We start from the raw sequence: 56,955 nt of genomic DNA on the forward strand, positions 1-56,955 counted from the left end.
ACCGACGGCACGTTGCCCAGCGTGGAGGGCATCGCCGAGCCGGGCATCGGCGGCGTCGTCCTGCTGGTCGACCCGTCCCGGCGCGAAGTGGTGTACAGCGAGCCGGGTTCGGTGCCCAAGGACCTGGGCGAGGTCGATGTGGTGCTCCCGCTGCTGCACGGCCCGTTCGGCGAGGACGGCACCATCCAGGGGCTGCTGGAGATGTCCGGCGTCCCCTATGTCGGCGCCGGGGTGCTCTCCTCGGCGATCGGCATGGACAAGGACTACATGAAGCGGGTCTTCACGTCCTTCGGTCTCGCCGTCGGCCCCTACCTGGTGATCCGCCCCCGGGAGTGGCGGCGGGACGAGGCCGGCGCGCTGGCCAGGGTCGGGGAGTTCGCCGCCGAACACGGCTGGCCGGTCTTCGTGAAGCCGGCGCGGGCCGGCTCGTCCATCGGGATCTCCCGGGTCACCGGGCCCGAGGAGCTGCCGGCGGCCATCGCGGAGGCCCAGCGGCACGATCCCAAGGTGGTGATCGAGGCGCAGCTGGTCGGCCGGGAGATCGAGTGCGGCGTGCTGGAGTTCGAGGACGGGCCCCGGGCGAGCCTGCCGGCGGAGATCCCGCCGGTCTCCAGCCACGACTTCTACGATTTCGAGGCCAAGTACATCGACTCGGCCGAGGGCCTGGTGCCGGCTCCGCTGACGGAGGAGCAGACGGAGCGGGTGCGGGCCCTGGCCGTCGAGGCGTTCGAGGCCGCGTCCTGCGAGGGGCTGGTGCGCGCCGACTTCTTCCTGCTGGAGAACGGCGAGTTCGTCATCAACGAGATCAACACCATGCCGGGGTTCACCCCGATCTCGATGTTCCCCCGGATGTGGGAGGCGTCGGGCGTGGGCTACGCCCAGCTGATCGACGAGCTGATCCAGGCCGCCCTGCGCCGGTCCAGCGGGCTGCGGTAGGCGGCGGGGGCGGCCTCAGTGGTGCGCGTGGCCGTCCCCTTCGCCGGAGTCGTCGGTGCGGTACAGCTCGTCCAACGGTATGTGCCGGTCGATCGGCGCCGCCACGTCCAGCAGCGGGTTGACCTCGGGCGCGTAGGCGTCGGGCACCGTCATCTCCACGAAGAACTCCCGCTCCGTGGTGGTGAATCTGATGCCGTCCGCCCGCTCCTCCAACAGCCAGGACACCTCGTTGACGCCGACCACCTCGACGCCGAGCGGGTCGTAGGCGTCGCTGTCGGGGGTGAGCACGTCGGGGCGCTCCACACCGCACCGCAGCACGATCGCGGGTGAGCCCCAGGCCGCCGCGAACGGCGTCTCCTCGTCCAGGACTTGACGTTCCTCGCCGTCCACCACGGCCGGCAGTTCCCCGGCCAGCGCGCGGCAGGCGTCGGCGGCGTCGCCCGTCGGCGTCGGCAGCTCGACGGCCGGCGCCCCGTCCGCCGACGAACAGGCGGCCAGGGCCAGGACGGCGACGAGCACGGGGGCGCGGCGTACGGTGGAGGTCACGCGGCGAGCATAACGGGGCGCTACAGATGAACGACGGGGCAGGTCAGGGTGCGAGTGATGCCGGGAACCCCCTGCACCTTCGCGACCACGAGGCGGCCGAGTTCGTCCACGCTCTCCGCCTCGGCCCGCGCGATGACGTCATAGGGTCCGGTGACATCCTCGGCCTGGATCACCCCGGGCAGCCCGGAGATCACATCGGCCACGGTGGACGCCCTGCCCACCTCGGTCTGGATCAGGATGTACGCCTGTACCACGGGTCCTCCACAGCGGCTACGAGGAGTGGGGGCGCTACCGTAGCGCGTCATGACCAGCGCGGGGAGACCATGTCCCCTGTTGGTCGGGCGGATCGAGGCACCGGTCGGCGCACGAAAGAGCATGAGGAGAGCTGAGTGAAGGGCAGTGTGGGGGCGCTCGGGGAGTTCGGGCTGATCCGGGAGTTGACGTCCCGGATCAGCGGGACCCCGGCGGTACGGCTTGGCCCGGGGGACGACGCCGCGGTGGTCGCGGCGCCCGACCGGCGGGTGGTCGCCAGCACCGACATCCTGGTCGAGGGCAGCCACTTCCGCCGCGACTGGTCCACCGCCTACGACGTGGGCCGCAAGGCCGCGGCGCAGAACCTCGCCGACATCGCCGCCATGGGGGCCACCCCGAGCGCCGTGCTGCTCGGGCTCGTGGTTCCCGCCGAACTCCCGGCCACCTGGCCCGTCGAGCTGATGGACGGCATCCGCGACGAGTGCCAGGTCGCCGGCGCCGGAGTGGCCGGCGGGGACGTGACCCGCGGCGACAGCATCATCGTCTCCATCACCGCCCTGGGGGACCTGGCCGGCCGTGAACCCGTCACCAGGACGGGCGCCAGGCCGGGCGATCTGGTCGCGGTGACCGGCTGGTTGGGCTGGTCGGCCGCCGGGCACGCCGTGCTCTCCCGGGGCTTCCGCTCGCCGCGCGCCTTCGTCGAGGCGCACCGCAGGCCGGAGCCGCCCTACCCGGCCGGGCCCGCCGGCGCGGCCCTGGGCGCCACCGCCATGACCGATGTCAGCGACGGCCTGATCGCCGACCTCGGCCATATCGCCCAGGGCAGCAAGGTGCGGATCGACATCGAGTCCGCGGCGCTGGACATGCCGGCCCAGATGAACGACATCGGCTCGGCGGTCGGCGTCGACCCGCTGCACTGGGTCCTCACCGGCGGCGAGGACCACGCGATCGTGGCCACCTTCCCGCCGGAGACCAAGCTGCCGGCGCGCTGGCGGGTGATCGGCGAGGTGCTGCCCAGCCGGGGGCGGGGCGCGCCGCCCGGGCCCGGTGGCGCGGCGCCGCCCCGGATCACCGTGGACGGCGCGCCCTGGGAGAAGGCCGGCGGCTGGGACCACTTCGCGGGCTGATCGACGCCGGTCAGTAGGCTCGTCCCCATGCAGGCACCTCCTCGTGTGCTCACCGTCGCGGGTTCCGACTCGGGCGGCGGCGCCGGTATCCAGGCCGACCTCAAGACGATGTTGGCGCTCGGCACCCACGGCATGAGCGTGATCACCGCCGTCACCGCGCAGAACTCCGTTGGCGTGCAGGGGTTCTGGGAGCTGCCGCCGGAGGCGGTCCGGGCGCAGTTCCACAGCGTGATGGACGATATCGGCGCGGGGGCGGTGAAGACCGGGATGCTGGCCGGCGTGGAACTCGTCGAGACCGTCGCCGAGTTGCTGCGCACCGTCGACGCCCCGGTGGTGGTCGACCCGGTGGGCGTCTCCAAGCACGGCGACGCGCTGCTGGCCCCCGAGGCGCTGGACGCGGTGCGCACCCGGCTGCTGCCCACCGCGACGGTGGTCACCCCCAACCTCGCCGAGGTCGCCCAACTCACCGGCGTCCACGTGCTGGAGGAGGCGGATCTGCCCCGGGCCGCCGAGGCGCTGCTGGCGCTCGGGCCCCGTTGGGCGCTGGTCAAGGGCGGCCATCTGCCGGGCGAGGCCGTCGATCTGCTCACCGACGGCACGGAACGGCACTGGCTGCGCGCCCCCCGACTCGACAACCGCCATACCCATGGCACTGGTTGCACGCTGGCCTCGGCGATCGCCGCCAGGCTGGCGCACGGCGACGCGCTCCCTGAGGCGGTCGCGGCGGCCAAGGACTATGTCACGGGCGCGATAGCCGAGGGCTTCGCGCTGGGCGCCGGCATCGGGCCCGTGCGCCACGGGCACCGGATCTGAGACCGCGCGGCGCCCTGGCGGGTCCACCCGCCGGCAACGGCGGTTCAACGGCGGGCAACGCGGTCTGCTGGCAGGCAACGGCGGTTCGCGGGCCGGGAACGCGAGAAGCCGACCCACCCGAGGGTGAGCCGGCTTGAGCGGCCGATGGCGGCGCTGACGCGCCGTCGATCAGCGCGAGACCTTACCCGCCTTGATGCACGAGGTGCAGGCGTTCAGGCGCTTCGGCGTCCCGTTGATCACGGTACGCACCCGCTGGATGTTGGGGTTCCAACGGCGGGGCGTGCGGCGGTGCGAGTGGGAGATGCTGTTGCCGAAGCCCGGCCCCTTGCCGCAGACATCGCAGTTGGCAGCCACGGGTCACTCCAAAGACGGGTCAGCCCCACGCGAGGCGGGGAAGACAGAAACGTAACGGAATCCGGAACGAGCTGTTCCGGAGAGTGCGCCCGACGCACAGACGAGGACATCAGGCAACCGGGGCAGCATACCTCGGGCTTTCCCGATGAGCGAAATCGCTCCCCCGGCGGGACCAGGGCTTAAGCTGCACCAGCCGTTCACCCTAGCCCGGGAGGTTCCACGTGCCTGAGCCGCTCGACGCCGGGGCGGTATGTCGCTGGAGCCGGCTGGCCCTGGACGCGTTGGGCGCCGCCCGCGAGGAGATCGACGCGATCAACGTCTATCCGGTGGCCGACGGCGACACCGGGACCAACCTCTATCTCACGGTCGAGTCGGCCGCCCAGGCGGTGGCCGCCGCCGAGGCCGGCGAGCCCAGCCTCGCGGAGGCGGCGCGCGCGCTGGCACACGGCGCGCTCATCGGCGCGCGCGGCAACTCGGGCACCATCCTGGCGCAACTCCTGCGGGGCATGGCCGAGGTGCTGGCCGACGCCCCCGAGCCGGCCACCGCCGACACCCTGCGGGCGGCGCTGGCGCACGCCGCCGACTCCGCGCGGCTGGCGGTCGCGCGCCCGGTGGAGGGGACCATGCTCACGGTGGCCTCGGCGGCGGCCGGCGCCGCCGCCGGCACGCCCGGCGACACCGCCGCCGTGCTGACGGCGGCCAGGGCCGCGGCCAGGGCCGCGGTCGAGGCGACCCCCGAGCAACTGCCCGAACTGGCCACGGCCGGCGTGGTGGACGCCGGCGGCAGCGGTCTGGTGACCGTGCTGGACGCGCTGGACGCCGCGCTCTTCGGCGGCCCGCCGCCCGAGACGCCGCGCCACCGCCCGCCGCGCGGACAGGTCTCCCGCGCCCAGCCGTGCGTCGGGGTGCCCCAGGGCGACCCCGGCTACGAGGTGACCTTCCTGCTGGACGCCCCGGACACCGCGATCCCCGCCCTGCGCGAGCGCCTTGACGCGCTGGGCGACTCACTGGTGGTGGTGGGCGGCGACGGACTGTGGCATATCCATGTGCACACCCCGGACGCCGGCCCGGCCGTGGAGGCGGGCATCGCGGCCGGCCGGCCGCACCGCGTCCGGATCACCACGCTCGTCCCGACCGTCGCCGCCGAGCCGGTCGCCGCCCGTGGCCGCGCCGTGGTCGCGGTGCTGCCGGGGCCCGGACTGGCCGGCCTGTGCGCGGAGGCGGGGGCCACCACGCTCACCGTCCGGCCCGGCGAGCGTCCCGGCGGCGGCGAGCTGGCCGCCGCCATCGCCAGCGCCAGGGCCGGCGAGGTCGTGCTGCTGCCCAACGACAAGGAGCTGTGGCACGCCGCCGCTGCGGCGGCGGAACAGGCCCGCGCCGAGGGGGTGCGGGTCGCCGTGGTGCCCACCCGTTCGCCGGTCCAGGGCATAGCCGCGCTCGCCGTGCACACCGCCGAGCGGCGCTTCGACGAGGACGTGGTCGCCATGACGGCCGCCGCCGGCGCCACCAGGTTCGGCGAGGTGAGCGTGGCGGAGCGGCAGTCCTGGACCATGGCGGGCGTCTGCCAACAGGGCGATGTGCTGGGCCTGGTGGACGGGGATGTCGCGGTGATCGGCGGCGCGGTCCCCGAGGTCGCCGCGCTGGTGCTGGCGCGGATGCTGGCCGGTGGCGGCGAGCTGGTCACGCTGGTGCTGGGCGCGGACGCCCCGGCCGAGCTGGCCCGCGAACTGACCGAGCTGATCCGCCAGGAGCACCTGGGCGTGGACACCGTGGTCTGCGCCGGACACCAGTCCGCTCCGCTGCTCATCGGCGTGGAGTAGACGGAAGAACCCGCACGGCGGCGCGGCCACGGCCACGGCCGCGCGCGGTGGTCCCGGTGGCGGCACGCGACGGCCGGCCGGGCCCTGGCCACCGCGATTGTCAGTGCGATGGTGTGCAATGGGCACCGTGACCGCCCCGCACGATCCCCTCGCCACCGTTGTCGGCGGCACCACCGCGAAGGTGATGGCCGCCCACCTCGACCTCCGCACGGTCGGAGACCTGCTGCACCACTACCCCCGGCGCTATGCCGAGCGCGGCGAGCTGACCTCGCTCGGCGCGCTGCCGCTGGACGAGCATGTCACGGTGGTCGCCGAGATCGCCGACGCCCGCACCCGCCCGTTCAACAACGGGCGCGGGCTGCGCCTGGAGGTCACGCTCACGGACGGCAGGGGCCGGCTGCGGCTGGTCTTCTTCGGCCGGCGCGCGGTCCACCACCACGAACGGGTGCTGCTGCCGGGCCGGCGCGGCATGTTCGCCGGCAAGGTCTCCCGTTTCCAGCGGGAGCTTCAGCTCTCCCACCCGGCCTACGAGTTGCTGGACGAGGAGAGCGATTCCGCGGCCGTCGAGGAGTTCGCCGGGCGGCCGCTGCCGATCTATCCGGCGTGCAAACAGCTGGAGTCCTGGCGCATCGCCAAGGCCGTCGCCCTGCTGCTCGACTCGCTGGCCGCCACCGACTGGCGGGGGATCGTCGATCCGTTGCCGGAGTCCCTGCGCGAGCGGCGCGCGCTGCTGTCGCTCCCCGAGGCCCTGGAGAAGGCGCACCGCCCGCACGACCGCGCGGATATCGCGGCCGCCCGCGCCCGGCTGAAATGGGACGAGGCGTTCGTCCTTCAGGTCGCCCTCGCCCGGCGCCGCCGGGCCGGAGCCCAACTGCCCGCCCGGGCCCGCGAGCCCGCCGTCGACGGCCTGCTCACCACCTTCGACCAGCGGCTGCCGTTCGCCCTCACCGAGGGACAACGTCGGGTCTCCGACGAGATCTTCGCCGATCTCGCCGCCGAACACCCCATGCACCGACTGCTCCAGGGCGAGGTCGGCAGCGGCAAGACGCTGGTCGCGCTGCGCGCCATGCTGGCCGTCGCCGACTCCGGCGGCCAGTCGGCCCTGCTGGCGCCCACCGAGGTGCTGGCCCAGCAACACCACCGCTCCATCACCGAGATGCTCGGCGAGCTGGCCGAGGGCGGCCTGCTGGGCGGTGCCGAACGCGCCACCAGAGTGGCCCTGTTGACGGGGTCGATGGGCGCCAGGGCGCGGCGCGCCGCGCTTCTGGAGGCGGCCGGCGGCCAGGCCGGCATCGTCATCGGCACCCATGCCCTGATCGAGGACCAGGTGAGCTTCGCGGATCTGGGCCTGGTGGTGGTGGACGAGCAGCACCGCTTCGGCGTCCAGCAGCGCGACGCGCTGCGCGCCAAGGGCGAGCGCCCGCCGCATCTGCTGGTGATGACGGCCACGCCGATCCCGCGCACCGTCGCCATGACGGTCTTCGGCGATCTGGAGACCTCCGTGCTGGACCAACTGCCCCCCGGGCGCTCGCCGATCGCCAGCCATCTCGTGCCGGCCAGGGACAAGCCGCACTTCCTCAGCCGCGCCTGGGACCGGGTGCGCGAGGAGGTCGCCTCGGGCCATCAGGCCTATGTGGTCTGCCCGCGGATCGGCGACGACACGGAGGGCAGGGGCGGCGGTTCGGAAGCCGACGAGCCCCCGGCGGATGGCGAGGAGCGTCGCCCGCCCCTCGCGGTGCTCGACATCGCCGAGGAGCTGGCCGACGGCCCGCTGAGCGGCCTGCGGATCGAGGTGCTGCACGGCCGGCTGGCCCCCGAGGAGAAGGACGAGGTGATGCGCCGCTTCGCCGCCGGCGGGGTGGACGCGCTGGTCGCCACGACGGTGATCGAGGTCGGCGTCAACGTCCCCAACGCCACGGTGATGGTGATCATGGACGCGGACCGCTTCGGCGTCTCCCAACTCCACCAGCTGCGCGGCCGGGTCGGCCGGGGGTCGGCGCCGGGGCTGTGCCTGCTGGTCACCGAGGCGGCCGAGGGCGGCTCGGCCCGGCAGCGGCTGGCCGCCGTCGCCGCCACCACGGACGGCTTCGAGCTGTCCCGGATCGATCTGGAGCAGCGCCGCGAGGGCGATGTGCTGGGCCAGGCGCAGTCCGGCGGCCGCAGCAGCCTGCGGATGCTCGCCGTCATCGCGGACGAGGAGACCATCGTCGAGGCGCGCGCCGAGGCCACCGCGCTGGTCGCCGAGGATCCGGAGCTGGCCTCGGCGCCCGAGCTGAGGGTCACGCTGGACGCCCTGCTGGACGCGGAGCGCGAGGAGTTCCTGGAGAAGGGCTGAACGACTGGCGCGGGTGGGCCGTTAGGCCCACCCGACTGTCAGTGGCACGCGGAAGAATGGGACCGCCCGCGCCGTTCCACCGGGGAACACGCGGTGGATTCCCGGGAGTTGTCTTGATGGACCCGCACTCTGTCGCCGAACGACGGTCCGCCGCCGGGACCGTTCCCACAGGGCGCCCCGAGCGCCCGAGCGGCCCCGTCGCGCGAGGCCCGGGCGGCCGGATCGGGTTTTCGCGAAACGGCCCCCCGGGTCGCAGCGAGAGGACTACGGTGTGTGCCCGCGCTGAGCCCCGCGACGGTGTCGTACCGGGAGGAAACCGCATGACCGAACAGCCAGCAGCCTCGGCCGAGCCGCGGTCGACGCCGGCCCCCGAGCCGGGTGAACTGCTGGAGGACGGAAGACAGGCCGCCCCGGCGGCGGAGCAGTTCGCCCGAGCCCTGGACACCGGCGCAGGCGCCGAGGTCGGGGCCTCCGGCCGCCGGGCCTACCCGGGCCGGGACGCCGCCGACCACGCGCGCCGACTGCTGCGGCGCGCGGTCAACCAGGACCGCCCGGGGGAGGACGTCGTCGGGCAGCTCTCCGGCGCCCTCGGCTACGACATCGGCCGGCTCGCCGAGCCGCGCGCCGGGTACGCGGGGCGCGGCTGGTGCTCCCTCTACGAGCACGCCTTTCTGATGCCGGACGCCAGCGAGGTCCGCCTCTACGAGCTGGAGCACGATCTCACCGAGGAGCGTCAGCTGGTCTGCGAGGTCTATGGCGACGAGGCGAGCGCCAGCCGCGCCGCCCGGCGGCACGGCAGAGCGCACGGAGGTGATCGCTGAACCCCACGGCACGGTTTCCAGCCCCCGCCGGTGTGCCCGGACGCCTCCCGGCACACCTCGGCGCGTCCCCGTGGGCCGCTCCGTATAGCGTGGTGCCCCAAGGCCGATGGACATGAGTGCTGTGAGGATCCCCATGACCCGCGTGATCGCCGGGACCGCAGGCGGACGGCGACTGGCCGTGCCGCCGGGGCAGGGGACCCGGCCCACCTCGGACCGGGCGCGCGAGGGCCTCTTCTCCACCTGGTCCGCGCTCTTCGGACCGCTGGAGGGGGCCCGGGTGCTCGACCTCTACGCGGGCTCGGGCGCCGTGGGTCTCGAAGCGCTCTCCCGGGGGGCGGCCCACGCCCTGCTGGTCGAGCCCGACGCCAGGGCCGCCGGCACGATCAGGGCCAACATCCGCACCCTGGGCCTGCCGGGCGCCGAGCCACGCGTGGCCAAGGCCGAGCGCGTGGTCGAGTCCCCGCCGGAGTCCGCCCCCTACCATCTGGCCTTCCTCGACCCGCCGTACGCGGTCGAGGACGAGGCCGTGGCGCAGGTCCTGCGCTCGCTGCGGGAAGGCGGCTGGCTGACGGCCGACGCGCTGGTCACCGTGGAGCGGAGCACCAGAGGCGGTGCCTTCCGGTGGCCCACGGGATTCGAGGGGCTGCGTTCGCGCCGCTATGGCGAGGGCACGCTCTGGTATGGCGGGTTCATCGCCGACGACGAAGGTGACCGGCCGTGAGTGGCCGGCCGAACGAGGAGAGGCCGTTGCGCCGCGCAGTTTGTCCGGGGTCCTTCGACCCCATCACCAATGGCCACCTCGACATCGTGGCCCGAGCGTCACGGCTGTACGACGTGGTGCACATCGCCGTGATGATCAACAAGTCCAAGCAGGGCCTGTTCACCGTGGACGAGCGGATCGCGTTGATCGAGGAGTCCGTCAAGGACTACGGCAACGTCCAGGTCGAGGCGTTCCACGGCCTGCTGGTCGACTACTGCAAGCAGCGGGACATCCCCGCGATCGTCAAGGGCCTCCGCGCCGTCAGCGACTTCGACTACGAGCTGCAGATGGCGCAGATGAACAACGGGCTCTCCGGCGTCGAGACGCTGTTCATCCCCACCAACCCCGCCTACAGCTTCCTCTCCTCCAGCCTGGTCAAGGAGGTGGCGGCCTGGGGCGGCGACATCTCCCATCTGGTCCCCGAGGTGGTGCTGCGCGAACTGCGGCAGCGGCTCGCCCGGCCCTGAGCGCCCCCACGAGCCCCCCGCGCGCGCCTCTGCGCGCTTACCGCACCCCGGACGGGTGCCCGAGCGCGCGCCGTTGCCCGTACAGTCGCTCCCGTGGACGTACAGCGGAAACTCGACGAGATCGTCGCGACGGTCAGCAACGCCCGAGGCATGCCCATGTCGGCCTCCTGTGTCATCAACAGGTCCGAGTTGCTCACCGGTCTGGAAGAGGTGCGGGACGCGCTGCCCGGCTCCCTGGCGCAGGCCAGGGAGGTGCTCGGGGACCGCGAGCAGGTGGTCGCCGAGGCCCGTGAGGAGGCCAGGCGCGTGGTGGAGGCCGCGCGGACCGAGCGTGCCTCGCTGGTCGACGGCACCGAGATCGTCCAGCAGGCGCAGTCCGAGGCGGCCCGCATCCTGGCCGAGGCACGCGCCGCCGCCGACGAGATCAAGGCCGAGGCCGACGACTACGTGGACAGCAAGCTGGCCAACTTCGAGGTGGTCCTGGGCAAGACCATCGGCTCGGTCGACCGCGGCCGCACCAAGCTCCTGGGGCCCGAACGGGGCGATCCGGCCGAGCTGTTGCGGCAGGCTGACGCCTATGTCGAGGCGCAGTTCGGCGCCATCGAGGCGGTGCTTCGCAAGACGCTGGAGGCGGTGGGCCGGGGGCGGCAGAAGCTCACCGGGCACCGCCCCATCGACGAGCTGGCCGAGCATGTGGCCGCCCAGGAGGCCGCCGACGCCGCCGAGAGCGGCCAGCCCACGGACTACTTCGGCCGGCCTACCGGCGAGCAGGACACCTATGACTACCTGGGCGTTCCACAGCCCCGCCGGGACGACCAGCCGCCGGCCCCGCCGGCCGCCCCCGCCCAGCTGCCGGCGGTCCCCGAGCGGGGGCCCTACGCCACCGCCGGCTATCCCGCGCAGTCCTACGGCGAGGAGAGCTACGGGCAGGAGTACCGCCAGGAGGGCTATGCCGAGGCCGGCTACCAGGCGGACGGCTACCAGCAGCAGGGCTCCTACGGTCAGGCCGGCTACGGCGGGCAGCCGGAGTACGGCCCCGACGGCTACGACTACGGTTCGGCCGCCGCGTCCGAGCCCTCGGCCGCCCCGCAGCGCCCCGGCTACGGCTACCAGGGCCAGGGCGTGCTGGACGAGACCAGCCTCTTCGACACCCAGATGATCGACCCGCAGCAACTGCGCAACTACCAGCAGGGGCAGCCCTGATCGGGAGCCGATCGGTACGCCCCCGCGGATTGGGCCCCGGGCGGGCCCGTGCCGTATGCTGGCCCTTCGGTCGTGAGCACCCCAGGTGGTCACGGCTGCCCGCTCGGTTCCCGATCATCCGGGAGTCGACATGCGCGGTCACCCGGCAGCCCTCGCGAGAAAGCAGACAGCCCTGAACGCCCCGCTGGACCACCGAGCCCCTCTCGTGTTCGACACACGTGAGTTGGGTCGGCGTCCCGGTACGCTCAAGCGGTTGTCGCGGACGGTCGAGGCGCCCGCGGATCTCGGGGTCGAGGTCATTCGAGTCCCCGAGGGATCTCCGTTGGAGATCGAGTTGCGCATGGAGTCGGTGATGGAAGGGGTGCTGATCACCGGCACCGTCCGTTTCCCGCTGGCGGGGGAGTGCGTCAGGTGTCTGGAGCCGCTGACCCGCGAGGGCACGGCGGACTTCCAGGAGATGTTCTCCTACCCCGACTCCGAGTTCTCGGCCCGCTTCGCGGACGCGGGGGACGACGAGGAGGGGGACGAGGAGAGGCTGTTCCTTCAGGGCGACCTGCTGGATCTGGAGCCCGTGCTGCGGGACGCGGTGGTGTTGGCTCTGCCGCTGCGTCCGATGTGTCAGGAGGACTGCCCGGGACTGTGCCCCGACTGTGGGGTGCCGCTCGCGGGGGATCCCGACCATGAGCACGACGAGTCCGTCGACATCCGATGGGCCGCGCTGCGGGAGTTCGCCGAGGCCAGGTCCTCGGAGGCGCCCGCCGGGCAAGACAAGCAAACGAAGGCTCCCCGCGACCGCGGGGACGAACCACAGGAGAATTAGCCGTGGCTGTTCCGAAGCGGAAGATGTCGCGCAGCAACACGCGCCACCGCCGGTCGCAGTGGAAGGCCGCTGCCCCGAATCTGGTGCGTTGCGAGCGCTGCCAGGAGCCGAGGCTCCAGCACATCGCGTGCTCCAACTGCGGTACCTACAACCGTCGTCAGGTTCTCGACGTCTGATCGGCGGGTGACAGGCGTCATGGCACACGCCAGGAGGTCGCAGCCGCAGCCCCAGGCAGCGGCGGACATCGCCGCGTCCCTCGCGACGCTGGAAGGGCGGCTCGGCTATCAGCTGGAGCCCGCCCTTCTGGTGCGTGCCCTGACTCACCGCAGCTACGCCTACGAGAACGGCGGCCTGCCGACCAACGAGCGCCTGGAGTTCCTCGGCGACTCGGTGCTCGGCCTGGTGGTCACCGACACGCTCTACCGCCGTCATCCGGATCTGGCCGAGGGGCAGCTCGCCAAGTTGCGGGCCGCCGTGGTCCAGGCCCGGGCGCTGGCGGAGGTGGCGCGCGGTCTCGACCTCGGCGCCTTCGTCCGGCTCGGCCGGGGCGAGGAGGGCACGGGCGGCCGGAACAAGGCATCCATCCTGGCCGACACCCTGGAAGCGGTGATCGGCGCCGTCTATCTGGACCAGGGCCTGGACGCCGCGGACGCGCTGGTGCACCGGCTCTTCGATCCGGTGATCGAGCGCTCGTCCAACCTCGGCGCCGGCCTGGACTGGAAGACCAGCCTCCAGGAGCTGAGCGCGGCCGAGGGGCTTGGCGTGCCCGAGTATGTGATCGGGGAGAGCGGCCCGGACCACGAGAAGACCTTCACGGCCGCGGCCAGGGTCGGCGGCCAGACCTATGGCACGGGCACGGGCCGCAGCAAGAAGGAAGCCGAGCAGCAGGCGGCCGAGACGGCCTGGCGATCGATTCGCTCCGCCCTCGACACCGCGGCGGCCGAGGCCGCGGCCAAGGCGGCCGCCGAGGAGGAGAAGGCGGACGACGCCGCCGGCGGGGCCCCCGTTGCCTGAACTGCCCGAGGTCGAGGTCGTCAGGCGCGGTCTCGAACGCTGGATCGGCGGGCGGACCGTCGTCGGTGCCGAGGTGCTGCATCCTCGCGCCGTCCGCCGCCATCTCGCCGGCCCGGTCGACTTCGCCGACCGGCTGCGGGGTCTTTCCGTCGCCACTCCGCGCCGGCGCGGCAAGTACCTCTGGCTGCCGCTGGGGGAGGATGCCGCGCTGCTGGCCCATCTGGGCATGAGCGGCCAGCTGTTGGTGCAGCCGGGCCGCGCCCCGGACGAGAAGCACCTCAGGGTGCGGATCACCTTCGCCGATCCGGCGGGCGGCGAGCTGCGCTTCGTCGACCAGCGCACCTTCGGCGGCCTCTCGCTCCATCCGGTGCTGGACGGGGGACTGCCCGATGTCATCGCCCATATCGCCAGGGACCCGCTGGACCCGCTCTTCGACGAGGACGCCTTCCACGGCGCGCTGCGCCGCAAGCGCACCACGGTCAAGCGGGCGCTGCTGGACCAGTCGCTGATCAGCGGGGTGGGCAACATCTATGCCGACGAGGCGCTGTGGCGCACCCGGCTGCACTACGAGCGCCCCACCGCCACGCTCACCCGGCCGGTCACCACCGAGCTGCTGACCCGGGTCCGCGAGGTGATGACCGAGGCCCTTGCGGTGGGCGGCACCAGTTTCGACAGCCTCTATGTCAATGTGAACGGCGAGTCCGGCTACTTCGACCGTTCCCTGGACGTCTACGGGCGTGAGGACGAGCCCTGCCGCCGCTGTGCCACGCCGGTGCGGCGGCGTCCCTGGATGAACCGCTCCAGCTACTTCTGCCCGAAGTGCCAACGGGCGCCCCGGGATCGGGCGGTCTAGCAGCGGAAGGTCCGGCGAGCAGCCGAGGGCCCGGTGAGAAGCCGGACGTCCCGGCCGAGCGTCCTAGAACCCGAACGTCTGGGTCCACCAGGGGCCGCCGCCGGCGAAGTGCGCGCCGAGGCCCATGGTGGTGAAGTCGCAGTTGAGGATGTTGGCCCGGTGCCCCTCGCTGTTCATCCAGGCGTCCATCACCGACTGGGCGTCGGGCTGGCCCATGGCGATGTTCTCGCCGCCCATGTTGCTGATGCCGGCGCTGGCCGCGCGGTCCCAGGGGGTGCGGCCGTCGGGGTCGGTGTGGTCGAAGTAGCCGCGCTGGGCCATGTCCCTGCTGTGGGCGAGTGCCACATTGGTCAGCCCCGCGTCCAGCCGAAGCGGCTGGCAACCCGCCTGTCCACGCGCCTGGTTCACCAGGCCGAGCACCGCCTCGGCGGCCTCGACCTCGGGGGTGGGGGCGGGCTCGTCCTGCTGGGTGGGCGGGTCGCTCGGCTCGGGCTCGGGTTCCGGGCTCGGCGAGGCCGGCTCGGTGGTCTCCTCGCTCGCGGTGGGGGAGGGCTCCTCGGTGGGCTCCTCGGTCTCCGGCTCGGCCTCCGGTGTCTCCTCGGCCGGTTCCGTGGTTTCCTCCGCCGTTTCGCGCTCCGCGCCCCGGGTGGCGCGCGGCTCCGCCCGTTCCGGGGTGGGGTCCGAGGTGGCCGACGGGCTGCCGGAGCGGTCGCCCGCGGCGTCGAGGTCGGTGTCGTTCTGCCCGGTGAACTGCTGGGCGAGGCCCGGTATCAGGCCGCTGCCCAGGGCGACCGCGCCTACGGTCAGCGCCGCGGAGGCACCGATGAGCCCGGTACGCGCGTACCCGCGCCGGCGACGATGGCGTCCCATGCGCAGCGCCTCCCTGTCTGTCGTTCAGCTGCGTCGTTCCGGTGGCGGCATGTCCATCTTGAGATCAAAACTTCACTCGAATGGGTGCCGTTTCAACGCGTGACTGTACGGCATGGCGTGGTACGGAGTGCGGTCGCGAAGGTAAAACAACGGATAGCGTGCGTCACATGCGACGTTCGACACCCGAGCCGGAAGGCCGTTCCGAAGATCGTTCAGGGGAGCCCTCGGCGACGCCGGGAGACCCGGGGGAGTCGGCGGGCCGGGTGCGGATGACCGTCTGGGTGCGCGGTCGGGTCCAGGGCGTCGGCTTCCGTTGGTACACCAGGGCCCGGGCGTTGGAGATCGGCGGGCTGACCGGCTTCGCCGCCAACCTCGCCGACGGGCGGGTCCAGGTGGTCGCCGAGGGGGCGCGCGAACGCTGCGAGCGACTTCTCGACTGGCTGCGCGCCGGCGATACACCCGGCCGGGTGGCCGGTGTCACCGAGATATGGGACACACCGCGCGGCGGCTACGAGGGGTTCGACATCCGATGAGCCACGCCCGCGCGCGGAGCGGAAAGCATCCCAAACTGCTTGCCATCCCCGCCGCGACGTGCAAGGCTTCCGGCTCAAGGAGCTTCCGACGCACCCCCACCCCCCGATGATCCTTTGGGGCGCGCTCACCCGGCCGGACCCGTGCGAGACGGCGCGCTGGGCGATACGCGGTGTGATCGTGTTGACCGTCCAACTTTTTGGTGAGACGCTGAAAGTCCCGCGCGGTTCTGCCGGCTGGCCATGGAACACGAGGCAGAGCGCCCGTCGCGGAAGTTATCCCTCACGACCTACCAACGGCTTCGGTCGGTCACTCAGTGTGGAGGACCATCCATCATGGCAAAGGCGCTTCTCGGTCACGTCGGCGGTTTCGACCCCCGAGTCCTCGCCGAGATGCGACGGCTTCAGCAGCGCGTCCAGGACCTGGAGACCCAGCTCATCCGGGTTCAGGCCGAAAACGACGCGCTGTCCGCCGCCGCTCGGCAGAGCGACCGGATGCTTGACGGCATCGACGTGCGCAAGGCGGAGCCCGCCCTGACCTGACCTCAACGACGAGGCTGGCTCCAGGCGCTCACCACTTGCGGTTTATCTCATGCGAGGGACGCTTCGGCGTCCCTTCGTCATGTCGTGACGTATTGAGTTCGCGTGCTGACCCAGGCTGGCTTACTCACTGATCTGCCCCCCTTCCTCCGCGTCGAAACGGCTAATCGCGGAAGAGCGGCGGGTAAAGTCCGACGGCGTGCACCTCAAGAGCCTCACCCTGCGAGGGTTCAAGTCCTTCGCCTCGGCCACGACGCTGCGCTTCGAGCCCGGCATCACGTGCGTCGTGGGGCCCAACGGCTCGGGGAAGTCCAATGTGGTGGACGCCCTCTCCTGGGTGATGGGCGAGCAGGGCGCCAAGTCGCTGCGCGGCGGCAAGATGGAGGACGTCATCTTCGCCGGGACCACGGGCCGGCCGCCGCTGGGCCGCGCCGAGGTCTCCCTCACCATCGACAACGCCGACGGTGCGCTGCCCATCGAGTACGCCGAGGTGACCATCACCCGGACGATGTTCCGCAACGGCGGCAGCGAGTACCAGATCAACGGGGACACCTGCCGGCTGCTCGACGTCCAGGAACTGCTCTCCGACTCCGGCATCGGCCGGGAGATGCATGTCATCGTCGGCCAGGGGCAGTTGGACTCCGTGCTGCATGCCGACCCCACCGGGCGGCGGGCGTTCATCGAGGAGGCCGCCGGCGTTCTCAAGCACCGCAAGCGCAAGGAGAAGGCGCTGCGCAAGCTGGAGGCGATGCGCGCCAATCTCGCCCGGGTGCAGGACCTCACCGACGAACTGCGGCGCCAGCTCAAGCCGTTGGGGCGGCAGGCCGCCGTCGCCCGCAAGGCCGCCGTGATCCAGGCCGATCTGCGTGACGCGCGGCTGCGGCTGCTCGCCGACGATCTGGTCGCCCTGCGCGGCGCGCTGCGCGCCGAACTGGCCGACGAGGCCGCGCTCAAGGAACGCAAGGAGGCCGCCGAGCAGCGACTGAAGGCGGCGCTGCGCCGGGAGAGCGAGCTGGAGCAGGAGGTCCGCACCCTCGCGCCGCGCCTCCAGCGCGCCCAGGACACCTGGTATCGGCTCTCCCAGCTGGCCGAGCGGGTGCGCGGCACCGTCAATCTGGCGGATGCCAGGGTGACCAGCGCGACGGCCCAGCAGCCCGAGGAGCGTCGGGGCCGGGAGCCGGAGGAGCTGGAGCGCGAGGCGGCCCGGGTGCGGGAGCAGGAGGCGGAGCTGACCGCCGCGCTTGAGGCCGCCGGCATCGCGCTGGAGGACACCGTCGCGCACCGCGCCGAACTGGAGCGGGCGTTGGCCCAGGAGGAGCGCCGTCTCAAGGACGCCGCCCGCGCGCTGGCCGACCGCCGCGAGGGGCTGGCCCGGCTGCACGGCCAGGTCAACGCGGCGCGCAGCCGCGTCGCCTCGGCGCAGGCCGGTATCGACCGACTCACCGCCAGCAGGGACGAGGCGCTGGAGCGCGCCACCACCGCCCGCGCGGAGTACGAGGCGCTGCGCGACGAGGTGGCCGGCCGGGAGGCGGACGACGGCGAGCTGGCCGGGGCACATGACGCGGCGAAGGCCGAACTGGCCGCCGCCGAGACCGCGTTGGGCGCCGCCAGGGAACAGCTGGGCGAGGTGGAGCGGGAACGCGCCGCGGTTGTGGCCCGGCGCGACGCGCTGGCGCTCGGCCTGCGTCGCAAGGACGGCAGCGGCGCGCTGCTGACCTCGGGCGACGAGCTGGCCGGGGTGCTGGGCCCGGCGGCCGAGCTGTTGACGGTCACCCCCGGGTACGAGGTGCAGATCGCGGCCGCGCTGGGCGCGGCGGCCGAGGCCGTCGCCGTGGCCGGTCCCGCCGAGGCCGCCGAGGCGCTGCGCCGCCTGCGCAAGCAGGACGCGGGACGGGCCACGCTGCTGGTGGGCGCCGCCGACGAGGGGGCCGCCGGCCGGCCGGCCGAGGAGGCGCCCGCGCCCTGGTGCTGGGCGGTCGATCTGGTGCGTGGCCCGGCCACGCTGTTGCCCGCCGTGCGCCGCCTGTTGGTCGATGTGGTGGTGGTCGACACCCTGGACGACGCGCTGCGGCTGGTGTCGGCACGGCCGGCGCTGACCGCCGTCACCGGCGAGGGCGATGTGCTCTCGCGGCGCCTGGCGCACGGCGGCTCCGCCGGCGCACCCAGCACCCTTGAGGTGCGGGCCGCCGTGGACGAGGCCGAGGCGGAGGCGGAGCGGCTTGCCGCGCGTGCCGTTGAGTTGACCGCCGCCCGGGAGAGCGCGGTCGAGCGGCGCCGCGCGGCGGCGGCGGCCGTCGAGGAGCTGGCCCAGCGGCGCAGCGCGGCGGAACGGGAGCGGTCCAGGGTGGCGCAGGACCTGGGGCGGCTGGGCGGCCAGTCCAGGGGCGCGGCCGGGGAGGCGGAACGGGCCGAGGCGGCCGTCGAGCGCGCCACCGCGGAGCTGACCCGGGCGGTCGAGCAGGCCGAGGAGTTGGCCGAGCGGCTGGCCGTCACCGAGGAGGCCGGCGAGGACGACGACGATCCCGACACCTCGACGCGGGACCGGCTGGCGGCCGACGGCGCCAACGCCCGGCAGACCGAGATGGAGGCCAGGCTCCAGGTCCGCACCCACGAGGAACGGGTGCGCGGTCTGGCCGGGCGGGCCGATTCGCTGGACCGCGCGGCGCGCGCCGAGCGCGAGGCCAGGGCCAGGGCGGAGCGGCGCCGGGCCAGGGCGCGGCACGAGGCGGAGGTCGCCGGCGCGGTTGCCGACGGGGCGCGGCAGCTGCTCGCCCATGTCGAGGCGTCGCTGGCCAGGGCCGAGGCGGAGCGCTCGGCGGCGGAGGCGGCCAAGGCCGAGCGGGAGCGGGCCCTGGCGGCGGAGCGGTCGGCCGGGCGGGAGGTGAAGGACGAGCTGGACAAGCTCACGGACTCGGTGCATCGGGGCGAGGTGCTGGGCGCGGAGAAGCGGCTGCGGATCGAGCAGTTGGAGGCGCGGGCGCTGGAGGAGCTGGGCGTGGAGCCGGCGGGGCTGGTCGCCGAGTACGGGCCCGACCAGCCGGTGCCGCCGTCGCCGCCGGCCGAGGGCGAGGAGCTGCCGGAGGATCCCGAGCATCCGCGCAACCAGCCGGTGCCGTTCGTCCGTGCCGCGCAGGAGAAGCGGCTGCGGGCCGCGGAGCGCGCCTACAAGCAGCTGGGCAAGGTGAACCCGCTGGCGCTTGAGGAGTTCTCGGCGTTGGAGGAGCGGCACCAGTTCCTGAGCGAGCAGCTGGAGGACCTCAAGAAGACCAGGGCCGATCTGTTGCAGATGGTGAAGGAGGTGGACGAGCGGGTGGAGGAGGTCTTCACCGCCGCCTACCACGACACCGCCAGGGAGTTCGAGGGCGTTTTCAGCCGGCTCTTCCCCGGGGGCGAGGGCCGGCTGGTGCTGACCGACCCGGACGACATGCTGGCCACCGGGGTCGAGGTGGAGGCCAGGCCGCCGGGGAAGAAGGTCAAACGCCTGTCGCTGCTCTCCGGTGGCGAGCGCTCGTTGACGGCGGTGGCCCTGCTGGTGTCCATCTTCAAGGCGCGCCCCAGCCCGTTCTACGTGATGGACGAGGTGGAGGCCGCGCTGGACGACACCAACCTGCAGCGGCTGATCCGCATCATGCGGGAGCTCAAGGACAGCTCCCAACTCATCGTGATCACGCACCAGAAGCGCACCATGGAGGTCGCCGACGCGCTCTACGGCGTGTCGATGCAGGGTGACGGGGTCTCCAAGGTCATCAGCCAGCGGCTCTCCTGAGCCGGCCCGCCCGTGCGCCGACCGGCGCGCGCGGGCCCGTGCGCCGGGCGCTACCTTAGGAGCCGCACGCACCGACGCCTCGCCGCCCGGCCGTCGCGGCCGGGCACCACCAAGGGAACCGATGGACACTTTTCTCCTCGTCGTAGTCATCGCCGTGGTCGCCGTCGTGGCGATCAGCGGCCTGGTCGTCAGTCGCCGGCGTCGGCCCGCGCCACCGTCGGAGGGCGAGGCGAAGCGCACCACCACGCGCACCACGACGCGCCCGGCGCCGCCGGAGGAGCCCCGGGTCGGGGAGGACGCGGCCGCTCCGGTCGACGAGGAACGCCGCACCGTCGAGGATGTCGAGCTGCCGCCGGCCCCCGGCGAGACCGCGCCGCCGGCGGAGCCGGAGATCGAGGTTCCCGAGCCGTCCGCCGGCCGTCTGGTGCGGCTGCGCGCGCGGTTGGCGCGTTCGCAGAACTCCCTGGGCCGTGGCCTGTTGACGCTGCTCTCCCGGGAGCGTCTGGACGAGGACACCTGGGAGGAGATCGAGGACACGCTGCTGACAGCCGATATCGGGGTCGGTCCCACGCAGGAGCTGGTGGAGCGGCTGCGGGAGCGGGTCCGGGTGTTGGGCACGCGTACCCCCGAGGAGCTGAAGGCGTTGCTCCGCGAGGAGCTGCTGGTCCAGCTGGAGCCCGAGCTGGACCGCGCGGTGCACACCGAGGGCGGCGTCTCGGCCGACGGCGAGGAGCGCCCCGCCGTGGTGCTGGTGGTCGGGGTCAACGGCACCGGCAAGACCACCACCACGGGGAAGTTGGCCCGGGTGCTGGTCGCGGACGGCAAGTCCGTGGTGCTGGGCGCGGCCGACACCTTCCGCGCGGCGGCGGCCGACCAGCTGCAGACCTGGGGCCAGCGGGTCGGCGCGCGTACGGTGCGCGGCCCGGAGGGCGGCGATCCCGCGTCGGTGGCGTTCGAGGCCGTCAAGGAGGGCATCACCGAGGGCGCCGACGTGGTGCTGGTGGACACGGCCGGCCGGCTGCACACCAAGACCGGGCTGATGGACGAGCTGGGCAAGGTCAAGCGGGTGGTGGAGAAGCAGGGCCCGGTGAACGAGGTGCTGCTGGTGCTGGACGCCACCACCGGGCAGAACGGTCTGGTGCAGGCGCGGGTCTTCGCCGAGGTCGTCGACATCACCGGGATCGCGCTGACCAAGCTGGACGGCACCGCCAAGGGCGGCATCGTGGTGGCGGTGCAACGTGAGCTGGGCGTGCCGGTCAAGCTCGTGGGCCTGGGCGAGGGCGTCGACGATCTGGCGCCGTTCGAGGCCGAGGCGTTCGTGGACGCGCTGCTCGACTAGTCGGCGGGGGCCAGCCGGTGGCAGAGGCTGGCGAGGGCGCCGAGCAGTGAGTCGCCCGATGGCGGGGTCGCCGCCGTCTCCAGATCCGGTGGGCGCAGCCAGCCGACGGCGCCAAGACCGGCGAAGTCGGACGGCGGGGCCGCGATATGCCGGCCGGCGCCCAGCCCACGGAGCCGGAGCCGGATGCCGCTCCAGCCCAACCGGTCGAGCAGCGAGGGGAGTTCGGCGGCGATGCCGGGGGCGACAAAGAACCAGGCGCGCCCGTCGGGGGCCAGCGCGACCGGGCCGAGAGGCACGGCCAGCCGGTCGAGGCGGGGGAGCGCGGCCCTGGCCACCGACTCCGGCACCTCCAGCACGTCGAAGGCCACGCCGGTGGAGAGCAGCGCGGTGGCGGACGGCGTCTCGGCCCTGGCGTCCGCCCAGATGTCCAGGGCGCGGTCGAGCGGGCTGCCGGCGGGGATGGTGCGGCCCCGGGGCAGCGGATGGGTGCCGGGGCGGGAGCAGTCGGCGTGCCCGCAGGAGCATTCGGTGCCTCGGCGACCGGCGGCCGGCCGCAGTCCGGCGCCGGGGGTGACGTCCCATCCCCAGAGCCCGACGTACTCGGCGACCGCGGTGTCCATCGGGGAGCGGCCCTGACCACGCCGTACCCGGCCGGTCGTCGGGCGTGGTCCGCCACGTTCCCGCATGCCGCCGATGGTGAAACCCATGCACACTCCAACGGGTCCGGTCTGCCGAGGTTACGGTTCGCGCCGGCGGCGCCCGGGGGCGCACGACAGGCCGCGCACGCCCCCGGCGTGCTTCGCTTCGGGGGGCTTCGAACAGCGTGCGTACAAGTGAAGCGTGCGAGGTGGGCAATAGGTTCAGGCGGGAGGGGTGGCGAATGGTGGCGATTGCGATGACGGTCTCGTCACGCGCGTGATCGTAGGATTACTTTCAGTGCACCGTAGACGGTATGTCAGCAGGCGGGTCCCCCACCGTGGGACTCCCGGGATCGGAGCGTAAGCGTGGGCGGCAACGGCAGCGGCGGGGCCTCCGCCAGGCGGCCGAACGAACGGCTGACCTCGTGGTTCCACCGCAGTGGCTGGTCGAAGGGGGAGCTGGCCCGACAGGTGAACCGACGGGCGAGACAGCTCGGCGCGCACCATGTCAGCACGGACACCTCGCGGGTGCGGCGCTGGCTGGACGGCGAGCAGCCGCGCGAGCCGATACCGCGCATCCTCTCCGAGCTGTTCTCCGAGCGGTTCGGCTGCGTCGTCAGCGTGGAGGACCTGGGGCTGCGCTCCGCCCCGCACTCCGCCGCGGTCTCCGGCATCGACCTGCCCTGGGCGGGAAACCAGACGATCGCGCTGATCAACGAGTTCTCCCGGAGCGATCTGATGCTCGGCCGCCGCGGCTTCCTCGGCACCTCGCTGACCATGTCGGCCGGCCCGGCGCTGATCGAGCCGATGCAGCGCTGGCTGGTGCCGACACCCACCGCGCCCGACGCCCCCCAGGGGGCGAGGCTCAGCTCGTTGCCGCCGTCGAGGGCCGGCGAGCCCCGCCGGCTGACCCGGATCTCCGGCGCCGAGCTGGACCAACTGGAGGAGGCCACCGCGCAGTTCCGCGACTGGGACGCGCAGTGCGGCGGCGGTCTGCGGCGCAAGGCCGTGGTCGGCCAGCTGCACGAGGTGACGGATCTGCTCCAGGAGGCGCAGTCACCCCGGGTACGCCGTCGTCTCTTTCGGGTGACGGCCGAACTCGCCGAGCTGGCCGGCTGGATGAGCTACGACGTCGGGCTCCAGCCCACCGCGCAGAAGTACTTCGTGCTCGCGCTGCACGCGGCGAAGGAGGCGGAGGACCGGCCGCTGGGGGCGTACATCCTCTCCCAGATGAGCCGCCAGATGATCCATCTGGGCCGTGCCGAGGACGCGTTGGAGCTGATCCATCTCGCCCAGTACGGCAGCAGGGAGCAGGCCACCGCCCGCACCCAGGCGCTGCTCCACGCCATGGAGGCCAGGGCCTACGCCTCGTTGGGGCAGCCGCCCAAGTGCCATCGCGCGGTGCGGATGGCGGAGGACGCGTTCGCCGAGATCGGGCCGAGCGACGCCGATCCGGCCTGGCTGCGCTTCTTCTCCCGCGCCGAGCTGTACGCCGAGAACGCCCACTCCTACCGGGACCTCGCCTATGTCGCCGGCCGCAGCCCCGCCTATGTCTCCCGGGCCCGGCCGTTGATGGAGGAGGCCGTCCGGCTCTTCGCCGACGAGTGCGCGAACGACTCCGGCGGAGGGCATCAGCGGTCGTATGCACTCAACCTCATCGGGATGGCCACCGTGCACCTGCTGGCGCGGGAGCCCGAGGGCTGCGCCCAGCTGTCCGAGCAGGCGTTGGATCTGGCCAACCGGCTGCGTTCCGAGCGGGTGAGCAACCGGCTGCGCACCACCTGGGCGACCGCCAGGAGGGATTTCGGCGAGGTGCGCGAGGTCGCCGATCTGACCGAGCGGCTCTCCGAGGAACTGCCGGAAAGCGAGGCCAGCAGGGCGGTGTAGCCTCCGCCGCCCCCACCGACCCCGGCCGTGCCCACCACCCGGAACAGCCCGACTCGGCTCCCCCGCCAGGTCACCCGGGTGGCTCAGGGGCACGGCCGGTTCTCGTCCTTCGGGCGGCTCCGCGCCATGGACATGTCCGACCGTGTCGGACACAGTAGCGCGCCCGATCCCGGCCTACGCACGTTTCATTGCGGCGTAACACGGGGTCGTCCATCGTCACGCCCGCGAAACACACCGGAGCATCGACCGAAACCGCCCTCGGGGAACGTGTGGCGCATCCTGACCCATCCTGCCCGCACGGTTGCACTTTCTTACGAGGAGACGTCACGTTGGAAGCAGCAGATATCGCTTTTGTAGTGATCTGTGCCGCCATGGTCATGTTGATGACCCCTGGCCTCGCCTTTTTCTACGGTGGCATGATCCGTGTCAAGAGCGCCCTCAACATGCTCATGATGTGCTTCATCGCCACCGGTATCTCCAGCGTGCTGTGGGTGCTGTACGGCTTCACCATCGCCTTCGGTGACAGCGTCAACGGCGAGGGCAACGACTTCATCGGCAACTTCGACTACCTCGGCTTCAGCGGACTGGCCGACCTGACCGTCGAGGGGTCCGACGCCATCCTCACCTTCGCGGTGTTCCAGCTGATGTTCGCCGTGCTCACGCCGGCCCTGATCAGCGGCGCCCTGGCGGACCGGGTGAAGTTCAGCGCCTGGGCCGTGTTCATCGCCCTCTGGGTCACCATCGTCTACTTCCCGGTCGCGCACTGGGTCTGGGGCGAGAACGGCTGGATCGCCGGCCTGGAGATGGACGGCAACTCGGTGATCGACTTCGCCGGCGGAACCGCGGTGCACATCAACGCGGGCGTGGCGGCACTCGCCGCGGTCCTGGTGATCGGCAAGCGGATCGGCTTCAAGAAGGACCCGATGCGTCCGCACAACCTGCCGATGGTGCTGCTGGGCGCTGCCCTCCTGTGGTTCGGCTGGTTCGGCTTCAACGCCGGCTCGGAGCTGGCCGCCAACGGCACCACCGCGCTGATGGCCCTCAACACCATGGTCGCCACCGGCACCGCCGTCCTCGGCTGGCTCGTCTACGAGCGGATCCGCCACGGCGCCTACACCACCCTCGGCGCGGCCTCCGGCGCCATCGCCGGCCTGGTGGCGATCACCCCCTCCGGCGCCAACGTCAACCCGCTGGGCGCGCTCCTCATCGGTCTCGTCGCCGGCGTGGTCTGCGCCTGGGCCGTCAGCCTGAAGTACAAGCTCGGCTACGACGACTCCCTCGACGTGGTCGGCGTCCACCTCTTCGGCGGCATCGTCGGCACCCTGCTGGTCGGCTTCCTCGCCGTCGACGAGGCGGGCGAATGGGCCGGCGGCTTCTCCCAGTTCGCGCTCCAGGCCATCGCGGCCGGCGCGGTCATGGCGTACTCCTTCGTCGTCACCTGGATCCTGGCCAAGATCATCGCCTCCACGATGGGCTTCCGCGCCACCGAGGAGGAGGAGACCGGCGGCCTCGACCTGGCCTACCACGCCGAGACCGGATACGACTTCAGCCAGGCCGGTTCCGGTACGACGCCGGGCAGCACGGTTCCCTCGACCGCCGACAAGGCGGCCGGTGACAAGAAGGTGGACGCATGAAGCTGATCGTCGCGGTGATCAAGCCGCACCGACTCGACGAGGTCAAGGAGGCCCTCCAGGCGTTCGGGGTGCACGGCCTCACGGTGACGGAGGCCAGCGGCTACGGCCGGCAGCGCGGCCACACCGAGGTCTACCGGGGCGCGGAGTACACCGTCGACCTGGTGCCCAAGATCCGGATCGAGATCCTGGTCGAGGACGACGACGCGGACCAGCTGCTGGATGTCGTGGTGAAGGCCGCGCGGACCGGCAAGATCGGTGACGGCAAGGTGTGGAGCCTGCCGGTCGAGACCGCGATCCGCGTCCGCACCGGGGAACGCGGCCCCGACGCCCTGTAGTACGACCCCACGGGAGTGGACCGGATGACGGCCCTGACACCAACCACCAGCGAGGAAGAGGGCCGCGAACCCGGCTATGCCTCGGCCCGGCTGCGCCTCCTGACCCAGGAGGCGCGGTCCGGGCCGCCGCGGCGTGCGGAGCTGGCCCGGCTCACCGACGACTGGCTCGCCGGACTACTGCGGACCGCGCCCCGTCCCACTCGGCTGGCCCTGGTGGCCGTCGGCGGCTACGGCCGAGGCGAACTCTCCCCGCGCAGCGACCTCGACCTGCTGCTGCTGCACGACGGCAAGGCCACCGCCGCGGAGATCGCCGCGGTCGCCGACCGGCTCTGGTACCCGGTCTGGGACCTGGGCATCGCCCTGGACCACTCCGTGCGCACCCTCGGCGAGGCACGCGCCACCGCCGCCGACGACCTCAAGGCGCACCTCGGCCTGCTGGACGCCCGGCATATCGCCGGCGACGCCGCGCTCACCGCCGAACTCCGCACCGAACTCCTCGCCCAGTGGCGGGCCCAGGCCCCCGCGAGGCTCCCCGAACTCCACGAGCTGGGACGCGAACGCACCCGCCGCCACGGCGAGCTGCCGTTCCTCCTCGAACCCGATCTCAAGGAGGCCAGGGGCGGACTGCGCGACGCCACCGCGCTGCGCGCCGTCGCCGCCTCCTGGGTCGCCGACGCCCCGCGCCAGGGCCTTGAGGCCGCCCGCAACACCCTGCTCGACGTGCGCGACGCCCTGCACCTGAGCACCGGAAGGGCCACCGACCGGCTCGCCCTCCAGGACCAGGACCAGGTGGCCGAGGCCCTGGGCGTGCTGGACGCCGACACCCTGCTGCGCCAGGTCTACGAGGCCGGCCGCACCATCGCCTACGCCTCCGACGTCACCTGGCGCGAGGTGAGCCGGGTGCTGCGCGCCCGCACCACGCGCCGCCGGCTGCGCGGGCTGCTGAGCGGCCGCGCCGGCCGCGCCGCCCCCGCCGAGCACCGCACCCCGCTGGCCGAGGGTGTGGTGGAACAGGACGGCGAGGTGGGTCTGGCGCTCGCCGCCCGCCCCGACCGCGACCCGGCGCTGCCGCTGCGCGCCGCCGCTGCCGCCGCCGAGGCGGGGCTGCCGCTGGCCCCGCCGGCCGTCGCCGCGCTGGCCGCGCAGCCCGCGACGCTGCCCGTGCCCTGGCCGGCCGAAGCCCGCGAACAGCTGATCACCCTGCTCGGCGCGGGACCCGACACCGTCCCCGTCTGGGAGGCCCTGGAGGCCGGCGGCCTGATCACCCGGCTGCTCCCCGACTGGGAACGGGTGCGCTGCCGCCCGCAGCGCAACCCGGTGCACCGGTGGACCGTCGACCGGCACCTGGTGGAGACCGCCGTCCGCGCGTCCGCGCTCACCCGCCGGGTGCGCCGGCCCGACCTGCTGCTGGTCGCCGCGCTGCTGCACGACATGGGCAAGGGCTGGCCGGGCGACCACAGCGTCGCCGGCGAGACCATCGCCAAGGACATGGCGGCCCGGATCGGCTTCAACGCCGCCGACACCCAGGTGCTCGGCACCCTGGTCCGGCACCATCTGCTGCTCGTCGAGACGGCCACCCGCAGGGACCTCGGCGATCCGGCCACCGTCGCGCTGGTGGCCGACGCCGTCCGCGACCCGCTCACCCTGGAGCTGCTGCACGCGCTCACCGAGGCCGACGCGCTCGCCACCGGGCCGGCCGCCTGGTCCACCTGGCGCGCCTCGCTCGTCGCCGAGCTGGTGAAACGGGTGGCCGCCAGCCTGCGCGACGGTGCCCCGCCCGAGGCGGCCGTCGAGGCCCAACCCACCGTCGCCGCCGAGCGGTTGGCCGTCGAGGCGTACCGCACCCAGGCGCCGGTGCTGCGGCTGCGCGCCCGCCCGACCGAGAGCGATGACGACGCCGCCGTCGGGGATCCGGACCAGGCGGCCGACGCCGAGCCCGTCGGCGTGGAGCTGACCGTCGCGCTCCCCGACCAGCCGGGGGTGCTCCCCGCCGTCGCCGGCGTGCTGGCGCTGCACCGGCTGACGGTGCGCTCCGCCGAACTGCGCGGTATCGACCCCACCGGTCAGGGCCAGGTGCTGCTGCTGGACTGGCGGGTGGCCGCCGAGTACGGCTCGCTGCCGCAGGCCGAGCGGCTGCGCGCCGATCTGGTCCGGGTGTTGGACGGATCGCTCGACATCGCCGGCCGGCTGGCCGAACGCGAGGCCGCCTACCGCCGCCCGCGTCGGCGCAGCCTGACCGCGCCACCGCCCCGGGTGACGGTCGCCCCGCTCGGCTCCCGTCTCGCCACCGTGCTGGAGGTGCGCGCCGGGGACGCCCCAGGGCTGCTGCACCGGATCGGACGGGCCCTGGAGGACGCCGGGGTCCGGGTGCGCAGCGCCCATGTCAGCACGCTGGGCGCCAACGCGGTCGACGCGTTCTATGTGACCGGGGCCGACGGAGCACCGTTGCCGCCGGCCGGGGCCACGGAGCTGGCCCGCGATCTGGAGCGGGCGCTGGCCGACTGAAGCGTCCCCGGGCACGGGCTGCCGGTTTGGGCCGTGGGGCGGATACGCTGGAGGGCACCGCCGATCTGACCGCCGATGTGTAAGGATTCGCCAGCGCCGTGTTCGACACACTCTCCGACCGCCTTGCGGCGACGTTCAAGAACCTCAGGGGCAAAGGCCGTCTGAGCGAGGCGGACATCGATGCCACGGCGCGGGAAATCCGTATCGCCCTGCTTGAGGCCGACGTCGCCCTCCCGGTCGTCCGGGCCTTCATCAAGCAGGTCAAGGAGCGCGCCCAGGGGACGGAGGTCTCCAAGGCGCTCAACCCGGCCCAGCAGGTCATCAAGATCGTCAACGAGGAGCTTGTCGGCATCCTGGGCGGCGAGACCCGCCGGCTGCGGTTCGCCAAGAACCCGCCGACCGTGGTGATGCTCGCCGGCCTCCAGGGCGCGGGCAAGACCACCCTCGCCGGCAAGCTGGGCCGTTGGCTCAAGGGCCAGGGCCACACCCCGCTGTTGGTCGCCTGCGACCTGCAACGCCCCAACGCCGTCAACCAGTTGTCCGTGGTCGCCGAGCGCGCCGGCGTCGCCGTCTTCGCCCCCGAGCCGGGCAACGGGGTGGGCGATCCGGTCAAGGTCGCCGAGGACTCCATCGTCTACGCCCGGGACAAGCAGTACGACGTGGTGATCGTCGACACCGCCGGCCGGCTCGGCATCGACGAGGAGATGATGCGGCAGGCCGCCGACATCAGGGACGCGGTCCGTCCGGACGACGTCCTGTTCGTGGTCGACGCGATGATCGGTCAGGACGCGGTCCGCACGGCCGAGGCATTCCGGGACGGCGTCGGCTTCGACGGCGTGGTCCTCTCCAAGCTCGACGGCGACGCCAGGGGCGGTGCCGCGCTCTCCATCGCGCAGGTCACCGGCCGGCAGATCATGTTCGCCTCCAACGGCGAGAAGCTGGACGAGTTCGACGCCTTCCACCCGGACCGGATGGCGTCCCGCATCCTGGGCATGGGCGATGTCCTCAGCCTGATCGAGCAGGCCGAGCGCACCTTCAGCCAGCAGGAGGCGGAGAAGCTCGCCGGCAAACTCGCCAAGGGCCCCAAGGAGTTCACCCTCGACGACTTCCTGTCCCAGATGGAGCAGGTCCGCAAGATGGGCTCCATCTCCAAGCTGCTCGGCATGATGCCGGGCATGGGGCAGATGCGGGAGCAGATCAACAACCTCGACGAGCGCGAGGTGGACCGTGCGGCCGCCATCATCAAGTCCATGACGCCGGGCGAGCGCACCGACCCGAAGATCATCAACGGCTCGCGCCGGGCCCGTATCGCGCGTGGCTCCGGGGTCGAGGTCAGCGCGGTCAAGGGCCTGGTGGAGCGGTTCTTCGAGGCCCGCAAGATGATGTCCAAGATGGCCCAGGGCGGCGGGATGCCCGGCATGCCCGGCATCCCCGGCATGGGCGGCCCCGGCGGCGGCAAGCGCAAGGGCAAGCAGCAGCAGAAGAAGGCCAAGGGCCGGCGCAGGTCGGGCAACCCGATGAAGCGCCAGGCCGAGGAGCAGGGAGGCGGCCGCCAGGAGGACGCCGGCACGTTCGGCATCCCCGGCGCCGGTCAGGACGCGGGCGACTTCGAGCTGCCCAAGGAGTTCAGGGACATCCTGCCGCCCAAGTGACGGACGGCGGGGACGGGCTCCGGCGGCAATCGATTCACGCTTGGGGCCCGTTCCCCCGTACCATCTGCGCCATGGCAAAGGCTCCCGTACTCACCCCCCAGGCGCAGGACTTCCCGCGCTGGTACCAGGAAGTGATCAGCAAGGCCGAGTTGGCCGACAACGGGCCGGTGCGCGGCACCATGGTCATCCGACCGTATGGCTACGGTCTCTGGGAGCGGGTGCAGGCGGAGCTGGACACCCGGATCAAGGGCGCCGGCGCCCGTAACGCCTACTTCCCGCTGCTGATCCCCCAGTCGTACCTGGCCAGGGAGGCCGAGCACGTCGAGGGGTTCGCCCCCGAGCTGGCCGTGGTCACGCACGGCGGCGGCAAGCAGCTGGAGGAGCCCGCCGTGGTGCGGCCCACCTCCGAGACCATCATCAACGAGTACTTCGCGAAGTGGGTGCAGAGCTACCGCGATCTGCCGCTGCTGATCAACCAGTGGGCCAACGTGGTCCGTTGGGAGATGCGCCCGCGGGTCTTCCTGCGCACCACCGAGTTCCTCTGGCAGGAGGGCCACACGGCGCACGCCAGCTACGAGGACGCCAGGGACTTCGCCTCGCTGATCCATACCGACGTCTACGCCGACGTGATCAGCAACGTGATGGCCATCGACGTGGTGTGGGGGCGCAAGACCCCCTCCGAGCGGTTCGCCGGCGCCATCAACACGCTCACCCTGGAAGCGATGATGGGCGACGGCAAGGCCCTCCAGATGGCCACCAGCCACGAGTTGGGCCAGAACTTCGCCCGCGCCTTCGACACCCGCTTCCTCGGCAAGGACGGCGAGCGCGAGCTGGTCTGGCAGACCTCCTGGGGCCTCTCCACCCGCACCATCGGCGGGATGATCATGTCCCACGGCGACGACAACGGGCTGCGGGTGCCGCCCCGGCTGGCCGCCACCCAGGCCGTGGTGCTGGCGATCAAGGAGGACGAGGCCGTGCTGGCCAAGGTCCGGGAGATCGGCGCCGCCCTCTCCGCCGCCGGGGTGCGGGTCGAGGTCGACGACCGCACCGACGTGCCGTTCGGCCGGCGCGCGGTGGACTGGGAGCTGAAGGGCGTCCCGGTGCGGATCGAGGTCGGCCCCCGGGATCTGGCCGGCGGCACCGCGATGCTGGTGCGCCGCATCGCCGGCGGCAAGGAGCCGGTGGCCGTCGACGCGCTGCCCACGGTGGTGCCCACGGTGCTCGACGAGGACCAGGAGCTGCTGCTGCGGCAGTCCAGGGAGCGCCGGGAGAGCAGGACCTTCGACGTCTCGACCGTCGACGAGGCGGTCGAGGCCGCCACCAAGGCCGGCGGCTGGGCCAGGATCCCCTGGGCCGACCTCGGCCCGGAGGGCGAGGCCAGGCTCGCGCAGGACGCGGTCACCGTCCGCTGTCTGGTCGCCGAGGACGGCTCGGTGCCCACCTCGGACGACGCCCCCGGCACCATCGCCGTGGTCGGCCGCTCCTACTGATCGCCCCCGTCCCCGGGCGGCCCACCGGCCGCCCGGGAACGGTGACGCGGGGTGCGCGAGCGGGTCGGTGTGTGCAACGAACTGACTGGTAAGTGCAAATTCGCGGACTTGCCCCGGAATCGGAACACACCGGGGGCGTCGCTCGTTAAGCACGACGTGAGCACGACACCACCAGTACTCGCCGCCGAGCTGGCACACGCGTGGGCCGACATCCAACGGCACCACCCGGAGCTGCCGGATCTGGCCGCGCCCGAATCCCTGATCGGAGAGTCCTCGTCCGCCTGCGGAGCCGAGCTCTCCTTCGAACGCCTGCTGCACGAGGCGGTGCACGGCATCGCCGCCGCCCGAGGGGTGCGGGACACCTCGCGGGCCGGGCGTTACCACAACCGCCGTTTCCTCGCCATCGCCGAGGAGTTGGGCCTGGACCACCCCGAGGATCCGCATCCCAGCAGCGGCTTCTCGCTGGTCACCATGAGCCCCGACACCAGGCGCCGCTACCGGCCCACGGCCGAGCGGCTGCAGCGCGCCCTCAAGGCGCATCTGGTCGCCACGGCCACGGACACCAAGCGCAGCTTCCGGGGGCCGGCCGCCCGCCATGGCTCCTCCGGCGGTGGGGTGCGCGTCAAGGCCGTCTGCGAGTGCGGGCGCAACGTCCGGGTGGTCCCCTCCGTGCTGGCCCAGGCGCCCATCGTCTGCGGGGCCTGCAAGAAGCCCTTCCAGATCGTGGACGCGGTGACGGTGGGAGCCTCCTCCTGAACGACTGTGGCAGAATGGTCCGCTGAACTCGACAGTCGCACAGGACCCCTCTCTCCTCCGGCTGACGCGTCCACCGGGCCCGGGCCCGCCGCAAATCCCCACGCGGCGCGGGCGGGGCTCACCACGTCAATCACGCAGGAGACACCACACTCGTGGCAGTCAAGATCAAGCTGAAGCGACTGGGCAAGATCCGTTCGCCTCACTACCGCATCATCGTCGCCGACTCCCGTACCCGCCGTGACGGCCGGGCCATCGAGGAGATCGGCCTGTACCACCCGGTGCAGAACCCCTCCCGCATCGAGGTCGACACGGACCGCGTGCAGCACTGGCTGAGCGTCGGCGCCCAGCCCACCGAGCCGGTGCTGGCCATCCTCAAGGTCACCGGCGACTGGCAGAAGTTCAAGGGTCTGCCGGCCCCGCCGCCCATGAAGGTCGCCGCCCCCAAGCCCGACCGCCGCGCCACCTTCGAGGCCGCGGCCAAGGAGTCCGGTGGCGCGCCCAAGGGCGAGGCCATCACTCCGAAGGCGAAGAAGGCCGACAAGAAGGCCGCCTCCGAGGCGCAGGCCCCGGCCGAGTCGTCCGAGGGCTGAGATGCTCGAAGAGGCCCTGGAACACTTGGTGAAGGGCATCGTCGATCATCCCGATGAGGTCCAGGTCGCCTCGCGCACCCTGCGTCGGGGGCGCGTGCTCGAAGTCCGGGTCCACCCCGACGACCTGGGGAAGGTGATCGGCCGCAACGGTCGCACCGCGCGCTCCCTGCGCACGGTCGTGGGCGCGCTCGGCGGCAAGGGCATCCGCGTCGATCTGGTGGACGCGGACGAGGTCCGCTGAGGCATCACGTGGCATCACACGCAAGGGCCGGGTGCGGCATCCGTCGCACCCGGCCCTTGCGTCTCCCGGCCGTCGACGACCGGCCGCGCGCCGGTGCCGGGAGTCAACCAACCACCGAGGAGCGGAAGCACTGTGCAGCTGGTCGTCGCCCGGGTGGGCCGGGCCCATGGCATCAAGGGCGAGGTCACCGTCGAGGTACGCACGGACGAGCCCGAACTGCGGCTGGCGCCCGGGCAGGTGCTGGCCACCGAGCCGCCCGAGGCGGGCCCGCTGACCATCGAGAGCGGACGGGTGCACAGCGGACGGCTGCTGCTGCGCTTCGCCGGCGTCGCCGGACGTGACGCGGCCGAGGCGCTGCGGAACACGCTGCTGGTCGCCGAGGTCGATCCGGAGCAGCGCCCCGACGACCCCGAGGAGTTCTACGACCACCAACTGATCGGCCTCGACGTGGTCACCACCGGGGGCGAGCCGATCGGCGAGGTGCGGGAGATGGCCCATCTGCCCGCCCAGGACCTGCTGGTGGTGGCCAGGCCGGACGGCGGCGAGGTGTTCGTGCCCTTTGTCGAGGCCATCGTGCCGACCATCGACATCGAGCGGCGGCGCGTGGTCGTCGACCCCCCGCCGGGGCTGCTCGACGACGCGGCGGACGACTCCGGGGGTGCTTCCGCCGAGGCCGGCTCATGAGGCTGGACGTCATCACGATCTTCCCCGAGTACCTGGAGCCGCTGAACGTCTCCCTGGTCGGCAAGGCGCGCGCCAGGGGACAGCTCGACGTCCGGGTGCACGACCTCCGTTCCTGGACCCATGACCGCCACCACACCGTCGACGACACCCCCTACGGCGGCGGCCCCGGCATGGTGATGAAGCCCGAGCCCTGGGGCGAGGCGCTGGACGCGGTGCTCGCCTCGGGCGAGGGCCGGCCGGTGATCATCGTCCCGACGCCCAGCGGCCGCCCGTTCACCCAGGAGCTGGCGGTGGCCCTGGCCGACGAGCCCTGGCTGGTCTTCACCCCCGCCCGCTACGAGGGCATCGACCGGCGGGTGATCGACGAGTACGCCGACCGCCTCGATGTGCGGGAGGTCTCCATCGGGGACTACGTCCTGGCCGGTGGCGAGGCGCCGGTGCTGGTGATGGTCGAGGCCGTGGCCCGGCTGCTCCCCGGGGTGCTGGGCAACGCCGCCTCGCATCGGGACGACTCCTTCGCGCCGGGGGAGATGGCCGAGCTGCTGGAGGGCCCGGTCTTCACCAAGCCGCCCGAATGGCGCGGCCGGACGGTGCCCGAGGTGCTCAGCAGCGGCCACCACGGGCGGATCGCCCGCTGGCGCCGTGACGAGGCGCTGCGCCGCACCAGCGCCAACCGGCCGGATCTGATCGCCGGTTGCGCCGCCGGGACGTTCGACCGGCAGGATCGGGAGACGCTGGCCGAGCTGGGCTGGGAGCCGGGGCCCGATGGCCGATTTTGTCGGGTGTCCCCGGCCGTGGAAGAATAGGCCGCTGGCTCACGCCAGGCGCGCGACCCCGCCACAGGGGGACCAACGCCGCCGAGCGCGTCCGGGCCGCACCCACCCGTCATCTCGAACGTTCCGCCGATGACCTGTGGCATCGACGAGGAAAGCAGCAGACCATGAACCTCCTGGACAGCATCGACAGCGCATCGCTGCGCGAGGACGTGCCGAACTTCCGGCCGGGGGACACCGTCAACGTCCACGTCCGCGTCATCGAGGGAAACCGCTCCCGGGTGCAGCAGTTCAAGGGCGTGGTCATCCGCCGCCAGGGTTCCGGCGTCCGGGAGACCTTCACGGTCCGCAAGATCAGCTTTGGCGTGGGCGTCGAGCGCACCTTCCCGGTGCACACCCCGGTCGCGGAGAAGATCGAGGTCGTGACCCGCGGTGACGTCCGCCGCGCCAAGCTCTACTACCTGCGCAACCTTCGGGGCAAGGCCGCGAAGATCAAGGAGAAGCGGGAGAACTGAGCCGCCCGGGCGGCCGGTTAGCATCTCCGCGTGACCGACTCCGACGCGGCAGAACCCCCGGCAGAGCCCGCAGCAGAACGCTCCGAGCGCGACCAGTCCTCCGACCCGCCAAGGGCCAGGAGGCGTTGGTCGCGCTCGATGCGTTTCTGGCTCTGCGTGCTGCTGGCCACGGTGGTGGTCACCTCGCTGGTCAGCAGGTTTGTGATACAGCCCTTTGTGATCCCCAGCGGATCGATGGAGGGTACGCTGCGCGTCGGCGACCGGGTCTTCGTGAACAAGCTCGCCTATGAGTTCGGGGGCGAGATCCGCCGGGGTGACATCATCGTCTTCGACGGCAGCGGTTCGTTTGTCGCCGAGGAGCCCGACCCCGGTTTCATCGAGGGGCTGGTGCGGACGGCCGCCGGCGCCGTGGGGTTGGCGCGGTCGTCCGACTCGGACTTCGTGAAGCGGGTGATCGGCATCGGCGGGGACCGGGTGATCTGCTGCGACGACGAGGGAAGGATCCAGGTCAACGGCGAGCCGTTGGACGAGCCATATCTGTATCCGGGGGACAAACCTTCGAATGTCAGGTTTGATGTTCGAGTACCTGAGGGACGGTTGTGGGTAATGGGCGACCACCGTTCCGACTCGGCGGACTCCCGGGAGTACCTCGGCGCCCCGGGAGGCGGCACCGTCCCCGAAAACAAGGTCATCGGCCGTGCCGAGTGGGTCGGTTGGCCCATCGGCCACTGGACGTCCCTCCGGTCGGACCATGGGTGAGCGGGGCCGCCCGCGCGGTCGGCGGGCCGGTGGCGCGGGCCGGAGAGGGCCCGCCGGGCGGGGCGGGGGCCAGGAGCCGGGCACACCGTCCAGCCCTGGAGAGGAGCCGCGTTGGGGCCGGCACGCCGCCCCCCGTGGCCAGTCGCCGGCGGGGTCGGGGGAGTCCTCGGCCGAGGGGCCGGCGGAGGAGCGGCCGGCCACGCTGCGCGGCCCCGGCGAGGGCCGGGCCGACCGGCGCCGGGCGGCGAAGCGGATCAAGCGCCGCAGACGGCTGCGCGCCACCCGGGAGATACCGATCCTGATCGGCACGGCGCTGCTGATCGCGCTCTTCCTGAAGACGTTCCTGGTGCAGGCGTTCGTGATCCCGTCCGGGTCCATGGAACAGACCATCAAGATCGACGACCGGGTGCTGGTGGACAAGCTCACCCCGTGGTTCGGCTGGGAGCCGAGCCGGGGCGACGTGGTGGTCTTCAAGGACCCCGGAGGCTGGCTCGACCAGGAGCCGGCCGGCGAGGAGAGCGATCCCCCGGTGGGGATCAAGCAGGTCAGGGACGCGCTCACCTGGATCGGTCTGTTGCCGTCCCAGGACGATCAGGATCTGATCAAGCGGGTGATCGGGACCGGCGGTGACACGGTGGTCTGCTGCGACGAGAGCGGCCGGATCACGGTGAACGGCGCCGCGCTGGACGAGCCCTACCTCTACCCGGGAAATCCGCCGTCCCAGATCGAGTTCGAGGTCGAGGTGCCCGAGGGGCGCCTCTTCGTGATGGGAGATCACCGCTCCAACTCCGCCGATTCCCGCTATCACCTGGACGACCCGGGACAAGGTACGGTACCGGAGGACCTTGTGGTGGGGCGGGCCATGGTGATCGCGTGGCCCTTCGGACACTGGCAACGGCTGGGTGACACGGAGGCGTTCTCCGGGGTGCCGGAGCCGGGAGGCGGCACCGTCGACGCCCAGGGTTCCGGCCAAGCCAAGGAAAAGCCCTCCCTGCCGATCCCTGCGGAACTCCCGCTCGTTATGGGTGTGGTGGGCCTGTTGCGGCCCTCGGACGGGTCACTGCGTAGCAAGAGGAGCGGATGTGGGGGATGTGGCGGTGGGTGCGCGATCCAACGCGGAGGAGCCGGAGGAGCGTCGTCCGGTGAGTCCGAGTGGCGAGCCGCCCGGCGATGGTCCCTCCGGCGTGGGGTCGGCCGCCGGCGCCGCCGAAGACGCCGCGCCCGGGGCTGCGGAGGAGGCGGGGGCGAGGATCCGGCTGGAGAAGGCGGATCCGGATAGCGCCGCTCCGAGCGGTGCGGTCGGCTCGGGCGGCGTCGGGGACGAGGCCGGGGCGGATGATCCCGCCGGGGACGGCGCCGGCGGTCGTCGGCGCAAGCAGCGGTCCTTCTGGAAGGAACTGCCGATCCTGATCATCATCGCCGTGGCGTTGGCGCTGGTGATCAAGACCTTCCTGGTGCAGGCGTTCTCCATCCCCTCGGACTCCATGCAGAACACCCTCCAGCGCGGGGACCGGGTGCTGGTGGACAAGCTCACCCCCTGGTTCGGCAACACGCCGGATCGGGGCGAGGTGGTGGTCTTCCACGATCCGGGCGGTTGGCTCGGCGAGTCCCCCGCCAACGAGGGCGTGGGCGCGGTGATCCAGGACGGGCTGAGCTTCATCGGGCTGATGCCGTCCGCCGAGGACCAGGATCTGATCAAGCGGGTGATCGCGGTCGGCGGGGACACGGTGGAATGCCACAAGGGCGGCCCGGTCCTGGTGAACGGCGAGGCGCTGGACGAGAGTGCCTATCTCTACCCGGGCAACACCCCCTGCGACGACCGTCCGTTCGGCCCGATCGAGGTGCCCGACGGGCGGCTGTGGATGATGGGCGACCACCGTCAGGACTCCCTCGACTCCCGCTACCACCAGAACCTCCCCGGGCAGGGCACGGTCTCCGTGGACGATGTGGTGGGCCGCGCCATCGTGATCGCCTGGCCGGTCACGCGTTGGGGCACGCTGCCCGTGGGGGGCGAGCTGGGGGCGGTGGCCGGCGCCGCGCTGGCCGGGACGCCGGGCTCGGCGGTGCTGGCCGGGGTGGTGCCGCTGGCGTGGTGGCGCCGCCACCGGGCGGCCACGGCCGGGCGCGAGGCGGGGGCCCGAACGGCGTCCGTGGCGGGGACGCCGTCCCCCGAGGGCTGATCGACCCCCGGCCGCTGGGTAGTGTCACCTCCTGAGACGAATCGGGAGGGGGCGCCGATGAGCAGGACTCCACGCCGTGGTGGACGACTCGGCCGTGCGCTGTCCAACATCGCCGTGGGCCTTGGCTGTGTGTTGTTTCTCGGCGGGTTCGTGCTGGCTGCCTTTCTCTATCAGCCGTACACCGTGCCGACCGACTCCATGGCCCCCGTGGTCTCCTCGGGGGATCGGGTGCTCGCCGAGCGGATCGAGGGCCATGAGGTTCGGCACGGGGACGTGGTGGTCTTCAGCGACGCCGAGTGGGGCGATCTGCCGATGATCAAACGGGTCGTCGGCATGGGTGGCGACACGGTCGCCTGCTGTGACGAATCCGGCCGGCTGACGGTGAACGGGGATCCCATCGAGGAGCCCTATCTCGACGAGAGATACGGGGAGTACGCGGCCTCGCCGACCGGCTTTACCGCCGAGGTGCCCGAGGGGGAGCTGTTTCTGCTCGGGGATGATCGATCCGATTCCCTGGATTCGCGCAGTCTTCTTGCCGAGGGCAGCCCGGCGACGGTGCCGCAGGACGCGGTGTCCGCCCGGGTGGAGGCCACGGTCTGGCCGTTCGACCGGATCGGCTCGTTGCCCGAGGCCGACGGCTTCGCCGACCAGCCCGGCGGCGTGTCGGGGAACGGTCCGCTGTGGCCTCTGGTGTGGGCCACGGGGGCCGGCGCGGTGTTGATCATCGCCGGCGCGGCCTATCCGCCGATCGCCCGGCTGACCTCGCGTTCCCGGCGCGATGGCGTGCACTCGTCGTCGGTGACGCACAATGAGGGGACGCACGGCTGAAGGGGATCACGCCATGAGTGCCGAGGACCTCGAAAAGTACGAGACCGAGATGGAGCTCAAGCTCTATCGGGAGTACCGGGACGTGGTCGGGCTATTCACGTATGTGATCGAAACCGAGCGTCGTTTCTACCTCACCAACGACTACGAGATGCAGGTGCACTCGGTCCAGGGCGAGGTGTTCTTCGAGGTCTCCATGGCGGACGCCTGGGTCTGGGACATGTACCGGCCGGCCAGGTTCGTCAAGCAGGTGCGGGTGCTCACATTCAAGGACGTGAACATCGAGGAGCTCAACCGCAGCGAGCTCGACCTGCCGGAGGACAACGGGTTTCGGGGCGGGCGCGGGGGCTAGTGCTTCCGTTTCACCCGCGCGGGTGAGCGGTTTCTCGCCACCGGCCCGGTTGTCCACAGATTTGCGATCACTCGCCGTCCGGGTCTCGCTTTCGTGCCACTCTGCGGCCCATGAGGTCGCTCTTCGGTCGGCTGACCGCGCTGCTGTGTCTGGCGTCGGCCCTGGCCCTGCTGGGCCCGGCGCCGGCGTACCCGTCCCTGTCCCCGTCCCGCCCGCCCGCCGTGTCATCCGTGACATCCGTGTCATCCGGCCTCGCGGAGGTGGCCGCCCCGGTGGTGAGCGCCCGACCGGGGGAGTGGGGTGCGGCTTCCGCGCCCGGGGAGGATCCCGGGGGGAGCGGGGGCGCGGCCTGGTCCGGGTGGCCGGTGCCCGGGGCGGACGGGGGCGGGCGGCCGGTGGTGGAGCGAGGCTTCGAGCCACCGCCCCGGCCCTGGTCCGCGGGACACCGCGGGGTGGATCTGGCCACGGCCCCGGGGGCCCGGGTGCGGGCGGTGGCCGAGGGGCGGGTCTCCTTCGCCGGCACCGTCGCCGGGCGCGGGGTGGTCACGGTGGAGCTGGCGGAATCCGGCCGGCCGCCGCTCCGGCTGACCCATGAGCCGCTTACACCGGCCGTCCGGGAGGGCGATCGGGTGCTGGCCGGACAGGTCCTGGGGGAGCTGGCGGCCGGGCCGTTCCACTGCGACGCGCCCTGTCTGCACTGGGGGCTGCGGCGCGACGACCGCTACCAGGATCCGCTCGCCCTGATCCCGGAGCGGCTGCTACGCCCGGGGCCCGCTCGGCTGCTGCCCACCCTCGGCATCCCCGAGCCCGTCGACGGCGACGGGCTCGACGGCGACGGGCTCGACGGAGGCCACCCCGTCCACGGCGACCCGCACCGCCACCTCGGCGATCCGCTCGGGGGACGGGGCCCCTGGCCCTTCGGCGGCGGCGACGGCCGCCACCGCCCCGTCGACGATTCCGCGCAGCAGACCGGCCACCACGACCGGCTCCCGATGGCCCAGATCGCGCAGCACTCCGACCACCAGCTCGGCCAGGGCGCCATGGGCGGCCCTGATGCCGGCCCGCGTCACATCGTCCAACTCGCTGCTGGAGATCGCGACGACTGCCTGGTGGCGCCGGTCGGTGGCCAGCGCGAGCTGCTGCCGCACATAGGCGGTGATCTTCTCCCGAGGCGTGTCCACGGCGTCCATCGCCGCCTCGATCTCGGCGGCCCAGAGCGGGAAGTCGGTGGCGCACAGCTCGGCGACCAGATCCGCCCGGGAGGAGAAGTACTCATAGACCGAGGAGCGGGCCAGCCCCGTCCGCTCGGCCAGCGCCGGGAACGTCAGGGCGCGGGCGCCGCCTTCGGCCAGCAGGGTGCGCGCGGCGTCCAACAGGGCAGCTCGTCGCATCCTGCGATGCTCGGCCACCGTGGCCGCTCTGATCCTGGGCACCTTCTCACTCTAGGGCGTCAGCCGGCCCGCCGGCGCCGGTGGCCGGATCAGCCGGTCACATCGGCCAGTTTCGCGCGCAACTGAAGCACCGATTTGGTGTGGATCTGGCTGACCCGGCTCTCCGTTACCCCGAGGACCGCGCCGATCTCGGCGAGCGTCAGCCCCTCGTAGTAGTAGAGCGTCACCACCGTCTTCTCCCGATCGGGCAGCGTGTTGACCGCGCGTGCCAACAGGCGACGCAGCTCGCGGTCCTCCGCCACCTCCACCGGATTGTCGGCGGCGGTGTCCTCCAGGGTGTCCATCAGACTGAGCCGGTCGCCGCCGCCCTCCCCCGCGTGCAGCAGCTCCTCCAGGGCCACCACGTTGGCCAGCGACAACTGGCTGAAGACCGCGTGCAGTTCCTCCAACGCGATATCCATCTCCGCCGCGACCTCGGCCTCCGAGGGCGTCCGTCGAAGGGAGGCCTCCAGGGTGGCGTAGGCCCGCTCGATGGCCCGGGCCTTCTGTCGGACCGAGCGGGGAATCCAGTCCAGGGCGCGCAGTTCGTCGATCATCGCCCCCCTGATACGGGTGATGGCATAGGTTTCGAACTTGATGGAGCGGGTCGGATCGAACTTCTCGATGGCGTCGATGAGGCCGAAGATCCCGGACGAGACGAAATCGGCCTGCTCCACGTTGGGCGGCAGCCCCACGCTCACCCGACCGGCCACGTACTTCACCAACGGTGAGTAGTGGAGGATCAGCTGCTCGCGGAGCCGCTCGTCACCCGATGACTTGTAAGCACGCCACAGCTCGTCGAGCGCTGAGGGGGCCGGGGGGATCATGGCGCCCTCCGCCACGGCCGGTGCTGCCTGGGCCACGTGCCAAGGCCCGAGGGAGTGCTGGGGCATACGTCGTCTTGAGCCGTTCTGAGGGGGGTCCGTGCGGGTTCTGGCGACAGAACTCTGTGAGCGTAGCGTGACTGAGAGGTCGCATCGCGCAGGTGCCGCGTCCGCGCCGATGCGCAGATACGTTCCGCTGGCCGCACCCTGGAGTTACGGGCCACCAGGAGCACTCGCCGGCACGGCCCGCGCGTGTCGGGTTGACTCGGGGGCCAACCGCCAACGCTCGCCCACCCGTTCGACGAAGCCGAGGCCGCACAGCTCCCGCAGCCTGGCGAGGGCATCCGCCTCGCTGGTGCACGCGCCGCCGGCGATCTCCGCGAGCGTGCCGTCCCCCTGACCCGGCAGCGCGTCCAACACCAGGGCCGCACGCGGCGCCAGCAGATCCCGGGGCACCAGCGGCGCGGGTCCCGGATCGGCCAGCTCGCCCATCTCCCCGACCAGTTCGACGATCTCGGCGGCGTCCCCCACCAGCGTCGCCTCCCCCCGGATCAGGCGATGCGCGCCGGCCGACAGGCCCGATGTCACCGGCCCGGGCACCGCCATCAGATGCCGACCGAGCCGCCGGGCATGGCCCGCCGTGTTCAGCGCGCCACTGCGCCGACCCGCCTCCACCACCACCGTGCCCCTGGTCAACGCGGCGATGACGCGGTTCCGCAGGATGAAGCGCCCGCGCGTGGGATGGTCGCCCGGCGCCAACTCGGCGACCAGCAGCCCGCCGGCCGCGATCCGGTCCAGCAACTCCCGGTGTGCCGACGGATAGCTGACATCCACCCCACAGGCCAGAACCGCGATCGTCGCCCCCGAGACCGACAGCGCGCCACGATGCGCGGCACCGTCGATGCCGTAGGCGGCACCGGAGACGACCGTCCAACCGCGCTCGGCCAGACCGGTCGCCAACTCGGCCGTGACATGGGCGCCATAGTCCGTGCAGGCCCGCGCGCCCACCAGGGCGACCGAACGCAACGAGACGAACCGCAGGGAGCACGCGCCCCGCAACCACAGCCCGATCGGCCTGGCCACGCCCAGATCGTCCAGCTGGCTCGGCCACTCCCGATCGCCGGGGCAGACGAACCGCCCACCCAGCTCACCGATCAGCCCCATATCCCGCTCCGGCGCCGCCCGCCCGGCGCGCAGCAGCAGCCCGGCCCAACGCTCGGCGCCGACCCCCGGCAGCGCCGCGCCGCCCGAGCGCAACGCCTCCCAGACGGCGAGCGGCCCCAACTCGGCCAGCCAGCGCCCCACCAGCGGATCACCCGGCTCGGCGACCCGGGCCAACGCGGCACGCGCCAACCGCTCGGGCGGGGGGATCACGACAGACTCCCGGCGAGCCCGGAGCCGCGCCGCACGCCCGTCCGCAGCTCCAGCGCCGCGTCCACATCGACCGCCGACGGCCGGTCGTGCCCGGCGAGATCGGCCACCGTCCACGCCACCCGCAGCACCCGGTCCAGCCCACGGGCCGTGAGCAGCCCGCGATCCATGTCCCGCTCGGCCCTGACCAGCGCCCCGGGCGAGGGCACCCAGCGGGTGCGCAGCTCATGGCCGGGGACCTCGCTGTTGGTGCGCCAGGGGCTGTCGGCGAACCGAGCCGCCGCCCGCGACCGCGCGGCCAGCACCCGGCCGGCGACCCGCGCCGTGGACTCGCCGCCGCTGGCCGGCGCGATCAACTCGGCCCGGCTGACCGGCTCCACGGGGACCCGCAGATCCACCCGATCCAGCAACGGCCCGGAGAGCCTGGCCCGATACCGCCGCACCGTGCTGGGAAGACACTCGCAGTCCCCCAGCGGAGAGCCATGGCGCCCGCAGGGGCAGGGATTGGTGGCCATCACCAGCAGCACCCTGGCCGGCATCCGCACCACACCCGCCGCACGCGCCACCACCACACAGCCCGACTCCAGGGGCTGGCGCAGCGCGTCCAGCACCTGGCTGCTCATCTCGGCGGCCTCGTCCAGGAAGAGGACGCCGTGGTGGGCCAGCGAGATCGCGCCGGGCCGCGGCACCCCGCTGCCGCCGCCGACCAGGGAGGCCATGGAGGCGGAGTGGTGCGGGGCGCAGTACGGCGGGCGGTCGATCAGGGGCCGGCCGGCCGGCAGCGAACCGCTCACCGAGTGCACCGCGCTGACCTCAAGCGACTCCTGCCTGGTCAGCGGGGGCAACAGCCCGGGAAGCCGCTCGGCCAGCATGGTCTTCCCGGCGCCGGGGGCGCCCTTGAGCAGCAGATGGTGCCGGCCGGCCGCGGCGACCTCAAGCGCCTTGCGGGCCAGCGACTGGCCGGAGACCTCCGCCAGATCCGGCGTGCGGCCGTCGGCGAGCGGGCTGAAGAGATCGCCCGGCGGCGGATGCCCCCAGCCGGGGCCCAGCGGACGGGATCCGGCCGGCTCCTCGTCGGCCGGCTCATCGGGCACCGGCTCGTCCGACAGCAGCGCGATCAACTGCCGCAGACTCCGCACGCCGAGCACCGCGACATCCGGCACCAGCGCGGCCTCGGCCACCGTCTGCTCCGGCACCACCACCTGGCGGTAGCCCGCCCCGGCCGCCGTGAGCACGGCCGGGAGCACCCCGCGCACCGGACGCACCCGCCCGTCGAGACCCAGCTCGCCGATCATCATCACATCGGCGATCGACCGGGGATCGATCCGCTCGGCCGCGGCCAACACCGCGCAGGCGACGGCGAGATCGAACCCGCTGCCGGTCTTGGGCACGGCCGCCGGGCTCAGCCCGACCGTGAGCTTCTTCTGCGGCCAGGCGGTGCCGGAGTTGACCACGGCGGCGCGCACCCGGTCCCGGCTCTCGCTCAGGGACTTGTCCGCGAGCCCCACCAGGGAGAACGCCGCCACGCCAGGCTCCAGATCGGCCTGTACCTCGACCACCACGCCCTCCACCCCCACCAGGGCGACGGCGCAGGTGCGCGCGAAGGCCATCACGCCACCCCCCTGACATGCTCGACCCGGGCGGCGCCCCGCTCCGGCAGCAGCACCCCGATCAGATCGATCCGGACGCCGCCGGGCGGCGGCGCCGGATGCGCCGCCAGCCAGCGCTCGCAGAGCCACCGCTGGGCCAGGCCGCGCAGCCGCCGCGCCTGGGCCGGCGAGAGCCCGGCCATCGGATGCTGGAACCCTCGGGACCGCCGCGTCTTCACCTCGCAGACCACCAGGGCGGGACCGGCCGATCCGTCCGCCGCCACGATGTCGATCTCTCCGGCGCGACAGCGCCAGTTCCTCTCCAGGACGGTCATCCCCGACCGTCGCAGCCGCCGCACGGCGAGCTCCTCGCCGAAGCGGCCCAGCGCACCTCGCTGATTCATGTCGCATCACCTCCGTCACACACTGTGACGGTGCTCCGGGAAAGATGTGGATCTTGGTGGATAAGTCGGCCGTTGTGGAAAACTCCGCCACACCTTCGAGTGATCGCGCGGCTCGAACGCGGCGTCACCCGAGCCGTTCGACGGCCGGCGCCGGGCCCGTCCGGCCGGCCGAGACCAGGCTCCCGACGGGCTGTCGCCCGGGCCCACGACGGTCCCGTACACTTCTCGTGGCGATCCGGACACCCGGATCGACCTCGCACGCCCCGCCGCCGGGGCGCCCCGGCTCCTGCCGGGCGCGCATTGGCGGCCGCGCGTCTCGGTCCGTGGCGGTCTACAGACAGGTCGACCCCGGCATCGCGCGTCGGGGCGTCAGGAGCGTCGGCCCCCCGGTCGGCGCTGACAACCGAGTCTGCACAAGGAGAACGGCCATGGCCGTCGTCACGATGCGGGAGCTGCTGGAGAGCGGCGTCCACTTCGGGCACCAGACCCGCCGCTGGAACCCGAAGATGAAGCGCTTCATCTTCACCGAGCGCAACGGCATCTACATCATCGACCTGCTCCAGTCGCTGTCGTACATCGACCGCGCCTACGAGTTCGTCAAGGAGACCGTCGCGCACGGCGGGACCGTCATGTTCGTCGGCACCAAGAAGCAGGCCCAGCAGGCCATCGCCGAGCAGGCGACCCGCGTGGGCATGCCCTATGTGAACCAGCGCTGGCTGGGCGGCATGCTCACCAACTTCTCGACGGTGCACAAGCGGCTGCAGCGCCTCAAGGAGCTGGAGCAGATCGACTTCGAGGACGTGGCCGCCTCCGGCCTCACCAAGAAGGAGCTGCTGGTCCTCTCCCGCGAGAAGGCCAAGCTGGAGAAGACCCTGGGCGGTATCCGCGAGATGCAGAAGGTGCCGAGCGCCGTCTGGATCGTGGACACCAAGAAGGAGCACATCGCCGTTGGCGAGGCTCGCAAGCTGAACATCCCGGTGGTCGCGATCCTCGACACCAACTGCGACCCGGACGAGGTCGACTACAAGATCCCGGGCAACGACGACGCGATCCGTTCGGTCACCCTGCTCACGCGGGTCATCGCCGACGGCGTCGCCGAGGGTCTGATCGCCCGTTCCGGTGCCTCGCAGGCCAAGGACGGCGAGAAGCCGGTCGGTGAGCCGCTGCCGGAGTGGGAGCGCGAGCTGCTCGCCGGTGCCGAGGGCAAGGCCGAGGAGAAGCCGGCCGAGGCGCCGGCCGTGGCCGAGACCCCCGCCGAGCCGGCCGCCGCCCCCGCGGAGGAGGCCGTTCCGGCCGAGGCCGAGCCGGTCGCCGACGCGCAGCCCGCGGGTGAGTCCGCCTGACGACGCCGGTGCGTTGACGGGCCCGCGCGGGCCCGTGGCATGACAGCTGAAGAGCATGAGGCGGTGCGGGGAGTCAGATCGGCCCCCGCACCGCCGTCTCCGGTCGGTGCGGCGACTGCACGCCGAGCGACCCCAACGACGAGATCCGGGAAGAGAATCACGTAACCATGGCGAACTTCACCGCCGCCGACGTCAAGAAGCTCCGTGAGCTTTCCGGCGCCGGCATGATGGACTGCAAGAAGGCGCTGGACGAGGCCGAGGGCGACGTCACCAAGGCCGTGGAGATCCTGCGCGTCAAGGGCCAGAAGGGCGTGGCCAAGCGCGAGAGCCGCACGGCGGAGAACGGCGCCGTCGTCGCCGTTCTGGCCGACGACAACGCCTCGGGCGTGCTGGTCGAGCTGAAGTGCGAGACGGACTTCGTCGCCAAGGGCGACAAGTTCCAGGCGGTGGCCCAGCAGGTCGCCGACCACGTGTTCGCGACCGCGCCGGCCGACATCGAGACGCTGCTCGCCTCCGAGATCGAGCCGGGCAAGACCGTCCAGGTGCTGGTCGACGAGGCCAACGCCGGCCTGGGCGAGAAGATCGTGCTGGACCGCTTCGCGCGGCTGAGCGGCGGCTATGTCGCCAGCTACCTGCACCGCACCAGCCCCGACCTGCCCCCGCAGGTGGGCGTGTTGGTCCAGTTGGACAGCGAGAACGCCGAGGTCGCCAAGGACCTCGCGCAGCACATCGCCGCCTTCGCGCCGCGCTTCCTGAGCCGCGACGAGGTGCCCGCCGACGTGGTGGAGAACGAGCGCCGCATCGCCGAGGCCACCGCGCGTGAGGAGGGCAAGCCGGAGGCCGCCCTCTCCAGGATCGTGGACGGTCGGGTCAACGGCTTCTACAAGGAGCACGTGGTCGTGGACCAGCCGTTCGCCAAGGACAACAAGAAGTCGGTGCAGAAGATCCTGACCGAGGCCGGCGTCAGCCTCCAGGGCTTCGCCCGCTTCCGCGTCGGGGCCTGATCCGGCGCACGCGACGTCCCGGGACGCGCCGTCCGCCGCATGGCGGACGGTACCCGGCTATTGTCGGGCGGAAGGCCGTCCGGCCGCGCGGTGCGTCGCGACGACCGGGGCGACCGTAGTTGTGACGAGGAGGCCATTGCCGGGCAGGGGAACCGTAAGGTCCGCTGGCAGTGGCCTCCTTGGCGTGTGCACGAGGAGAGTTCCATGAACCAGGACGACAACAAACCCCCGCGATTTCTCCTGAAGCTGTCGGGTGAGGCATTCGCGGGCGGCGGTGGGCTCGGTGTCGATCCCGATGTCGTGCACAAGATGGCCAGGGAGATCGCGGCCGTGGTGCGCGACGGCGCGCAGATCGCCGTGGTGATCGGCGGCGGGAACTTCTTCCGCGGCGCCGAGCTCCAGCAGCGCGGGATGGACCGGGCGCGCTCCGACTACATGGGCATGCTGGGCACGGTGATGAACTGCCTGGCCCTCCAGGACTTCCTGGAGAAGGAGGGCATCGACTCCCGGGTGCAGACCGCCATCACCATGGGGCAGGTCGCGGAGCCGTACATTCCGCTGCGCGCCGTGCGGCATCTGGAGAAGGGCCGGGTCGTGATCTTCGGCGCCGGTATGGGGATGCCCTACTTCTCCACCGACACCACGGCGGCCCAACGGGCCCTGGAGATCCACGCCGAGGCGCTGCTGATGGGCAAGAACGGGGTGGACGGGGTGTACGACTCCGATCCGGCCCGCAACGCGGACGCGGTGAAGTTCGACGCGTTGGACTACGGCGAGGTGATCACCCGGGATCTCCGGGTGGCCGACTCCACCGCGATCACCCTGTGCCGGGACAACCAACTGCCGATTCTCGTCTTCGAACTGCTCGCGGAGGGCAATATCGCCCGTGCGGTAAAGGGTGAGAAGATCGGCACACTCGTCAACAGCCAGGGCCAGCGGGCCTGACGGCCCGTCACGCCCCCACACATCGAACCAGGGAGCACGTGGTGATCGAAGAAGCCCTCCTCGAAGCCGAGGAGAAGATGGAGAAGGCGGTCGTGGTCGCCAAGGAGGATCTGGCGGCGATCCGCACCGGGCGTGCCCACCCCGCGATGTTCAACAAGATCGTGGCCGAGTACTACGGCACCATGACCCCGATCAACCAGCTGGCGTCGTTCTCCGTGCCGGAGGCGCGGATGGCGGTGGTGACCCCGTTCGACAAGAGCGCGCTGCGCAACATCGAGCAGGCGATCCGGGATTCGGATCTCGGGGTCAACCCGACCAACGACGGCCACATCATCCGCGTCGTCTTCCCCGAGTTGACGGAGGAGCGGCGCCGCGAGTACATCAAGGTCGCCAAGACCAAGGGCGAGGATGCCAAGATCTCCATTCGTGGGGTGCGGCGGAAGGCCAAGGAGCTGATCGACAAGGCCATCAAGGACGGCGACGTCGGCGAGGACGAGGGTCGGCGCGGCGAGAAGGAGTTGGACGAGACCACCGCCAAGCATGTGGCGCAGGTTGACGAGTTGCTCAAGCACAAGGAAGCCGAGCTGCTCGAAGTCTGACCGATCGGGCGTGAAGCCGGTGTGAAACGGGCTCAGTCGCGAGCGTGACCGATCAGGACCGAGAAAGACGCTGTCATCCGTGAATGAATCAACCAGGGGGTCGTCCCCGGCCACCGGGCAGTCGTCGGCCCGGCCCCCAGGGCCTCCGCAGCCCAAGCGCGCGGGCCGTGACCTCCGTGCCGCCGTGGGGGTGGGGGTGGCGCTCGGCGCGGTCGTGCTGGCGGCGCTCTTCGCCTACAAACCGGCGTTCCTGGTGGTGATAGCCGCAGCCGTGGTCGTCGGCCTGTGGGAGCTGTCCACCCGCCTCGGTGAGCGCAAGCAACTGCGGGTGCCGCTGCCGCCGTTGGCGGTGGGTGGGGTGGCCATGGTGGTCGCCGGCTATCTCAGGGGCGCCGAGGGCGCCTGGTCCGCCATGGCGCTGACGGTGCTGGCGGTGCTGCTGTGGCGGATGTTCCAGTCCCCGGAGAACTACCTGCGGGATGTCACCGCCGGGGTCTTCGCGGCCTTCTATGTGCCGTTCCTGGCGACCTTTGTGGCGCTGATGCTGGCCGCGGACGACGGACACCGGCGGGTGCTGGTCTTCATACTTCTCACCGTGGTCAGCGACACCGGCGCCTACGCGGTGGGTTGGCGGTTCGGCCGGAAGAAGCTGGCGCCCCGGATCAGCCCGGGCAAGACGCGTGAGGGCCTGGCCGGCGCGGTGCTGTTCGCCACGGTGGCCGGCGCGCTGTCCATGGCGACGCTGATCGACGACGGCACCTGGTGGCAGGGCGTGCTGCTCGGCCTCGGGGTGGCCGTCAGCGCGACGCTTGGCGATCTGGGCGAGTCGATGATCAAGCGTGATCTGGGCATCAAGGACATGGGCACCCTGTTGCCCGGTCATGGCGGGATCATGGACCGGCTGGACTCGCTGCTGCCCACCGCGCCCGTCGCCTGGCTGCTGTTGCTGGTCTTCGTCGGCGCCGGCTGAGCCGGCCCGGGCCCGCGCCCGGGGCCGGCCGGGCGCCCGGCGGGAGTCTGCGACACTGGAGCCATCATGCCTGCACCAGGAGAACTCACCTTCGTCGCGCCGCGTGGGGCCAAGAAGCCGCCCCGGCACCTCGCCGATCTCACCCCGGCCGAACGCCGGGAGGCGGTGACGGCGCTGGGCGAGAAGCCGTTCCGCGCGCGGCAGCTGTCGCGGCACTACTTCGCCCGGCTCTCGGACGACCCCGCGACCTGGACGGATCTCCCCGCCGCCGCGCGCGAGCGGTTGGCGGGGGAGCTGCTTCCGCGGCTGATGAGCGTGGTGCGGCATATCAGCTGTGACGAGGGCGCCACCCGTAAGACGCTCTGGCGCCTGCACGACGGCACCCTGGTGGAGTCGGTGCTGATGCGCTATCCGGAGCGGGTCACCATGTGTGTCTCCTCACAGGCCGGCTGCGGGATGAACTGCCCGTTCTGCGCGACCGGTCAGGCGGGTCTGGACCGCAACCTCTCCACCGCCGAGATCGTGCACCAGATCGTGGACGGGGCCAGGGCGCTGCGGGACGGCGAGGTGCCGGGCGGACCGGCGCGGCTGTCCAACATCGTCTTCATGGGCATGGGCGAGCCCCTGGCCAACTACAACCGGGTGGTCGGCGCCATCCGGCGGCTCACGGACGAGGCGCCCGACGGCGTGGGGCTCTCCCAGCGCGGGATCACCGTCTCCACGGTCGGCCTGGTGCCGGCGATGCGGCGGTTCGCCGACGAGGGGTTCAGCTGCCGGCTGGCGGTCTCGCTGCACGCGCCCGACGACGAGCTGCGCGACACCCTGGTGCCGGTCAACACCCGCTGGAAGGTGCGCGAGGTGCTGGACGCCGCGTCCGAGTACGCGGAGCGCTCCGGGCGGCGGATCTCCATCGAGTACGCCCTGATCAGGGACATCAACGACCAGGCATGGCGCGCCGATCTGCTGGGCAGGCTGGTGCGCGGGCGCGGTGCCCATGTCAACCTCATCCCGTTGAACCCGACCCCGGGCTCCAAGTGGACGGCCTCCCGGCCGGAGGACGAGCGGGCCTTTGTGGCGGCGTTGGAGGCGCGTGGGGTGCCGGTGACGGTGCGGGACACCAGGGGGCAGGAGATCGAGGGCGCCTGCGGGCAGTTGGCGGCCGCCGAACGCTGACCGGCCGGCTGTCGGTGGCGACTGCTATCGTGGCCTCTCGAACACTTGCACAAGCGCACACACCGGGTGTGCGTCATCCGACAGGGGAGCGCTCGCAGCGCTGAGAGTGCGGCACCGGCCGCAGACCCTCGAACCTCGCCCAGGTCATGCTGGGTAGGAAGTTCGGACTTCCTCTCATGCTGCTCGCGTCTGCCCGCGTTAAGAAAGCGACACCATGCAGCGCAGCAGCATCCGCCGGGCCTCCGCCGCCCTGCTCGCCCTCGGCCTCGGCGCCCTCACCGCCTGCGGCTCCGACGGTTCGGACAGTTCGGACGAGGGTTCGGGCGGCTCGGAGGTCGTGCTGGTCACCCACGAGTCGTTCCTGGTCTCCGACGAGGTGCTGGCGGCGTTCACCGAGGAGACGGGCTTCCGGGTGAAGCTGCTGCGGGCCGGTGACGCCGGGGTGATGGTCAACCAGGCTGTGCTGTCCAAGGGCAACCCGCAGGGCGATGTGCTCTTCGGCGTGGACAACACGCTGCTCTCCCGCGCCCTGGACGAGGGCGTCTTCGAGCCGTACGAGGCGGCCGGCCTCGACCAGGTGCCGGCCGAGCTGCGGTTGGACGACGAGCAGCGGGTGACGCCGATGGACACCGGCGACATCTGCGTCAACTACGACCGCGCCTACTTCGCCGAGCGCGGGCTGGAACCGCCGCAGACCCTGCAGGAGTTGGCCGAGCCCGAGTACGCCGATCTGCTGGTGGTGCAGAACGCCGCCACCTCCTCGCCCGGGCTCGGCTTCCTGCTGGCCACCGTCGCCGAGTTCGGCGAGGACGGCTGGGCGGACTACTGGGAGCGGCTGCGGGAGAACGGCGTCGAGGTGGTCGACGGCTGGGAGCAGGCGTACAACGAGCGGTTCTCCGGTGCCGGTCAGGGCGGTGACAAGCCGCTGGTGGTCTCCTATGCCACCAGCCCGCCGGCCGGGGTGGTCTACGGCGGGGACGAGCGGCCCGACGAGGCGCCCACCGGGGTTTCGACGGAGACCTGCTTCCGGCAGATCGAGTTCGCCGGTCTGCTGGACGGCGCGGCCAACCCCGAGGGCGGCAGGGCGCTGCTGGACTTCCTGCTGGGCCTCGAGTTCCAGGAGGACATGCCGCTGAACATGTTCGTCCACCCGGCGCGGCAGGACGCCGAGCTGCCCGAGGAGTTCACCCGCTACGCCGAGCCGGTGGAGAACCTGCGCGAGGTGGCGCCCGCGGAGATAGCGGAGCACCGTGAGGAGTGGATCGACGAGTGGACCGATCTGGTCGTCAGGTGACCGGATCGAGGTTGACCAGGGCGGCACTGCTGGCGGTGCCGCTGCTGTTCTTCGGGGTCTTCTTCGGCTATCCGGTGGCCGCCATCGTGTCCAGGGGACTGGTGGAGGACGGGAGTTGGCAATGGGGCCGGCTCGGCGAGGTGCTGGGCGACGAGAGCACCGCGAAGGTGCTGTGGTTCACCTGCTGGCAGGCGGCGGCGTCCACCGCGTTGACGCTGGCCCTGGCGCTGCCCGGCGCCTATGTCTTCGCCCGGCTCAGCTTCCCGGGGAAGCGGCTGCTGCACGCGGCCGTCACCGTGCCCTTTGTGCTGCCCACGGTGGTCACCGGGGCTGCCTTTCTCGCCCTGCTGGGGCGCGGCGGCCTGTTGGACAGCGCGTGGGGGGTGCGTCTTGACGACGGGGTGTGGGCGATTCTGCTGGCCCATGCCTTCTTCAACTACGCGGTGGTGGTGCGGACGGTGGGCGGGCTGTGGGCGCAGCTCGACCCCCGGCAGGAGGAGGCGGCGCGGGTGCTGGGCGCCGGCCGCCTCACCGCGTGGCGGCGGGTGACGCTGCCGGCGCTGGTGCCTTCGGTGGCCGCCGCGGGGCTGATGGTCTTCCTCTTCACCTTCACCTCCTTCGGGGTGATCCAGATCCTGGGTTCACCCCGGCAGTCCACCCTGGAGGTGGAGATCTACCGGCAGACCGCGCAGCTGCTGCGGCTGTCCACCGCCTCGGTGCTCACCCTGCTGCAGTTGGCGGCCGTGGTCGCGCTGCTGCTGGCGCACCGGCTGATCACCCGGCGGCGGGAGACGGCGCTCGCCCTCGTCGATCCGGCGTCCACCTCCCACCGGCCGCGCGGCGCCGCCCAGTGGTCGCTGCTGGCCGGGGTGTTGCTCTCCATCGGGCTGCTGCTGGCGTTGCCGCTCGGGGTGTTGGTGGAACGTTCGCTCTCCGGGCCCGACGGCTACGGCTTCGCGCACTACCGCGCTTTGGCGCACGCCGACGGCACGTTCCTGGTCGCGCCCTGGGAGGCGATCGGCAACTCGCTGCGCTTCGCCGCCGTCGCCACGGTGATCGCCGTGCTGGTCGGCGGCTGCGCCGCTGTCGCCCTGACCCGGCGAGCCGGCCGGCTGACCAGGGGGTTCGACGCGCTGCTGATGCTGCCGCTGGGCACTTCGGCGGTGACGGTGGGCTTCGGCTTCCTGATCGCGCTGGACGAACCCCCGTTGGACCTGCGGTCCTCCTGGATCCTGGTGCCGCTGGCGCAGGCGCTGGTGGGCGTTCCGTTCGTGGTGCGGGTGCTGCTGCCGGTGCTGCGCGCGGTGGACGACCGGCTGCGGCAGGCGGCCGCGGTGCTCGGTGCCTCGCCCGCGCGGGTCTGGCGCGAGGTGGATCTGCCGCTGGTGTGGCGGGCGTTGCTGGTGGCGGCCGGTTTCGCCTTCGCCGTCTCGCTCGGCGAGTTCGGGGCCACGGTCTTCATCGCCCGCCCGGACGAGCCGACGCTGCCGGTCGCGGTGGCCCGGCTGCTGGGCCGCGCCGGTGAGCTGAACTACGGTCAGGCGATGGCGCTCAGCGTGATCCTGATGCTGGTGTGCACGGCCGTGCTGCTGTTGCTGGAGCGGTTGGCGCCCAGTCGTTCCGCGGGAACCTTCTGATGGCTTGGGAGTCAGTTGTGAGTCTGCTGGAACTCGACGGGGTGAGCGTCCGCTACGGTGAGCGCGCCGCGCTGCGCTCGGTGGACCTCGGGGTGGCCGAGGGTGAGACGGTCTGTGTGCTGGGGCCGAGCGGCAGCGGCAAGTCCACGCTGTTGCGGGCGGTCGCGGGGCTGATTCCGGTGGCCGGCGGCACCGTTCGGCTGGCCGGCCGCGACCAGGCGGGGGTGCCGGCGCACCGGCGGGGGCTCGGGCTGATGTTCCAGGACCACCAGTTGTTCCCGCAGCGCGATGTGGCCGGCAACATCGCGTTCGGCCCGCGGATGCGGGGCAGCGGGAAGGCCGAGACGGCGCGTCGGGTCGCCGAACTGCTGGAGCTGGTCGGCCTGCCGGGCGCCGGCCGCCGCGCGGTGGCCACGCTCTCCGGCGGGGAGCAGCAACGGGTGGCGCTGGCCCGGGCGTTGGCGCCCGATCCCAGGCTGTTGATGTTGGACGAGCCGCTGGGCCAGCTGGACCGCGATCTGCGGGAGCGGCTGGTGCTGGAACTGCGCGAGCTGTTCGGCCGGTTGGGCACCACGGTGCTGGCCGTCACCCATGACCAGGGCGAGGCGTTCGCGCTCGCCGACCGGGTGGTGGTGATGCGGGACGGGCGGGTGGTGCAGGTCGGCACCCCGGTCGAGGTGTGGCGCCGCCCCGCGGACGCCTTTGTGGCGCGGTTCCTCGGCTTCCGCAATGTGGTCGAGACCACCGTCGGCGACGGAACCGCCGCCTCGCCGTGGGGCCCGCTGCCGGTGCCGGCCGACACGGGCCGGGGGCCGCGCGAGGTGCTGGTGCGGCCCTCGGGGGTCCGGCTGACACCGGCCGAGGAGAGCGCCCTCACCGGCACCGTGCACGCGCGCACCTTCCGCGGCGACCATGTGCTGTTGCTGATCCGCCCCGAGCCGTCCGGGCCCCTGGTGGAGGCATCCTGTCCGCTGCGCGCCGCCCCCGAGGAGGGGGAGCGGGTGGGGCTCTCCTTCGATCCCGACGAGGTGGTGGTGCTGCCCCCGCGCCGGGACGGGGAGCCGACGGACGCTCAACTGCCGGGCGGGGCACGCTAGAAAGTTCCTGAGAAGGTGAAAGTTTTCGTCTGTACGGGGTGACGACGGCGAAGTAAATTGTCGCAGCAGTCGTCACACTCTCCTGGAGATCCCCCTATGAGACGGACCCTGCTCACCCTTCTCGCCTGTCTCAGCCTGCTGTTCGGCGGCGCCGTGGTCGCCGCCCCGGCCCAGGCCGACCAGGCGCCGCCCGAACAGTGGCGCAGCTACTGGGTCGACGCCTTCAACGCCGGCATCTACAGCCCCGACCAGGTCAGCACGCTGATCGAGGACGCACAGGCGGTCAACGCCAACGCCCTGATCGTGCAGACCGCCCGCCGCTACGACTGCTTCTGCAACCGCGCCCTCTACCCGCGCACCGACGCCGCCATCGACCCCGCGCCCTACGACCCGCTGGACGAGGTGATCGAGCAGGCGCACGCGGCCGGCCTTGAGGTGCACGCCTGGGTGAACGTCAACACCCTCTGGAACAGCGCCACTCCGCCCACCTCGCCCGACCACGTCTACAACCAGCACGGCCCGACGGCCGAGGGCGCCGAGCGCTGGCTCAACAAGAAGGCGGACGGCACCGAACTGGTCGGCGCCAACGTCTATATCGACCCGGGCCACCCGGCGGCCGTCGACTACATCGAGTCCGCGGTGCGCAGCATCGTCCGCGAGTACGACGTCGACGGGATCAACCTGGACTACGTCCGCTACCCCGACGGCAGCTCGGAGACCACCCACAGCGACTGGGGCTACAACGACGTCTCCGTCGCCAGGTTCCAGCACGCCACCGGCCGGGACGACGTGCCCGAGCCGGCCGACGAGCAGTGGTCGGACTGGCGCCGGGACCAGGTCACCGGCCTGGTGCGCCGCCTCTACCTGGGCATCTGGGAGGAGAACCCGCAGGCCAGGCTCTCCATGGACGCCATCACCTACGGCCACGGCCCCAGCGCGGTCGGCGGGTTCGAGAACACCCGCACCTATGGCGAGGTCCTGCAGGACTGGGACGGCTGGCTGGACGAGGGGATCATGGACACCGTGGTGGCCATGAACTACAAGCGGAACTGGGAGCCCGAACAGGCCGACATGTACAGCGAGTGGTCGGAGTTCCTGGCCGACGCCCAGGGCGACCGACAGGCCGTCAACGGGCCCGCGCTCTACCTCAACTCGGTGGCCGACAGCGTCCAGCAGGCCCGCGAGGCGCTGACCCCGACGGCGGCCGGCAACACGATCGCCGGCTGGAGCGGCTACTCCTACGCCAGCGCCTCCATCGACGTCCCCGACTCCACCCCCGAGGCCGAACGCGCCGCGCTGGCCGAGGCGTTGACCACCGGCGCCGACGCGCCGTTCGCCGACCGCGCCGAGGTGCCCGACATGGCGTGGAAGTCCACGCCGACCGACGGCCATGTCACCGGCGAGCTGGCGCTGCGGGACGGCACCGCGCTGGACGGCGCCGAGGTCACGCTGATCCCGCTGGGCAGCGGCGAACGGCGGGTCGCCCGGGCCGACGGCTCGGGTTGGTTCGGCTTCGCGCATGTGCCGCCGGGGCACTATCTGGCGACGGTGACGCTGCCCGACGGCGTGGTCGGCGTCCCGGTGCTGCCGGTCCGGGTCGGCAGGGGCACCATCGCCGACACCCCGTTCCCGCCGTTCCTGGCCCTGCCCGGGGCGTGACGCCGGGCCGGCCCCCGGGCGCCCATGCCCGGGGGCCGGCGTCGGCTCAGCGGCGCGCGGCCAGGGTCAGCAGTTCGGCGGTGAGCCAGGCCAGTGGCCCGAAGACCGCCGCCAGCGCGGCGCAGCGCGCCGCGACCACCAGCCGCAGCGCCCGCCGTCCGGTGCCGACCCGCGTCAGGGCGGTCGTCGCCGGACGGCGTTCCACCCTGATCTGCTCGGCCACCGTGAGCACGCTGCCCAGCGTGCCGGCCGCGACCACCGCCAGGCCCAGCGACCCGAAGAGCCCGAAGTCGCCGAGCGCGCCCAGGTCGCCGGCGGCCAGCGTGGCCGCCACCGTGACGGTGAGCGCCGCGACCGGCCGACCGAGCCGTCTGGCCTCCTCCGTCAACCCGCGCCCGGCGAGCAGCCGCAGCGCCCCCGGCTGGTAGGCGGCCAGCGCCTGCCCGGCCAGATAGACAAGGCCAGGGCCGGTCAGCACCACCCCGGCGGCGATCAGCAGCCAGCCGCCGACCACCCCGAAGGGCATGGTGTCCAACGGGGCGGGCAGCGGCAGCCAACCGTCCGCCGCCTCGGCCGTCGGCTCGCCGGCCAGCGTGCCGAGCGCCAGACCGCCGGCGATCAGCGCCGTGCCCCA

55 protein-coding genes, 1 pseudogene and 1 riboswitch (2 of these 57 cut by a window edge) are annotated in these 56,955 nt (G+C 72.4%); of the genes and pseudogenes, 45 read left to right on the forward strand and 11 right to left on the reverse strand.

Annotated elements, in window-relative coordinates; all coding sequences use genetic code 11:
* Positions 1-936, forward strand: partial view of a D-alanine--D-alanine ligase family protein gene (locus AOM46_RS04510; RefSeq protein ID WP_062205842.1) — the 3' portion only. 207 nt of this gene lie to the left of the window's left edge; only the last 936 of its 1,143 coding nucleotides appear in the window; its start codon lies beyond the left edge, outside the window; its stop codon occupies positions 934-936.
* A gap of 15 nt (positions 937-951) precedes the next feature.
* Here the strand turns inward: AOM46_RS04510 and AOM46_RS04515 are convergent, their stop codons facing one another.
* Both AOM46_RS04515 and AOM46_RS04520 read right to left on the reverse strand, forming a co-directional pair.
* Positions 952-1,482, reverse strand: coding sequence for a DUF3515 family protein (locus AOM46_RS04515; protein WP_062205843.1), 531 nt, complete (start codon positions 1,480-1,482; stop codon positions 952-954).
* 20 nt (positions 1,483-1,502) lie between these two features.
* Complete coding sequence (locus tag AOM46_RS04520) at positions 1,503-1,736, reverse strand: Lrp/AsnC family transcriptional regulator (RefSeq protein ID WP_062205845.1); 234 nt, start codon at positions 1,734-1,736, stop codon at positions 1,503-1,505.
* Between the two features lie 135 nt (positions 1,737-1,871).
* Between AOM46_RS04520 and AOM46_RS04525 the strand changes: the two genes are divergently transcribed.
* Both AOM46_RS04525 and thiD read left to right on the forward strand, forming a co-directional pair.
* The gene (locus AOM46_RS04525; protein ID WP_062205847.1) at positions 1,872-2,861 is read left to right on the forward strand and encodes a thiamine-phosphate kinase; all 990 of its coding nucleotides are present in this window, start codon (positions 1,872-1,874) and stop codon (positions 2,859-2,861) included.
* Between the two features lie 27 nt (positions 2,862-2,888).
* Entirely contained in the window at positions 2,889-3,674 is a 786-nt protein-coding gene (gene thiD / locus AOM46_RS04530; RefSeq protein ID WP_062205851.1) for a bifunctional hydroxymethylpyrimidine kinase/phosphomethylpyrimidine kinase, read from the forward strand.
* A gap of 168 nt (positions 3,675-3,842) precedes the next feature.
* On the opposite strand, the gene rpmB is transcribed toward thiD, so the two are convergent.
* Positions 3,843-4,028 carry a 50S ribosomal protein L28 gene (gene rpmB / locus AOM46_RS31590; protein ID WP_078856452.1) on the reverse strand — a complete coding sequence of 62 codons (186 nt, stop codon included), beginning with the start codon at positions 4,026-4,028 and terminating at the stop codon, positions 3,843-3,845.
* Between the two features lie 221 nt (positions 4,029-4,249).
* On the opposite strand from rpmB, the gene AOM46_RS04540 reads away from it, so the two are divergent.
* The 10 genes from AOM46_RS04540 to mutM all read left to right on the forward strand — a co-directional run bounded on the left by AOM46_RS04540 (position 4,250) and on the right by mutM (position 14,121).
* A complete protein-coding gene (locus tag AOM46_RS04540) occupies positions 4,250-5,848 on the forward strand; it encodes a DAK2 domain-containing protein (protein WP_062205857.1) in 1,599 nt (532 codons plus the stop codon).
* Between the two features lie 118 nt (positions 5,849-5,966).
* Entirely contained in the window at positions 5,967-8,183 is a 2,217-nt protein-coding gene (gene recG / locus AOM46_RS04545; RefSeq protein WP_199823916.1) for an ATP-dependent DNA helicase RecG, read from the forward strand.
* Positions 8,184-8,503: 320 nt separating this feature from the next.
* On the forward strand, positions 8,504-9,004 hold the full coding sequence (locus AOM46_RS04550; RefSeq protein ID WP_062205859.1) for a DUF6227 family protein: 501 nt from the start codon (positions 8,504-8,506) through the stop codon (positions 9,002-9,004).
* A 133-nt stretch (positions 9,005-9,137) separates the two neighbouring features.
* A complete protein-coding gene (rsmD, locus tag AOM46_RS04555) occupies positions 9,138-9,725 on the forward strand; it encodes a 16S rRNA (guanine(966)-N(2))-methyltransferase RsmD (RefSeq protein ID WP_062205862.1) in 588 nt (195 codons plus the stop codon).
* A gap of 26 nt (positions 9,726-9,751) precedes the next feature.
* The gene (gene coaD, locus AOM46_RS04560) at positions 9,752-10,231 is read left to right on the forward strand and encodes a pantetheine-phosphate adenylyltransferase (RefSeq protein ID WP_067225885.1); all 480 of its coding nucleotides are present in this window, start codon (positions 9,752-9,754) and stop codon (positions 10,229-10,231) included.
* A 93-nt stretch (positions 10,232-10,324) separates the two neighbouring features.
* A complete protein-coding gene (locus AOM46_RS04565; RefSeq protein WP_062205868.1) occupies positions 10,325-11,434 on the forward strand; it encodes an ATP synthase F0 subunit B in 1,110 nt (369 codons plus the stop codon).
* 130 nt (positions 11,435-11,564) lie between these two features.
* Positions 11,565-12,254: a DUF177 domain-containing protein gene (locus tag AOM46_RS04570; RefSeq protein ID WP_078856453.1), complete on the forward strand. Its 690-nt coding sequence runs from the start codon at positions 11,565-11,567 to the stop codon at positions 12,252-12,254.
* A 2-nt stretch (positions 12,255-12,256) separates the two neighbouring features.
* The gene (gene rpmF / locus AOM46_RS31595) at positions 12,257-12,430 is read left to right on the forward strand and encodes a 50S ribosomal protein L32 (RefSeq protein ID WP_078856454.1); all 174 of its coding nucleotides are present in this window, start codon (positions 12,257-12,259) and stop codon (positions 12,428-12,430) included.
* Between the two features lie 19 nt (positions 12,431-12,449).
* A complete protein-coding gene (gene rnc, locus AOM46_RS04575) occupies positions 12,450-13,268 on the forward strand; it encodes a ribonuclease III (protein WP_062205874.1) in 819 nt (272 codons plus the stop codon).
* Entirely contained in the window at positions 13,261-14,121 is an 861-nt protein-coding gene (mutM, locus tag AOM46_RS04580; RefSeq protein ID WP_062205877.1) for a bifunctional DNA-formamidopyrimidine glycosylase/DNA-(apurinic or apyrimidinic site) lyase, read from the forward strand. The genes rnc and mutM overlap by 8 nt, the downstream gene beginning before the upstream one ends.
* Positions 14,122-14,184: 63 nt before the next feature.
* Here mutM and AOM46_RS04585 read toward each other — a convergent pair whose 3' ends face one another.
* Complete coding sequence (locus AOM46_RS04585; RefSeq protein ID WP_062205880.1) at positions 14,185-14,991, reverse strand: CAP domain-containing protein; 807 nt, start codon at positions 14,989-14,991, stop codon at positions 14,185-14,187.
* A gap of 263 nt (positions 14,992-15,254) precedes the next feature.
* On the opposite strand from AOM46_RS04585, the gene AOM46_RS04590 reads away from it, so the two are divergent.
* The 4 genes from AOM46_RS04590 (at position 15,255) to ftsY (ending at position 21,166) form a co-directional block, all read left to right on the forward strand.
* Positions 15,255-15,524 (forward strand): acylphosphatase, encoded by a 270-nt coding sequence (locus AOM46_RS04590; RefSeq protein ID WP_267887792.1) that lies wholly within the window; start codon positions 15,255-15,257, stop codon positions 15,522-15,524.
* Between the two features lie 333 nt (positions 15,525-15,857).
* Positions 15,858-16,064 carry a hypothetical protein gene (locus tag AOM46_RS04595; protein WP_062205893.1) on the forward strand — a complete coding sequence of 69 codons (207 nt, stop codon included), beginning with the start codon at positions 15,858-15,860 and terminating at the stop codon, positions 16,062-16,064.
* Between the two features lie 196 nt (positions 16,065-16,260).
* The gene (smc, locus tag AOM46_RS04600; RefSeq protein WP_062205897.1) at positions 16,261-19,827 is read left to right on the forward strand and encodes a chromosome segregation protein SMC; all 3,567 of its coding nucleotides are present in this window, start codon (positions 16,261-16,263) and stop codon (positions 19,825-19,827) included.
* Between the two features lie 121 nt (positions 19,828-19,948).
* Positions 19,949-21,166 carry a signal recognition particle-docking protein FtsY gene (gene ftsY / locus AOM46_RS04605; RefSeq protein ID WP_062205900.1) on the forward strand — a complete coding sequence of 406 codons (1,218 nt, stop codon included), beginning with the start codon at positions 19,949-19,951 and terminating at the stop codon, positions 21,164-21,166.
* Here ftsY and AOM46_RS04610 read toward each other — a convergent pair.
* The gene (locus tag AOM46_RS04610) at positions 21,163-21,873 is read right to left on the reverse strand and encodes a bifunctional DNA primase/polymerase (RefSeq protein WP_062205903.1); all 711 of its coding nucleotides are present in this window, start codon (positions 21,871-21,873) and stop codon (positions 21,163-21,165) included. The genes ftsY and AOM46_RS04610 overlap by 4 nt on opposite strands.
* Positions 21,874-22,170: 297 nt before the next feature.
* Here AOM46_RS04610 and AOM46_RS04615 point away from each other — a divergent pair, with 297 nt between their 5' ends.
* From AOM46_RS04615 to AOM46_RS31600, 18 genes and pseudogenes are all read left to right on the forward strand, one after another.
* Entirely contained in the window at positions 22,171-23,691 is a 1,521-nt protein-coding gene (locus AOM46_RS04615; RefSeq protein WP_062205906.1) for a hypothetical protein, read from the forward strand.
* Between the two features lie 329 nt (positions 23,692-24,020).
* A complete protein-coding gene (locus tag AOM46_RS04620; protein ID WP_107079972.1) occupies positions 24,021-25,325 on the forward strand; it encodes an ammonium transporter in 1,305 nt (434 codons plus the stop codon).
* The gene (locus AOM46_RS04625) at positions 25,322-25,660 is read left to right on the forward strand and encodes a P-II family nitrogen regulator (RefSeq protein WP_062205909.1); all 339 of its coding nucleotides are present in this window, start codon (positions 25,322-25,324) and stop codon (positions 25,658-25,660) included. Before AOM46_RS04620 ends, AOM46_RS04625 begins: the two co-directional genes overlap by 4 nt.
* A 24-nt stretch (positions 25,661-25,684) precedes the next feature.
* A complete protein-coding gene (locus AOM46_RS04630; protein WP_062205912.1) occupies positions 25,685-28,165 on the forward strand; it encodes a [protein-PII] uridylyltransferase in 2,481 nt (826 codons plus the stop codon).
* 98 nt (positions 28,166-28,263) lie between these two features.
* Complete coding sequence (ffh, locus tag AOM46_RS04635) at positions 28,264-29,817, forward strand: signal recognition particle protein (RefSeq protein ID WP_062205915.1); 1,554 nt, start codon at positions 28,264-28,266, stop codon at positions 29,815-29,817.
* Between the two features lie 71 nt (positions 29,818-29,888).
* A complete protein-coding gene (gene proS, locus AOM46_RS04640) occupies positions 29,889-31,307 on the forward strand; it encodes a proline--tRNA ligase (protein ID WP_062206461.1) in 1,419 nt (472 codons plus the stop codon).
* A 156-nt stretch (positions 31,308-31,463) separates the two neighbouring features.
* A complete protein-coding gene (locus AOM46_RS04645) occupies positions 31,464-32,063 on the forward strand; it encodes a hypothetical protein (protein ID WP_062205918.1) in 600 nt (199 codons plus the stop codon).
* Positions 32,064-32,215: 152 nt separating this feature from the next.
* Positions 32,216-32,653: a 30S ribosomal protein S16 gene (gene rpsP, locus AOM46_RS04650; RefSeq protein ID WP_062205921.1), complete on the forward strand. Its 438-nt coding sequence runs from the start codon at positions 32,216-32,218 to the stop codon at positions 32,651-32,653.
* A 1-nt stretch (position 32,654) separates the two neighbouring features.
* Entirely contained in the window at positions 32,655-32,894 is a 240-nt protein-coding gene (locus AOM46_RS04655) for an RNA-binding protein (protein WP_062205924.1), read from the forward strand.
* A 132-nt stretch (positions 32,895-33,026) separates the two neighbouring features.
* Positions 33,027-33,578 (forward strand): ribosome maturation factor RimM, encoded by a 552-nt coding sequence (gene rimM / locus AOM46_RS04660; RefSeq protein ID WP_062205927.1) that lies wholly within the window; start codon positions 33,027-33,029, stop codon positions 33,576-33,578.
* A complete protein-coding gene (gene trmD, locus AOM46_RS04665) occupies positions 33,575-34,384 on the forward strand; it encodes a tRNA (guanosine(37)-N1)-methyltransferase TrmD (RefSeq protein WP_062205930.1) in 810 nt (269 codons plus the stop codon). The genes rimM and trmD overlap by 4 nt, the downstream gene beginning before the upstream one ends.
* A gap of 134 nt (positions 34,385-34,518) precedes the next feature.
* On the forward strand, positions 34,519-34,866 hold the full coding sequence (gene rplS / locus AOM46_RS04670; protein WP_062205932.1) for a 50S ribosomal protein L19: 348 nt from the start codon (positions 34,519-34,521) through the stop codon (positions 34,864-34,866).
* A 30-nt stretch (positions 34,867-34,896) separates the two neighbouring features.
* The gene (gene lepB, locus AOM46_RS04675) at positions 34,897-35,625 is read left to right on the forward strand and encodes a signal peptidase I (RefSeq protein ID WP_062205935.1); all 729 of its coding nucleotides are present in this window, start codon (positions 34,897-34,899) and stop codon (positions 35,623-35,625) included.
* Positions 35,618-36,904 (forward strand): signal peptidase I, encoded by a 1,287-nt coding sequence (gene lepB / locus AOM46_RS04680; RefSeq protein ID WP_078856458.1) that lies wholly within the window; start codon positions 35,618-35,620, stop codon positions 36,902-36,904. The genes lepB (AOM46_RS04675) and lepB (AOM46_RS04680) overlap by 8 nt, the downstream gene beginning before the upstream one ends.
* Positions 36,810-37,805 (forward strand): signal peptidase I, encoded by a 996-nt coding sequence (lepB, locus tag AOM46_RS04685; protein ID WP_062205938.1) that lies wholly within the window; start codon positions 36,810-36,812, stop codon positions 37,803-37,805. The genes lepB (AOM46_RS04680) and lepB (AOM46_RS04685) overlap by 95 nt, the downstream gene beginning before the upstream one ends.
* A 57-nt stretch (positions 37,806-37,862) precedes the next feature.
* The gene (gene lepB, locus AOM46_RS04690; protein ID WP_062205941.1) at positions 37,863-38,633 is read left to right on the forward strand and encodes a signal peptidase I; all 771 of its coding nucleotides are present in this window, start codon (positions 37,863-37,865) and stop codon (positions 38,631-38,633) included.
* A 13-nt stretch (positions 38,634-38,646) separates the two neighbouring features.
* Positions 38,647-38,982, forward strand: a complete 336-nt coding sequence (locus tag AOM46_RS04695) for a DUF2469 domain-containing protein (RefSeq protein ID WP_062205944.1) — start codon at positions 38,647-38,649, stop codon at positions 38,980-38,982.
* A 110-nt stretch (positions 38,983-39,092) separates the two neighbouring features.
* Positions 39,093-39,656, forward strand: a pseudogene (locus tag AOM46_RS31600) (peptidoglycan DD-metalloendopeptidase family protein); the annotation flags it as partial.
* Positions 39,657-39,740: 84 nt separating this feature from the next.
* Here the strand turns inward: AOM46_RS31600 and AOM46_RS04700 are convergent.
* From AOM46_RS04700 to AOM46_RS04720, 5 genes are all read right to left on the reverse strand, one after another.
* Positions 39,741-40,391 carry a TetR/AcrR family transcriptional regulator gene (locus AOM46_RS04700; protein ID WP_078856459.1) on the reverse strand — a complete coding sequence of 217 codons (651 nt, stop codon included), beginning with the start codon at positions 40,389-40,391 and terminating at the stop codon, positions 39,741-39,743.
* 71 nt (positions 40,392-40,462) lie between these two features.
* Positions 40,463-41,305, reverse strand: a complete 843-nt coding sequence (whiG, locus tag AOM46_RS04705) for an RNA polymerase sigma factor WhiG (protein WP_062205947.1) — start codon at positions 41,303-41,305, stop codon at positions 40,463-40,465.
* 144 nt (positions 41,306-41,449) lie between these two features.
* A complete protein-coding gene (gene dprA, locus AOM46_RS04710; RefSeq protein ID WP_062206464.1) occupies positions 41,450-42,607 on the reverse strand; it encodes a DNA-processing protein DprA in 1,158 nt (385 codons plus the stop codon).
* Positions 42,607-44,217: a YifB family Mg chelatase-like AAA ATPase gene (locus AOM46_RS04715; RefSeq protein WP_062205950.1), complete on the reverse strand. Its 1,611-nt coding sequence runs from the start codon at positions 44,215-44,217 to the stop codon at positions 42,607-42,609. The genes dprA and AOM46_RS04715 overlap by 1 nt, the downstream gene beginning before the upstream one ends.
* Positions 44,217-44,600, reverse strand: a complete 384-nt coding sequence (locus AOM46_RS04720; protein WP_062205953.1) for a YraN family protein — start codon at positions 44,598-44,600, stop codon at positions 44,217-44,219. The genes AOM46_RS04715 and AOM46_RS04720 overlap by 1 nt, the downstream gene beginning before the upstream one ends.
* 428 nt (positions 44,601-45,028) lie before the next feature.
* Here AOM46_RS04720 and rpsB point away from each other — a divergent pair, with 428 nt between their 5' ends.
* The 10 genes from rpsB (at position 45,029) to AOM46_RS04770 (ending at position 56,321) form a co-directional block, all read left to right on the forward strand.
* A complete protein-coding gene (gene rpsB, locus AOM46_RS04725) occupies positions 45,029-45,943 on the forward strand; it encodes a 30S ribosomal protein S2 (RefSeq protein ID WP_062205956.1) in 915 nt (304 codons plus the stop codon).
* A gap of 167 nt (positions 45,944-46,110) precedes the next feature.
* The gene (gene tsf, locus AOM46_RS04730) at positions 46,111-46,947 is read left to right on the forward strand and encodes a translation elongation factor Ts (RefSeq protein WP_062205960.1); all 837 of its coding nucleotides are present in this window, start codon (positions 46,111-46,113) and stop codon (positions 46,945-46,947) included.
* Positions 46,948-47,151: 204 nt separating this feature from the next.
* Positions 47,152-47,892, forward strand: a complete 741-nt coding sequence (gene pyrH / locus AOM46_RS04735; RefSeq protein WP_062205964.1) for a UMP kinase — start codon at positions 47,152-47,154, stop codon at positions 47,890-47,892.
* Positions 47,893-47,933: 41 nt separating this feature from the next.
* Positions 47,934-48,491 carry a ribosome recycling factor gene (gene frr, locus AOM46_RS04740; protein ID WP_062206467.1) on the forward strand — a complete coding sequence of 186 codons (558 nt, stop codon included), beginning with the start codon at positions 47,934-47,936 and terminating at the stop codon, positions 48,489-48,491.
* Positions 48,492-48,570: 79 nt separating this feature from the next.
* Complete coding sequence (locus AOM46_RS04745; RefSeq protein ID WP_062205967.1) at positions 48,571-49,461, forward strand: phosphatidate cytidylyltransferase; 891 nt, start codon at positions 48,571-48,573, stop codon at positions 49,459-49,461.
* A 66-nt stretch (positions 49,462-49,527) separates the two neighbouring features.
* On the forward strand, positions 49,528-50,634 hold the full coding sequence (gene rlmN, locus AOM46_RS04750; protein WP_062205971.1) for a 23S rRNA (adenine(2503)-C(2))-methyltransferase RlmN: 1,107 nt from the start codon (positions 49,528-49,530) through the stop codon (positions 50,632-50,634).
* Positions 50,635-50,706: 72 nt separating this feature from the next.
* Positions 50,707-50,812: riboswitch (TPP riboswitch) on the forward strand.
* 36 nt (positions 50,813-50,848) lie between these two features.
* Positions 50,849-51,928, forward strand: a complete 1,080-nt coding sequence (locus AOM46_RS04755) for a thiamine ABC transporter substrate binding subunit (RefSeq protein ID WP_062205974.1) — start codon at positions 50,849-50,851, stop codon at positions 51,926-51,928.
* Positions 51,925-53,565: an iron ABC transporter permease gene (locus AOM46_RS04760; RefSeq protein ID WP_234313623.1), complete on the forward strand. Its 1,641-nt coding sequence runs from the start codon at positions 51,925-51,927 to the stop codon at positions 53,563-53,565. Before AOM46_RS04755 ends, AOM46_RS04760 begins: the two co-directional genes overlap by 4 nt.
* A gap of 17 nt (positions 53,566-53,582) precedes the next feature.
* A complete protein-coding gene (locus tag AOM46_RS04765) occupies positions 53,583-54,662 on the forward strand; it encodes an ABC transporter ATP-binding protein (RefSeq protein WP_370592633.1) in 1,080 nt (359 codons plus the stop codon).
* Positions 54,663-54,758: 96 nt separating this feature from the next.
* Complete coding sequence (locus AOM46_RS04770; protein ID WP_062205983.1) at positions 54,759-56,321, forward strand: family 10 glycosylhydrolase; 1,563 nt, start codon at positions 54,759-54,761, stop codon at positions 56,319-56,321.
* A 46-nt stretch (positions 56,322-56,367) separates the two neighbouring features.
* Here the strand turns inward: AOM46_RS04770 and AOM46_RS04775 are convergent, their stop codons facing one another.
* Positions 56,368-56,955 carry the 3' portion of a hypothetical protein gene (locus AOM46_RS04775; protein ID WP_062205985.1) on the reverse strand. The gene runs 543 nt beyond the window's last position, so the window shows 588 of its 1,131 coding nt (coding positions 544-1,131); its start codon lies beyond the right edge, outside the window; the stop codon is at positions 56,368-56,370.

It is taken from the genome of Streptomyces sp. NBRC 109706 (assembly GCF_000974485.1).
Taxonomy (GTDB): domain Bacteria; phylum Actinomycetota; class Actinomycetes; order Streptomycetales; family Streptomycetaceae; genus Streptomyces.

Coding starts and splice junctions, on each gene's coding strand:
- AOM46_RS04715 (WP_062205950.1), bottom strand. CDS start 44,217: ATGGCCTTCGCGCGCACCTGCGCCGTCGCCCTGGTGGGGGTGGAGGGC.
- AOM46_RS04610 (WP_062205903.1), bottom strand. CDS start 21,873: ATGGGTTTCACCATCGGCGGCATGCGGGAACGTGGCGGACCACGCCCG.
- rpsB (WP_062205956.1), top strand. CDS start 45,029: ATGGCCGTCGTCACGATGCGGGAGCTGCTGGAGAGCGGCGTCCACTTC.
- AOM46_RS04720 (WP_062205953.1), bottom strand. CDS start 44,600: ATGAATCAGCGAGGTGCGCTGGGCCGCTTCGGCGAGGAGCTCGCCGTG.
- AOM46_RS04570 (WP_078856453.1), top strand. CDS start 11,565: ATGCGCGGTCACCCGGCAGCCCTCGCGAGAAAGCAGACAGCCCTGAAC.
- AOM46_RS04770 (WP_062205983.1), top strand. CDS start 54,759: ATGAGACGGACCCTGCTCACCCTTCTCGCCTGTCTCAGCCTGCTGTTC.
- proS (WP_062206461.1), top strand. CDS start 29,889: ATGGCAAAGGCTCCCGTACTCACCCCCCAGGCGCAGGACTTCCCGCGC.
- rnc (WP_062205874.1), top strand. CDS start 12,450: ATGGCACACGCCAGGAGGTCGCAGCCGCAGCCCCAGGCAGCGGCGGAC.
- lepB (WP_078856458.1), top strand. CDS start 35,618: ATGGGTGAGCGGGGCCGCCCGCGCGGTCGGCGGGCCGGTGGCGCGGGC.
- AOM46_RS04585 (WP_062205880.1), bottom strand. CDS start 14,991: ATGGGACGCCATCGTCGCCGGCGCGGGTACGCGCGTACCGGGCTCATC.
- AOM46_RS04695 (WP_062205944.1), top strand. CDS start 38,647: ATGAGTGCCGAGGACCTCGAAAAGTACGAGACCGAGATGGAGCTCAAG.
- thiD (WP_062205851.1), top strand. CDS start 2,889: ATGCAGGCACCTCCTCGTGTGCTCACCGTCGCGGGTTCCGACTCGGGC.
- recG (WP_199823916.1), top strand. CDS start 5,967: ATGGGCACCGTGACCGCCCCGCACGATCCCCTCGCCACCGTTGTCGGC.
- AOM46_RS04595 (WP_062205893.1), top strand. CDS start 15,858: ATGGCAAAGGCGCTTCTCGGTCACGTCGGCGGTTTCGACCCCCGAGTC.
- tsf (WP_062205960.1), top strand. CDS start 46,111: ATGGCGAACTTCACCGCCGCCGACGTCAAGAAGCTCCGTGAGCTTTCC.
- pyrH (WP_062205964.1), top strand. CDS start 47,152: ATGAACCAGGACGACAACAAACCCCCGCGATTTCTCCTGAAGCTGTCG.
- rplS (WP_062205932.1), top strand. CDS start 34,519: ATGAACCTCCTGGACAGCATCGACAGCGCATCGCTGCGCGAGGACGTG.
- whiG (WP_062205947.1), bottom strand. CDS start 41,305: ATGCCCCAGCACTCCCTCGGGCCTTGGCACGTGGCCCAGGCAGCACCG.
- AOM46_RS04655 (WP_062205924.1), top strand. CDS start 32,655: ATGCTCGAAGAGGCCCTGGAACACTTGGTGAAGGGCATCGTCGATCAT.
- AOM46_RS04625 (WP_062205909.1), top strand. CDS start 25,322: ATGAAGCTGATCGTCGCGGTGATCAAGCCGCACCGACTCGACGAGGTC.
- AOM46_RS04755 (WP_062205974.1), top strand. CDS start 50,849: ATGCAGCGCAGCAGCATCCGCCGGGCCTCCGCCGCCCTGCTCGCCCTC.
- rsmD (WP_062205862.1), top strand. CDS start 9,138: ATGACCCGCGTGATCGCCGGGACCGCAGGCGGACGGCGACTGGCCGTG.
- trmD (WP_062205930.1), top strand. CDS start 33,575: ATGAGGCTGGACGTCATCACGATCTTCCCCGAGTACCTGGAGCCGCTG.
- ftsY (WP_062205900.1), top strand. CDS start 19,949: ATGGACACTTTTCTCCTCGTCGTAGTCATCGCCGTGGTCGCCGTCGTG.
- AOM46_RS04630 (WP_062205912.1), top strand. CDS start 25,685: ATGACGGCCCTGACACCAACCACCAGCGAGGAAGAGGGCCGCGAACCC.
- lepB (WP_062205941.1), top strand. CDS start 37,863: ATGAGCAGGACTCCACGCCGTGGTGGACGACTCGGCCGTGCGCTGTCC.
- rlmN (WP_062205971.1), top strand. CDS start 49,528: ATGCCTGCACCAGGAGAACTCACCTTCGTCGCGCCGCGTGGGGCCAAG.
- AOM46_RS04550 (WP_062205859.1), top strand. CDS start 8,504: ATGACCGAACAGCCAGCAGCCTCGGCCGAGCCGCGGTCGACGCCGGCC.